Here is a 57,671-nt window from a genome sequence, read left to right on the forward strand (position 1 = left end):
CTGCAGCCAATTCATCTTCTCCAACATAGGCAGCAGTGGCACCAGAATTCAAGACACGTTGTGCTAAATCAAAGCCGTCTTTATAGCTATATTTAGCTTCAAAGACAAGTCCTTCATTGTAGCGCAAATTATTCTTTTCAAGTCCAGCCTTATAACCAGCTAGACGGAGCTTGCCATTAATATCATCAATTAGTGGTCCTGATACAAAGGCAACCTTTTCATTATTCTTGGCAAGCTGCGTTACAGAATCCTCAACGGCAGCTTTATAGTCGATGTTAACACTCGGTAATTGGTGTTCGAGGTCTACTGTTCCTGCTAGAACAATCGGCGTACGGGTACGAGAAAATTCTGCACGAATTTTTTCCGTCAAGTGGTAACCCATGAAGATGATACCGTCTACTTGTTTGGCAAATAGAGAGTTAATCACGGTAACTTCGTGATCGTCATTTTCATCACTAGATGCAAGAACAATATTGTACTTGTACATCGTAGCAATATCATCAATCCCCCTTGCTAAAGTAGCAAAATAACTATTAGCAATATTTGGAATAACAACTCCTACAGTAGTGGTTTTCTTACTCGCCAAGCCACGCGCAACCGCATTTGGACGGTAATCCAAACGATCAATGACCTCAAGCACTTTTTTTCGGGTGTTTTCTTTTACATTTTTATTTCCATTTACCACACGAGACACAGTCGCCATCGAAACACCTGCTTCACGCGCAACGTCGTATATAGTAATTGTTTCATCAGTATTCATAAAAACACTTCCTTTCTCATTTTACGCTCACTTATTCATTCTAATTGTATCAGATTCTGAAAACACTTTCAATTATTTTGACTGATTTTTTACAAAAAAATGAAAGGGATTCCTTCTTTATGGTTACGAGGAAGAAAGCCATTTCAGAAAAAGGCCTCTCATTTCGTGTTTCCAAGACTATCCATCGCTTACAAAACTAGCCTAAAAAAGTCTCAATGAAAGTAAATGATTTAATGAAAAGCCAAAAAACAACTTGCATTTTCCCTATAAAAGTGACAGAATGAGTGTAAGAAATACAAAGGAGTTTTTTCTATGTCTAAACTTGATCGCATTCGTCATTTTTTGAATGAAAATAAAGCAGGGCTAGCTATTGTTTCAGATCCTGTAACTGTCAATTATCTTACTGGTTTTGATTGTGACCCACATGAACGCCAAATGTTCCTCTTCGTCTACGAAAATCGTGAACCTGCCCTCTTTGTTCCTGCTCTTGAGGTTGCACGTGCCTCTGCTGTACTCGACTTCCCAGTCTTTGGTTATGTGGACTCTGAAAATCCATGGCAAAAAATCAAAGCTGGTCTAGCAAGTACAGACAGCCCTATTATTTATGCAGAGTTTGACAATCTCAATGTGACTAAGTTCCAAGGATTGCAAACGGTCTTTGAAGGTCGCTTTGAAAACTTGACACCATTCATTCAAAAAATGCGCGTTATCAAGTCAGCTGATGAAATTCAAAAAATGATTGTTGCCGGTGATTATGCTGATAAAGCTGTTAATATCGGTTTCGACAATATCTCTCTTGACGTTACTGAAACAGACATCATTGCTCAAATCGAATTTGGCATCAAACGCTTGGGCTATGAAATGAGCTTTGAAACTATGGTCTTGACTGGTAACAATGCAGCCAACCCACACGGCATTCCTGGAAGCAACAAAATTGAAAAAGATGCTCTTCTTCTCTTCGACTTGGGCTGTATGGTGAATGGCTATGCTTCAGATATGACGCGAACAGTCGCTGTTGGAAAACCCGATGATTTCAAAAAAGAAATCTACCACTTGACTTTAGAAGCTCAACAGGCTGCCCTAGATATGATTAAACCAGGTGTAACTGCCAGCGAAGTCGATGCTGCAGCACGTAATGTTATTGAAAAAGCTGGTTATGGTGAATACTTCAACCACCGCCTCGGACACGGTATCGGAATGGATGTGCATGAATTCCCTTCAATCATGGAAGGAAATGACTTGGTAATCGAAGAAGGAATGTGCTTCTCTGTTGAACCAGGTATTTACATTCCTGAAAAAGTTGGTGTTCGTATCGAGGACTGTGGTTATGTGACAAAAGATGGCTTTGAAGTCTTCACACACACACCAAAAGAATTGCTCTATTTTGATGTCTAATTAATAAACATGGGTCTTCAATTAAATTGAAGATCTTTTTGTTTGTAGCCAAATCGAAAACACCAAAAAAGCTGACTCATCGAGAGTCAGCTTTTACTATTTTTCCTCATGCTCTTGTCTAAGATAGTCAAGTCCTTCTTCAATCCATCCTGGCATTGCTTCTGCCAAGGGTTTAAAGCCATAGTTCAAACGACTATCAGAGAAACGATGACGATGAGGGATTTTATTTTTTTCTTCCTCAAGGGTTCTCAAAGAAAGACTAGCCTTTTGTGTAAATTCATCAAAATCAACAACTTGAACCAAGACCTCCTGGTCTACCTTGAGGGTATTGTAGATGTTGTCGATATAACCTGTCTTAATCTCCGAGATGTGAATCAAGCCTGTGGTACCATTTTCCAATGAAACAAAGGCACCGTAAGGCTTGATGCCTGTGATAACACCCCTAAGCTTGTCTCCAATTTTCATCTTAGTCTGCTACCTCAACTGTTTCAATCACAACATCCTCAAGTGGCTTATCTTGAGCCCCAACCTCAACATTGGCAATCTCATCAAGCACCTTGTAAGAGTCTTCATCCACCAATTGACCAAAGACTGTGTGGCGACGGTCTAGGTGAGGTGTTCCACCATTTTCAGCATAAGCTTCCGCGATTGGTGCTGGCCAACCACCACGTTCGAGTTCCTTTTTAGCATAAGGAATTTCAGGCGTTTGAACGATGAAGAACTGACTACCATTAGTATCTGGTCCAGCATTGGCCATAGAAAGCGCACCACGGAGGTTATAGAGCTCTTCAGAAAATTCATCCTGGAAGCTACCACCAAAGCTTGACTCACCACCCATTCCAGTACCAGTTGGGTCACCACCTTGAATCATAAAGTCCTTGATAATACGGTGGAAAATCACACCGTCATAGTAGCCACTCTTGGCCAAATTGACAAAGTTAGTAACTGTTAACGGTGCATGGTCAGGGAAAAGCTTGATGACCAAATCACCATGGTTTGTTTTAATTGTTGCGACTGGACCTTCTACTGCATCCAAGTCAAGTTGTGGGAAATGAAGTTCTTTTTCTACCAATCCGAGTTCCTCCAAGGCATTGAAAATGCCATCTTCTTCTACTGTTCCTGTAACGTAATCTGCTTTTTCTTTCAGTTCTGGTGTGGCATTACCCATGGCAACCTTAAGTCCAACATAGTCAAAAATCTCCATATCGTTTGGACCATCCCCAAACATCATAGCATTGACCGGTTTAAGGTTTTCATGCTCCAAGACATGCTCGACACCAGATGCTTTTGAGATACCATTTGCTACGACGTCAGATGAGTGTTCGTGCCAAGGTACCATACGAACATGTGTCGCAAGTTCTTCTGGTAACTCAAGCTCACCATCATTTTCCGCAAAAGTCCACATATGGTAAACATCGTTCGACAAATGGAAGTCTGGCTCCACATCACAAAGACCATAGACTGGTTTCATAGCATCATCAATCAAATCTGAACGCTCTGAGACAACTGGCTTATCCTTACCGGCAAAGCCCCAAGCAATCCCAATCTCCTTGCACCAAGCAACAAAGGCTTCTGTAACTTCACGAGCTAGGGGCTGGTTATAAATTTCTTCCCCTTTTCGATTAATCACATAAGTTCCATTGATGGTTACAAAATAATCGGGCTCTAGGTCTCGAATGTCCTCAACGACACCATAGTAGCCACGTCCTGTGGCAATCCCCGTCAAAATTCCTTTTTCTTTAAGCCCTTTGAAAACAGCCTTAATAGACTCAGGAATGTAGCCTGTCTTTTTGACACGAAGGGTGTCGTCAATGTCGAAGAAAACAATCTTTGTCTTTTTGGCCTTGTATTTTGTTTTAGCATCTACTGGCATCGCTAATCTCCTTTACAGTATCACATCCAGAGTTAGGTATACCTGCTATCCTAACTAAAGACCGTATGGTACTCCCATTATATCATGTCTTAAAGCCAAAAACAAAAAATCATCTAGGACTATAGCAGTCTTAGATGATAGGCGTTTTAACGGTTAACACTCTTGATAATACGTTTGATATCACGTTCTTGTTCACGACGTTTGATAGATTCACGTTTATCATAATCATGTTTCCCTTTGACAATACCAAGCAATACCTTGGCAAAACCGTTTTTTAGGTATACCTTCAAAGGAACCAAGGTCATTCCTGTTCCCTTAAGGTCATTTTGAAGTTTGGTAATTTGCTTTTTCTTGAGCAATAATTTTCTCGTACGGTCTGGATCCTGATTCCAAATATTTCCTTGCTCAAAAGGAGCAATATGAACATTGATTAACCAAGCCTCACCGTTCTTGATTTGGGCATAGCCATCTTTTAGTTGGATGCGTGCCGCACGAACGGATTTAATCTCCGTCCCTGTTAGCACGATACCTGCTTCAATAGTATCAACGATACTATAGTCATGTCTAGCCTTTTTATTCTGAGCAACAACATTGCCTTCACCCTTTGGCATAGCAGTCCCTCCATTCTCATCCTATTTTCGTTTTTTAGCAACGTCCTTGTAGAAAGGTTTGTTCCCTTTCTTCTTACGACGGCCACTCTCACGTCCCTTGTTATCATTATGAGGACGGTTTTGATTCTTACGCTTGTCGGGTTTCTTAGATGACTTACGTTTTTCGTCATAAGAGCCTTTACGACCATTACCATCTTGACGGTTACGGTTATCCCCACGTTTACCACGACGTTCGAAGTCTCCATTTTGACGGTCACGACGTGGACCTCTATTGCGGAAGGCTTTTGCCTTTTCTTCACGTTCCTGACGAGCCTTGTGATCTACTTTTTCAGTGACATCATACTCGCTTGGAAGGTATTGGAAGTCAATGTCTCCGGTTTCCTTATCCGCACGTGTTAATTTGACACGGATAGGCTGACCAACTCGGAAAGTCTTACCAGTTTTCTCACCCTGAAGTGTCATGGTACGTTCATTGTAATTGTAAAATTCTGGAAGGGTCGTGATGTGAACCAAACCTTCGATAGTATTTGGCAATTCCACAAACATACCAAATTTAACCACACTTCCGACAATACCATCGAATTCTTGGCCAACAAACTCTTCCATGTATTCCGCTTTTTTCATAGCTTCAACGACACGTTCGGCATCAATGGCACGACGTTCAAGAGTTGAAGATGATGTCGCTAACTCAGGAATAACCTCTTCAAAATGTTCACGCGTCTCTTGAGACATATTGTTAGTGTACTCACGAATCATTCGGTGAACCAAGAGATCTGGGTAACGACGGATTGGACTAGTAAAGTGGGTATAGTACTGAGCCGCAAGTCCGTAGTGTCCATGATTGTGTTCTGAATAGCGGGCTTGTTGCATTGAACGAAGCAGCATCATGTTCATGACTTCTGCTCCAGGTTTTCCCTGAACTTTGGCCATAAACTCTTGCAAGTCTAGCTGATCCATCTTATTGGCAGTCCCTTTGATTTGAACACCAAAGATAGAGGCATAATCCATGAAGCGTTGCAATTTCTCGGCCTTTGGCTCTTCGTGGATACGGTAAATAAATGGCAACTTAGCCTTGGCAAAGTGCTCTGCCACACATTCATTGGCAGCCAACATGAAGGATTCAATCATTCGCTCGGCTGTTCCACGTTCACGCACCACGATATCCACTGGCATTCCCTTCTCATTAACCAAGATACGAGCTTCAGATGTATCAAAGTTAAGGGCACCACGACGCTCACGCATGTCTTCTAAAATCTTATGCAATTCTGCCATAGCTGATACAGAATCCATGATTGGCTTAAACTGCTCAATCTTTTCTGGATTTCCAGCCAACATCTCATTGACATCACTGTAGGTCATACGGAAGGTTGTATTAATCACAGATTGACAAATCTTATGATTAACCACCTTACCTTTAGGAGTAATCTCCATAATGGCTGACTGCGTCAAACGATCAACATTGGGATTAAGTGAACAAATACCATTTGAAAGACGCTCAGGCAACATTGGTACCACGCGGTCTGTCACATAAACAGAGGTCCCACGTGCTACGGCCTCACGGTTAAGTGCAGAACCTTCAGTGACATAGTAGGACACATCGGCAATATGAACACCAAGCTCAAAGTTACCATTTGGCAAACGTTTGATATGAACCGCATCGTCCAAGTCCTTAGCATCAGCTCCGTCAATGGTAAAAGTTACCTCTTGACGGAGGTCAACACGACCAACGAGGTCTTCCTGACTCGGTGCATCTGGGACAGCTTCTGCTTCCGCCATGACATCCTCTGGGAATTCTGAAACAATATCCATTGATTCCAAGACTTCCAAGACATCAATACCAGCATCTCCCTGATGACCAATAATGTCACGAACACTTCCTACGAAATAATCATAGTGACGGTTAGGGTATTTTTCAATATCAACCTTGATAATTTCAGTACCATCTAGGGCAACTGGTTCTTTCTTGATATAAATTGGCTGCTGAATTTTTTGGTTTTTAGACTTAATGTAACCCGCATAGGGTTCTTTCTCGTCGCTAAGGATAAATTTCCCTACAACAGTCTTAAGTGAACGTTCTACAATTTCAACAACACGTGCTTCTGCTGCTGTCCCACGCAAACGATCTGCTGGTTTCTTGATGACAACGGCAACAGTATCACCGTCAATGGCATGGCCAACATCATTACGACCAATGAACATATCATCTTCACTGTCATCGACATGCAAGAAACCAAAACCGTTCTTATTGGCACGGAAGACACCTTCGACAGTCACTTGATTAGGATTTTCTTTCTTAGGACGCAAGGATACAGAGCCATCTCGGTTAAAACGCAACTGTCCCTTACTTTCCATGGCTGATATGGCCTTGATGAGCTGAGGGAACTTTTCTCCCCCAGCATGATTAAGAGCCTGGGCAATGTCGTTTACACTGGATTTCCCATGCTCCTTCAAATAATTTATAATAGTTTCTTTCATGATTTCCTTTTCTTTTATTTATTGACTATAACGCAAAAAATGAGCCAACCTCAGTCAGCTCATTACTTACTTGAGAGAATGGAAAGGACGATTGCATCTACAATCCATAGAAAAACCATGATTCCTGTAAAGCGTTGCATAAAGGCTTCAAAACCACGCGGTTTACTACGTTCAAATAGTGCTTCTGACCCACCACCATCAAAGACATTGCTACTTGGATTTTTTTGTGGCTGCATAAATACCGCAATCACAATAATAGCTGACATCACCAAGAGCAGCGTTAATAATAAGTCGTACATAGTTATTCCTCCGAAAAAGTCCTTTTTATTCTACCATAGAACCCTTTAAGATTCAACATGTAAGGTTACTTTTCTATCCTTAGGGCAGAATTTGGGTACCTGAATTTTCTCAGGATGATTTTGTTTATTTTTACTTGTGAGATAGTTGATGCTCCCACATTCACTACACTTTAAATTGATTTTAACTCTCACCTATATTCTTGACTCCTAGCGATTTTCTAAAGATGATTAAGGACCAGACAAAATTTCCAAAGACGATCATTGCAGTCACAAAGAAGACCCAGCGATAACCTAGTCCTGTCGCAACTGCTGACCCAACAAAAGGACCTAAAACTTGTCCAATATATGAAAAGCTTTGATTAAAGCTAAATATTCTTGAGATTCCTTCCTTGGGTGTCATCTTGGTCAATAAAGAATTGACACTAGGCATAAGAGCACCTACACCGAAGCCATAGGCAAAACGTAAGATACCCAGTTGCAAGGCTGAACCGGCAAAACCACAGAGGAAATACAAGAGAAAGCTATAAAATAGCCCCATTAAAAGCAAGCGATGATTCCCAATACGGTCTCCCAATTTTCCCAGATAAGGGGTACTTAAGAGACTAGAGAAGCCCATAGCAGAAACAATTAACCCTGAGTAAAAAAGGATATTTTCCCTCTGACCTAAATAACGAATGTAAAGGGCCAACATAGGCGCAATCGATTGGGCAGAAATCTGGATAATCATACTGGTCACAAAAAGGCCAATCAACATAGATTTGCTGGGAATTTTTGCAAAAACCTGAGAAAGAGTCATCATCTCTCCCTTTTCGACAGGCTGGAAATTCTCTCTCAAACCAAAGATAGTTAAGAGGCAACAGATAAATAGAATGAGTCCAACCAATAAAAAGGTACCCCTCATGCCAAACGCCTCAGACAAGGTACCACCTAACAAAGGGCCAATCAGAACACCTGCAGTTAGACCCGTAGACAAGGTCCCCAAGGCATAGCCAGAACGGTTCTGAGGAACCTGACTAGCAATTAAAGCTGTGGCATTTGGGACATAGCCCGCAAACAAACCATTCAGCGTTCTCAAGAAAAGTAGCCAGAAAACATTGGGGACCAAAGCAAGACCTCCCATTGTAAAAGTCATCACCATGCTGGCCCTAATCATCATGGGCTTTCGACCATAACGGTCAGCCAGGCGTCCCCAAACAGGAGAAACCAAGGCAGAGGCTAAGGCAGAGATGGCAACAGACAAGCCAGCATACCATTCGACCATATCTCCTTTAACACCCAGTTCCTCAATGTAGAGGGCCATGAAAGGCATAACAATGGAGAAACTAGCTCCAGTAAAAAAGGTTCCTATCCATGCAATTTTAAGGTTACGTTGCCAATCAGTACTTTTAAGCTCTTTTTGGCGCAAATAATCATCTTCTTTCTAAAATTCACTATCCATTATATCACAATGGCTGGCTATGAGGAGCTCGCTAAATCATTTATTGCGCTCTTCACTTTCTCCTTCAAATCATCGAGACTGCCGTTATTATCAAGAACCAAGCTGGCATAAGGTATTTTCTCAGCTAAAGACATTTGGCTAGCGATACGCATACTAGCTTCCTCAACACTTAAGTGATTACGTTTCATCAAGCGTTGGCACTGGACCTCTGGTGACACTGCCACCAACCAAATCTGATCAAACCAGTCCTGATACCCATTCTCAATAAGTAAGGGAATATCCATGAAAAAAACAGCTTCTTCCTTGACCAAACGATCCCTCTGAGTTGCTAGTTCCTCTCGAATAATTGTCCCTTGAATCTCAGCAGACCGCTGTCTCATCTTCTCATTGGAAAAAATCAGTTGCCCTAGTTTAGGACGATCCAATTCTCCATTAGAAAGGAGAATCCCCTCTCCCAACCAATCAAGCAAGGCACGGTACAAACGCCCCCCTTGGGCCTGCATATCGTGTACAAGCTGATCAGCATCAATGACCTTGTAACCTGCCTCTTTAATCATTTCAACAACAGTAGATTTTCCTGAAGCAATACCACCTGTTAACCCAATAATCATCGTTTCTGACAACGAGGACACAAATGTGTTCCTCTCCCTCCTAACTTGATTTTCTCAATTGTGCTGGCGCAGCGTGGACAGGGCTGTCCCGTCTTTCCGTAAACCTGTAAATAGTTCTGCATGGTCCCATCCTCACCAAGGGCATTACGATAAGTCCTTATAGTTGAGCCACCTTTTTCAATGCCTAGCTGTAAAATAGCAATCGTTTGATCATGGATCCGCTTCATGGCCGCCTTGCTGAGTTTCTTTGCTGGCGTCTCAGGATGAACCTTAGCTGCCCAAAGCACCTCATCAACATAGATATTGCCTAGACCAGCCACTAATTTCTGCTCCAAAAGGAGACTTTTAATGGGCTTTGCAGAAGTCATCAAGGCTCTCTCAAACGGAGCATATTTAAAGGTCTTTTTAGTAGGCTCAGGACCAAGCTTTTTCTTTGTAAAATAAGCCTCCTCTTGATTTTTAGCCAATAAATCAAAGGTCCCAAACTTGCGGACATCCTGATAAACAAGAGTCGAGCCATCATCTAAGGTAAAGAAAAGATGGAAATGCTTATTAGCAGGAACCTGGTCTGTAAACAAGAGGTATTTTCCTTCCATGCGCAAGTGGGAAATCATAATCAACTGTCCAAAGTCAAAAATTAAGTACTTGCCTCTACGTCGCATGGCTTGAATAGTTTGGCCAGGTAAGTCATTCAAAAAACTATCGTAGGAGGTCTTAATCATTTTCGGGACCTTAACTTCAACAGACAAAATGGTCCGACCTACTACCAATCTTTCTAACCCTCGTCTAACAGTTTCTACCTCAGGTAACTCAGGCATCTGCTCCTCCTTCTAGCAAGAAAGCCGAGCAAATGCCCAGCTTTTTAATATTCTTTTTCATTGTAACCAAAATCGGCCAAATCAAGTTTTTTATCACGCCAATTTTTCTTAACCTTAACCCAGGTTTCAAGGAAGACCTTGTCCCCAAGCATGACTTCAATATCTTTACGAGCAAGGGTACCAATTTTCTTGAGCATGGAACCTTGCTTACCAATGACAATACCTTTTTGGCTGTCACGCTCAACCATGATTGTCGCACGAATATGAATCTTATCCGTGTCTTCATCACGCTTCATCTCATCAATGACAACCGCAACAGAGTGTGGAATTTCTTCACGTGTCAACTGAAGGACTTTTTCACGAATCATCTCCGATACCAAGAAACGCTCTGGGTGGTCGGTGATTTGGTCCGCTGGGAAATATTGGAACCCTTCCTCAAGGTTATCACTCAAGACATCCACAAGATGAGAAACGTTGTTTCCTTGGAGGGCAGATATCGGAATAATCTCCTTGAAATCCATTTGTGTACGGAAATCGTCAATCTGCTCTAGGAGCTGATCTGGATGAACCTTGTCAATCTTATTGATTACCAAGATAACTGGAACCTTAGCTTGTTTAAGACGTTCGATAATCATATTATCACCCTTACCACGGGGTTCATCCGCTGGTACCATAAAGAGGACGGTATCTACTTCACGAAGGGTTGAATAAGCAGATTCCACCATGAAATCCCCAAGAGCCGTTTTAGGTTTGTGAATCCCTGGTGTATCAATAAAGACAATCTGTTCCTTATCAGTTGTGTAAATCCCCATAATTTTATTACGGGTTGTTTGAGCCTTATCACTCATAATAGCAATTTTTTGCCCCATAACATGGTTCAAAAACGTTGATTTTCCTACATTAGGACGGCCAAGAATAGCCACAAATCCTGATTTAAATGTCATATAACTTCTTTCCTATTTCCTTTAATTGAAAATTAAGTGCCAAATTTTAGGTATGAAAACAATCATACCCGTAATGAGTGCATAACAAGAAACCACTAAAACAGCTCCAGCAGCCATATCCTTGGCATTTTTGGCTAGCATCGAAAAGTGATAATTACTGGCTAAATCGACAACATTTTCAATGGCAGAATTAACAATCTCTAGGGCAATTACGAGAAAAACTGCCATCAAAAGAAAGAGCCATTCTGTCGCAGACACCCGAAAAATCAAGCCAGCCAATACCACCAAGATAGCTGAAACCAAGTGCTTGCGCATGTTGCGTTCTTCTTTAAAAGCTGTGATAATCCCTGTTAGAGCAAACTCAAAACTAGCTGTAAATTCTCTATTTTTCCACTTTTTTTGTGGGTTATTGTCGCGTAAGTCCATAAGCAGTCAAAATTTCTTCCTGTAATCCAAACATTTCCGCTTCTTCTTCTGGGGTGTAATGGTCGTAGCCATTGATGTGAAGAAAACCGTGAACAGCCAAGAAGCCCATCTCACGCTCGAAACTATGGCCATAATCCTCAGCTTGCTCGTGAGCTTTATCAACAGAAATAAAGAGTTCACCGATATAACTATCAAACTCTCCCATCATTTCAGCTAATTCAGGATTTTCAGCCAACTCTTCCTCATCAAAGCTAATGTCTAATTCAGGCTTATACTCCAAACTAATAACATCAGTTGGACGGTCCGTATCACGATACTCCAGATTTAGCTCATGGCTACGTTCGTTGGTTACAAATGTAACCGCCATTTCCTTGTCTTCCTTGCCAAGTCTTTGTGCTGCAAAATCTAGCAACTCCAAGGTTTGTTCTTTTAATTTCTCAGAGACTTGTCCAGTCTCATCAATCATTTCAATATACATAAGATACTTTAGGAACGGCAATGCTCACTTCAGGCATAGAACCGCTCGCTTCCTTTCACTAACTCATTAGCTTTTTTATACAAATACTCAAATACATAGAATACTAGCCCAGAGTATTTTTAGTCTAATATTAATCACCTCATTATACCATAAGGACACAGAAAAAGCAGACTTAAGGCTAATTGTCTGCTTTTTGTAGGACGTCTCTGGGAAGCGTTACTTATCTAAATTATCCCTAAGACGTTGAATATGAATGGTTAAAAAGACTTGTTCGTCTAAACTCAGCTCAAAGGCATAACTTATCTTGATATAAGCAACAATCTTTTGGGTACAGATAAAGGACTCCGGATAATTTATCTTAACTTGTTCGTAAAGGAAAGCATCATTCTTGCCACCACTAACTCCGCTCACAATACGTTGTGCTAGGTATTGGAGATGGGTCATAAAACGGTTATACGAGAAACTATCCTCCTCCAAATCATAACCAAAATGAAGACGGACAATGTCACTAATCCCAACCACAATTTGAGTCATCTGTCGGTCTTTTTCATGGAGACCCGCATCTTTTTGTGCATTAACAAAATGTAAGGCGACAGAGGCAGCCTCATCATCTGCCAACTGAACTTCTAAATCCTTGGCAATCAAACGAAGAGCTTGTTTCCCAATTTCATACTCCCGAGGATAAAATTTTCGAACCTCCCAGGCCAAGGGATTCTGCAAAGAAACACCCTCTCTACTTCTTTCAATAGTGTAATGTAGGTGGTCTGCAAGAGCGATGAAAAAAGAGGGTTCAAACTTGGTTTGCAAGACAGCCTCAGCAAAAGTAAGGATATTCAAAAAGACCTGCATTTCAGCATCAGGCAAATTGACATAAACACGAGACCATTCCTCTACTGCCTCTGTATTTTCCAAAATAAAAGTCTTTTCAATCTTTTCCTTATCAACAAGGTCTCCGACCTTCTTTTGAAAGCCTAGTCCCTTACCCATGACAATGTATTCCACATTATTATCCAAAGCTTGGACAACATTATTGTTTAAAATCTTTTCTATCTGCATCATGATCCCTCGTTATAAAAGCGCTTACTTTATTTTACCAAATTTTTAATGAGAAACCTATTTACTACAAACAAAAAGCGCTGGACTGACCAACACTTTTTACTTATAGTTCTGTTCGATTTTCAATAGCTCTTAGCAAGGTCACTTCATCAGCATACTCAATGTCAGAACCGACGGCCAAACCACGCGCTAAACGAGTCACCTTGATTCCTGCAGGTTTAAGGACACGAGAAATATACATAGAGGTTGCCTCACCATCTGCTGTTGCATTAGTGGCGATGATAACCTCGTCAACCTCGCTGTCCATAAGACGGGTAATCAAACTTTTCAGGTTAATATCGTCTGGCCCAACACCATTCATAGGGGAAATAAGCCCTTGAAGCACATGGTAGAGACCACGGTATTCCTGAATCTTTTCCATAGCTGAAACATCTTTGGAGTCTTCAACAACCAAAATCTTAGTACGGTCTCTAGTTTCATCGGTACAAATGTTACATGGATCATCATCTGTCAAACGACCACAGACCGAACAATAAGTCAATTCACGTTTTGCTGCCAAGAGGTTTTTTGCGAAATCATTGACATCTTCATCAGACATGCTAATGGTATAAAAAGCTAGGCGTGTCGCTGTTTTAGCCCCAATTCCAGGGAGTTTTGAAAAGCTATCAATCAGCTTCGCAATTGGAGTAGGATAAAGCATGAAGGCCTCCTGTTCTTTATATTTTTTTATTCATCACTTATCTTTTGTCACTTTCATGGATAAGTCTTTACCCAAGAACAAATACTCAAACACTATATCACAGAAAAATCCCTCGTGCAAGGCACAAGAGATTTTAGATATTTAGTGAGTATTTTGATAAAGCTCCATGATAGATTTTACCGCATTTTGTTGGGCCTTGCTCTTAGAATCTAGAGCGTGTGGATACATAATACCTACAGCCAGCTTAGTGCCATCTTTGGCAGTCGCATAGGCAACCGCATTAAGGTTAACCGTTGTTACAGAATTACCGGAACCATCCGTCGCATATGTTTCGGCTGTCCCTGTTTTACCACTAATCGGAATGATAGAACTTGCCATAGCTTTACCAGTCGCAAGGCTAGAGCCAGAATTGACCACATCATTGAAACCTTGTTGGATAAGGCCTAATTGCTCAGAATCGAGAGGTAAGGTATTTAATACACGTGTATCTACCGTTGAAGCTAGAGTTCCTAGACTACCATTAGCTCCTGCATCGTAGATACCTCCAACAATATGGGGTGCTACACGTTTACCACCATTGGCAATTGAAGCAACATACTGAGCCAGCTGAATGGTTGTATAAGAGTCGTACTGACCAAAGGCCTCTGTCAAGACGTTGGCTACATTGTAATTCTTAGAAATGTAACCTTCTGATTCTCCAGGTAAATCAAGTCCTGTAGACACCCCCATACCAAAATCAGCATAGGTGTCACGAAGCGTCGTCATGGCCTTATCCATATTGTCAGTCGACAAGGCCATACCTGGAACATACTGTTGGCCAAGTAGTTTAATTGCAATCTGCACCATATAGGTATTTGATGAGTATTCTAGAGCCTGTGTCGCGGTAATAGCACGGCTACCTTGGTCTGTAAACCAAGATGTGATAGGGGCTGAACCGGCAATGTTGATGGGTTGGTCAGTCAAGACCTGATTTCCATAAATGGCACCTGAACGCCAACCAGCAGTTAAGGTTGCTCCCTTAACAACAGATCCTGGGATGAAGACATCAGTGATTGTTCCTAAGGCATTGGCCTTAAAATCCTGTGCTCCTTGTTCATGTTTTTGTCCCGCCATAGCAAGCACAGCACCAGTGTCAGCATTCATAACCACTGCATACATTCCTTCAGAATAGGTAGCTTTATTCGCTGAAATCTCTGAAGAAAGCTGTTGACCTAGGATATCTTCAACTCCCTTTTGGAAATCAAGGTCGATGGTCAACTGCAGATTGTTTCCCTTGCTACCCTTTTGAGTGATTTTATCACTAGCAACTTCGCCTTCCTTGTCTACTGTAATCTCACGAACAGTATGTTTTCCTTGCAGTTTCTCCTCATATTCTTTTTCTAGATAAGAAGTTCCTACACGGTCATTAAGGGCATACCCTTTCTTGAGGTATTCCTTGGCATCTTCTTGTGGTAAACCTGCTTCTGAACTTGAGACTTTCCCGATGAGAGGTGACAAGGCTGAATCAACCGTATGACGTTCCCAATCCTTAGCAACCGTAATACCATTGAGTTCCTTCTGTTTAGCGGCTACAATCGCAATTTGTTCAGGTGTCAAGTCTCCTGTTTTCAATGTGACTGTTGAGAAATTAGAAACAGCATTCATCTGTGAGTAAATGTAGACAATCTTAAGTTCATCCTCAGAGTAATCCACTGCTTCATCAGGAACTGCATCAACAGCATTGTTGTAAATAGTAGCTTCAGCTAATTTATTACCAAATTTATCTGTTTTCTTGTCGTTTGGAAGATCATTAACAACACGCTTATAAGTGGCAGAATCCGCTAGATAGAAATCCCGTTTTTGACGTGCTGTTACCTTCGTTTCCGTCAGAGTCACCATGGTCGCCAACTTTTCAGCGACCTTCTTCATCGTATCTGATGACACCAAATTGCTACGTGTGAAGGTGATAACATCCTTACTCTGGTTGGTCGTGAGGGCAACCCCTTTAGCATCAAAGATTTGCCCACGTTCACTTGCAATCCTAACTGTATACTTAGAGTTATCCTCTAATTTCTTAGTATAAAACGATTTGTTATAAACCTGCATATAGGTCAAACGTGCAAAAAGCAACAAAAAAAGAACAAAGACTACACCAAAAAGCAAGTAAACACGACGGGAGATGTTTACTGGCTTTCTAGGTTTATTCGCTCGTTTTTCTTTTCGTTTTTGGCGCCGTTTTTCCCATTTTTGACTGAGTTTTTTCGAAAATGATGTCACTTTTTTTCCTCTATGTTCTCATAAAAATTCTCTTTTATTTTATCACAAATAAGCTTTAGCAAACTTAAAAAAATGTCGAAATCTAAAAAAACTTGCCTCAATCTGAGACATGTTTTTTAGATTATAATGACAACTTTTTCATCCAGATAGGAATGGCCTTACTGATATGAGTCGGTAAAACCACATAGGCATTTTTAGCTAGATCATCTGCGATAGCTGAGTGAAGCCAGACAGCAACTGTAACTGCTTTATAAGAGCCAATTGAAGCGAATTGGGCGAGAAAACCTGTAATCATACCAGCCAAGGTATCTCCCATACCTCCTGTGGCTTGATAGGGCCCACCAACTTCTAAATGAGCTACTGTTTCACCTTGATAGACAGCGGTCTTGTGACTCTTGGCAACTAGGATTGTCCCAGCTTGGAACTCTCCCAAGGCTTTCTGAGTGTTTGAAACTGTCTGCTCTGGAATCCTTAAACCAGACAAGCGTTCCCATTCTTTTTGATGCGGGGTGAGAGTAAGCTGACAATCTGGTAAGCCCTTCTTAGTCTTCTTAACCAAAAGATTAAGAGCTGAGCCATCAACAACCAAGTTCTGATCTGCCCTAATATTTGCTAGCACCAAGTCCATAGCTTGACTAGCTGCACCATCCTCACCTAGGCCAGAACCGATTAATACCACATCAGCTGCCCTAAGATTATCAAGAAATCTTTCAGTCTCCCTAAGGTCAAAAGCCATGGCTTCAGGGAGATGGGCATGAAGGGATGTGATATTTTCACGATCTGTAGCCACTGTGACCAGGCCCGCCCCACTATTGACACAAGCTATGGCAGCCATAATGATGGCACCACCATAAGGGTAAAGCCCACCAACTAAAAGCACTCGACCGTAAGAACCCTTATGGGACTCTCTCAAGCGAGGTTTTATCACTTGCCTAGCTAAATCGTCATCAACTTTCATAAACTATCCTTTCGCACTACGAAGAGCAGCTTGATAGGTCTGTTCCATAAGCATGGTAATGGTCATAGGGCCTACACCACCTGGAACAGGCGTGATCATGCCAACCTTATCTTTCACTTGATCAAAATCAACGTCACCACAAAGTTTGTCTTCTTCATCACGGTTGATTCCCACATCAATGACAACGGCACCCTCTTTGACATAGTCTTCTGTTACAAATTTTGCACGTCCAATAGCTACAATCAAGACATCTGCCTGCCTGCAAACCTTAGCCAAATGCGGTGTTCGTGAGTGGGTCAAGGTAACTGTAGCATTTTTTTCCAAAAGAAGCTGAGCCATAGGTTTACCAACAATGTTACTGCGTCCGATAATAACCGCTGTCTTACCTTCTAATTCAACATTGTACTCACGAAGGATTTCCATAATCCCAGCAGGTGTACAAGGTACCATTTGACGACGACCATTCCAAAGATTACCAGTATTCATAGGATGGAAACCATCGACATCTTTTTTAGGATCAATAGCCAAAAGAATACGCATTTCATTAATATGATTTGGCAATGGCAACTGAACCAAAATACCATGGAATAGCGGATCCTGATTATATTGTTCAATAACCTCAATCAATTCTTCCTCGCTGATACTCTCAGAAAGGTTGACCGTCTTGCTATGGAAGCCAGCCTTTTTAGCAGCACGTTCCTTGTTGCGCACATAAACCTGACTAGCTGGGTTGTCACCAACCATAATTACCACTAATCCTGGCACAATCCATTCCTTTTCTTTAAGGCGTTCTACCTTTTCATGCAAATGATCCTGCATTTTAGCAGCTAGGGCCTTACCATCCATTATTATCGCCATGGGTGTTCTCCAATACATACTTTTTTTCAATTATACCATAGTGAGAGCTCTTTGTGACTAAATTTTCTAAATTTTCAAAAAGACATCTTAAATACGAAACTAAAAAAGCTGGAATCACCTTCCAACTTTTTTCTGATTATGCTTAGTGACTAGTCCACAAAACCATTTTGCTGACTCCAGCCCTTAATAACCTTCAAGGTCTTCTGCTGGAATTTGCCACTTTCATACATGTGATCTGCACCCGTTAAGGAGACAAGAACGGAATCACGGTAGTTCTTAGCCGTTCTTCTGGCAATATTAGGATGAGTCATCTTATCCTTAGTCCCAGAAATGACGAGAACAGGACATGAAATCTGACTAAAGTCAACGTAAGCTGCTTTTGTCTTATCAAACCAATGAAGAGCCATCTGAGTATAAACTTTTCCTGATTCAGGAACCAGATCAGCAAAAACTTCCTCTTTCAAAGATTCCTCTTGTTCATTCATGCAATACTTGAAAAACTCCTTTTTATACGGAGGCATGGCTTTTTTCCAAAATCCCCAACGTAAAAAGTGTTTGCCAAAACAAGCTAACATGGTTGGATAAAAGGCAAAAATATCTGCTGTTGGTGCTGGTCCCATGAGAATCATACCAGCTACTTCTGTTTTTTCGGCAACCATCTGAGCCACTAAACACCCTAAAGAGTGTCCCAAGATAAGTGGTGGTTGGTCAAGACTTTCAATCAAGGCCACTAAATCATCTCGATAGTCCTGCAGGGTAACAGTCCCAACCTTAGCTAGACACTCTTGATAAGGTAGGTCATGGTAACGAAAGCTAGGTGTATGAACCTTATATCCCATTTGACGTAGACCTGTCGCAAATTCTCCCCAAACATTGCCATCACACCAGGTCCCATGAATTAGGACAATCTCTTTGTTCAAAACCATTCCTTATACATCTCCCTTTTTTGTTAAAAAATTAGATTATTTACCTACCCTATAGTATCACACTTCCAACCTAGATACCTTTATACATTTCTTACAATCGTAAGAAAATGGTCTCTTAAATGAATAAGAGACCATTTTTCTGGCTCTATAATTTCTGTAGTGAGTAAAACTACTGTAGAGATTATAGAGCTTTTTGAATGCAGACAAAAAGTCCCACAAGAACTATAATGAAAAGCAACCAAACCATCATTAGGAAGAACTTATGAGACTTATTAAGAATACCACAGAATTAATCGGAATTAAAGACCAAAATATCAATATTTCACTTGTTTTTGAAACTGATACTCATATCTAGATTCAAGCAAAACTCGATTCCCCTGCACCATCATGTCCTCATTGCCATGGAAAGATGATCAAGTACGACTTTCAAAAGCCTTCTAAAATCCCTCTTCTTGAGCAAGCGGGAACTCCAACACTACTACGTCTGAAAAAACGTCGTTTCCAGTGTAAAAGTTGTAGACGAGTCACGGTAGCTGAGACATCAATCGTTGAGAAAAACTGTCAAATCTCCAACCTTGTCCGACAAAAGGTTACACAACTCCTAACAGAGAAGATGTCACTAACTGATATTGCCAGAAAACTTCGTGTGTCGACGTCCACTGTCTATCGTAAACTCGACCAGTTTACTTTCAAGGAACACTATGACAAACTCCCAGCTATTATGTCCTGGGATGAGTTTGGATTCAAGAAAGGGAAATTGGCCTTTGTTGCGCAGAACTATGAGACAAACAAGCTCATAACCATCCTTGATAATCGTCGCCAAACCACTATACGAAACTACTTTTTGAAGTATCCATTGAAAGTCCGACAACAGGTACAGTTTATCACGATGGATATGTCTGGGACCTATATGCCACTAGCCAAAAAACTTTTTCCAAACGCCAAAATCGTTCTTGATCGTTTCCACATTATCCAGCACCTTGGTCGAGCCTTTTTAAAGACAAGAATTGCTATTATGAACCAGTTCGATAAGAAATCACTACCCTATCGAGCCTTGAAAAATCACTGGCGACTCTTTCAAAAGGACAGCCGTAAGCTATCGCTCAACTCTTTCTATTCAAAGACCTTCCGACAAACTTTAGTACCACATGAAATCATTGAGAAGACATTGGTCTTTTCAGAAGAGATCGCTAATGCCTACAAACTTTATCAGCTTTTGCTTTTTCACTTTCAGGAGAAGAGGGTAGATGAGTTTTTTGAGTTAATAGAGGAGAACATGAGCAAGGTCAATCACTACTTTCAAACGGTCTTTAGGACTTTTCTTAGACACAAGCAATACATCAAGAATGCGCTAGAAACTGACTATTCAAACGCGAAACTCGAAGCGACTAACAAGTTGATTAAAGACATCAAACGGTTGGGCTTCGGTTTTAGAAACTTCATCAACTTTAAGAAACGTGTCTTCATCACTCTAAACATAAAAAAAGAGAAGACCTATCAGGTCCTCTCTAGATGTTAGCTTTTCGTCACCCACTACAGTTGACAAAGAGCCATTTTTCTATATATTATCAGCGATTAGCCTTGTGCATTTCTTCCTTAACCGGACAAGAACACTCGCAATCGCCACAAGATCCTTTTCCTTTGATATAGTGACGGATGCCAAGACCAGCTAAAGCAAAAATAATGAAAGCAATGATAAAGGTAGACATAACAATTCCTCCTAAACCTAAATATGAGCTTCTTGAAGATTATCCAAGCTAATGATTTGATCCTTAATCTGACGTGGTTTACGAACAACAAAGTAAATCATCGTTACTAAAAGTAAGAAAGCAACAAAAGTCCAAATCGTCATTGACTTGCCGTACAGGATAACTTGACCAAACTGGTAAAGGATTAAACTCACACAATAAGCTAGACCTGTTTGGAAACCGATAGCCCCAACTGTCCATTTCAGATTGGCCATTTCACGCTTAATAGCTCCAATAGCCGCAAAACATGGCGCACAAAGCAAGTTAAAAATCAAGAAGGAATAGGCAGCTAAGGAAGAATAATCTCCTCGTAGAGCCGCAGCCAGACCCGCCTCACTGCTATTATGATAGAGAATACCAAAGGTGGCAACAACGGTCTCCTTGGCAGCTAAACCTGTGAGAGCCGCAACTGTTGCCTTCCAATTTCCAAATCCGAGTGGGTCAAAAATCCAAGACAAGCCCTTCCCTATAGTCGCCAAAATGCTAACTTCCGTATCTACAGTATGTAGGGTAAAGTTGTAGTTAGACATAAACCAGATAAGAACCGTCAAACTGAAAATGATGGTTCCCGCACGTTTGACAAAACTCATAGCCTTACCAAAGGCATAACGCAAGACCGACATGGCTTTAGGCCAGTGGTAGGCAGGCAATTCCATAATAAACGGACTGGTTAAACCACCCAAAAAACTCGTCTTTTTGAGGGCAATACCTGATAGGATAATAGCAGCCATCCCAATAAAATAGGTACTTGGTGCTACTAAAGAATTACTAGGGAAGAAAGCTCCAGCAATCAAGGCAATAATTTCTAACTTGGCCGAACAAGGCATGAAGGTTGTCGTCATAATGGTAATGCGACGGTCCCTTTCATTTTCAATGGTTCGACTAGACATAACCGCTGGTACCCCACAACCTGTAGAAATTAACATAGGAATAAAGGATTTTCCAGAAAGTCCAAAACGACGGAAAATACGGTCCATAACAAAGGCAATACGACTCATATATCCAATGTCCTCAAGCACACCCAAACAGATAAAGAGCACAAAAATTTGAGGAAGGAAGCCTAGCACTGTCCCAATCCCAGCGACAATCCCATCGACAATCAAAGACTTAAGCCAGTCCTGAACTTGAAGATAGTCAAGACCAGACGTTACCAAATCTGGAACATACTTACCAAAAAGCACATCGTTAGCCCAGTTTGTCCACATGGTTCCAACAGTCTGAATAGATAAGAAATAAACCAAATACATAACCACTGCGAAAATTGGCAAGGCCAAAATACGGTTGGTGACAATCCTATCAATCTTATCTGACAAGGTCAGAGCAAAATCTTCTGTATGACTTTGAGCCATCTGACAAACTCGTTCGATAAAGGCATAACGCTCATTAATGACAATTGACTCCGCATCTTCGGTGAAAACTTCCTCAGTGATTCGAATGATGTCTTTGATTTCTTTTCGTTGGAATGGGGACAAGTCTAGCTCAGCCTCAACTAAAGCATCGTGTTCAAAGAGTTTAATGGCATAAAAACGAGCAGACCTTTGCGGCACCGAATTTCCCAAGACTTCCAAAATTTGTGAGATAGCAGCTTCTAATTTATCGTCATAAATTGGAAAAGCAATGTCGGCAACTGTAGAGGTTGTCGTATGAGCTGCCTTCTTCACTACCTGATCCACACCAGTTTGCTTGAGAGCACTAGTAGCTACTACTGGGACGCCTAGATGGTAAGATAATTTATCAACATTAATCTGCTTTCCCTGAGCCTCTAGAACATCACTCATGTTAAGCGCTAAAGTGACTGGAATACCTGTCTCAATCAACTGCGTTGTCAGATAAAGGTTACGCTCCAAATTTGTCGCATCAACTACATTTAAAATGCTGTCAGCCCTTTGGCTCAACAAATAGTCACGCGCTACCTTTTCTTCAGGACTATAGGGTGACATTGAGTAAATCCCTGGTAAATCCTGGATTTCTAAATCCTTATTCTTTTTGACCAGACCACTTTTTCGTTCTACGGTAACACCCGGCCAGTTACCAACACGCTGATTGTTCCCTGTTATCAGGTTGAATAAACTGGTTTTACCACTATTAGGATTACCTATTAATGCAATTTCTGTCATTTTTCCTCTCCCTCATCCAGCATGACCACACTAATCATTTGCGCTTCTGACTTGCGTAGGGTTAATTCATACCCTCTCAAACTAATTTCTAGAGGATCTCCCAAAGGGGCTACCTTACGTAATAAGACCCGAGTACGCTTTGTAATTCCCATATCCATAAGACGTCGTTTGGTTTCATTTGCTGAAAAAATATCAGTAACGATAGCCGAACGTCCAACTGGTAATTCAGAAAGAGGTATCTTTTCCTGATCTTCCTCGGCAGGTGCCAAATCAATCTTATCCAGAATCGACGCATCAAAGGCTAAGCGACTCCCTTTAACGATAATAATAGCACTATTCTTGGTCTTAGTTACCACCTCAATCGTTTCACCGGCAGCCAACCCTAGATTAGATAAGTGCAAAAGACTATCCTTAGGGAGGTTAATGCCAAGAATCCGGTAAGGCGTTTTTAAGGCCGCATTATATATGAGCATATTTCTTGACCTACTTTATTATTTTTGATACAGCATCATTATAGCATATTTATCCATCTTTTCCGCAATATTATCCTAAACAAGAATGATTCTAGAAAAGTAGAACACAAAAAGAAAAGGCTGGAAAAGTTCCAGCCTTCACAAACAATGTATATATACTTAATGAATATCTTACAAAACCTTACTCAAGAAATCCTTGGTACGATCTTCCTTAGTATTGTCGAAGATCTCTTGTGGTGTGCCTTCTTCGACAATGACACCGCCATCCATAAAGATAACACGATCTGCCACTTCATAAGCAAAGCCCATTTCGTGGGTAACGATTGCCATTGTCATCCCTGATTTAGCAAGGTCCTGCATAACGGATAGAACTTCACCAACCATCTCTGGGTCAAGGGCTGATGTTGGTTCGTCAAACAAGAGAACGTCTGGATCCATAGCCAAACCACGTGCAATTGCAATACGTTGTTGCTGACCACCTGATAGACTTGTTGGGTAGGCATCTGCCTTATCTTTCAAGCCAACCTTTTCTAAAAGTTCCATAGCCTTTGCTTCTGCATCAGCTTTAGAAACACCTTTAGTCTTAATTGGTGACAAGGTGATATTTTCTTTAACTGTCATATTAGGGAAGAGGTTGAACTGTTGGAAAACCATTCCCATCTTCTCACGCATTTTGAAAATGTCGTTATTTTTATCTGTAATATCCACACCTTCAAAGGAGATAACACCTTTTGTAGGTTTCTCAAGCAAGTTCATTGAGCGTAGGAAGGTTGACTTTCCTGATCCTGAAGGACCGATGATAACCACTACTTCACCCTTTTTAATATCTAGATCAATCCCTTTGAGAACTTCGTTCTTACCAAAATACTTGTGAAGATTTTTAATCTCAATAATTGTTTCTGCCATTATTTACGTCCCTCCCCAAGTCGTTTTTCCATTTGTTTCAAGAGTGCCGTCATAGCTGTTGTCACAATCAAGTAATAGAAGGCTGCGAACAAGAGCGGCGTCAAGGTCAAGTAGGTTGTTGTTGCAACAGTTTGTGCACCATTCCACAATTCCATAACCCCGATGGTTTGCAAGAGCGAACTATCCTTAATAATAGTAACAAACTCGTTACCCAAGGCAGGCAAGATATTTTTAATAGCTTGAGGCAAGACCACATAACGCATGGTATTCCATGGACGGATACCAAGTGAGTAGGCAGCTTCAACCTGACCTTTAGGAATAGACTCGATACCTGCACGTACACTCTCAGAAATATAAGCACCACTATTCAAAGAAAGGACGATAATACCTGGAACGATACGTGACAAATCAAGGTTCAAAATGCCAAACTGAACAGTTGGAAGATTCATGTGGATAAGGTTAAAAGCAATCATAATCTGCACAACCATAGGAGTCCCACGGAAAACCCAAACATAAAGGCTTACCAACCACTCCAAAGGTTTGATTCCAGAACGTTTGGCCAAGGATACCAAAACCCCAAGGATGGTTCCGAAGAAGACCACGCAGACCGAAATCATAATTGTTACTAAGACACCATAGTTAAAGTAAGACCAAAACTGTGGTAGAAATGAAAAATTCATCTAGATACTCCTTACTAATATTCTTCAATATTATATCAGAAGACTGTATAATAATAAAGTATTTTCTTATAAATGCGATATTTCAGTCTTGAATATACAATATAAGTGCACAATAAAAACTCATAAGATTTTCTAGTAAAATAGAATTGAACGAACTAGTTACGAAAGGAAATCTTATGAGCTACCATCATTTTACCATAGACGAGCGTGAAAGTATTCTCATTTACCGTACGCAAGGCCTAAATTTTTCTCAAATTGCTAAGTTACTTCATCGTCATCCGTCTAGTATTAGTCGTGAGTGGAAGCGGCATCTAAAAGAAGGAAGCTATTCTCCAAGTCATGCACAGGAGTCTTACCATAGGGCTAAATCACACTGTGGGCGGAAGCGTATGCTTGAAATAGATCACAATTTAAGCAATACCGTCAAACATCTATTTCTCGATTACCAATGGTCTCCTGAAGAAATAGAAGGTCGGTTGCGAATAGAGTACGGAAAAACTGTTATTAGTTATCAAACAATCTATAGAGCCATTTATCGAGGACATTTTGAGGATAACTCATTATCTCATGGTGCTCGTGGTGTCATTCGTAAACTTCGTCATCGTGGGAAAACACGTCATACTAAAGGTCATGTTGAAAATAGAGGGAAAATATCCATTTCTCATACAATTCACGAAAGACCAGAAGAGGCTAATAATCGAACTAGAATAGGAGATTGGGAAGCCGATACTGTTGCAGGTAAAACTGGAAAAGCTTGTTTAGTTACTCTAACAGACCGTTATTCTCGTTTTCTAAAAATCAAAAAGGTAGCTGTTAAGAAAAGCAAGTTGGTAATAGAAGCTATGGTAAAACTGTTAGAACCCTTGACGAAGTATACAGTAACTCCTGATAGAGGGAAAGAATTCACGTATCATCAGAAATTGAGTGATCAATTGAACATTGAAGTCTATTTTCCTGACCCTCATGCTCCATGGCAACGAGGAACCAATGAGAACACGAATGGATTACTTAGAGAATATTTTCCAAAGGGTAGTGATCTAACATTGGTTGATGATCAGACTATTCAGCTATGGGAGAACAAACTTAATAATAGGCCACGAAAATGTCTTAACTGGAAAACACCTTATGAAGTATTCTATGGGGAAAGTATGCACTTAATTTGACAATTCAAGGTATAAAAACTAAGTTATAGACCTAGCTAGCAAAACTCTTAAGCAATACACCTCATGTATTTTCGAGATGACACCACGCCAAAAACTTTGCCAATGAGTTGAAACACTGCCTGTTTTGACAAGCCATACAAGCATCACCCCATGTTTTCATCCTGATAAAAATGCCTGAAACTCGATAGTTTCAGGCATTCTGATTTTTGGAATCTTGTAAAGTTCCAAAATAATTTATTAGTAAAGCAAATCGTAGATTTCCATTGCAATCAAGTCGATGCTATCAAATGAATAAGATTCACGTGCTTCAACGTCACGCAATGTGAAAACTGGACCATTTTCAGGATCGTTGCTAAATGATACTTCGGCAACAACCACTCCTTCACGTTCAAAATTACGTTTCAAATTACCACCATCAGCCGCCATCATTTCAAGACGGTTAATGATTCTCACCAAATGTGATTCCATGTTATTTCTCCTATTAATTGTGTATTTCTTACTTATTTTATCACACTTATGGGAAAAATGGGGGAATTTTAAATATTTTTCAAGGAATTGTACATAATGGCCTTGATAGAATGCATACGATTCTCAGCTTCTTGGAAGATGATATCACTGTATTTTTGGAAGACTTGATCGGTGATTTCTAACTCTGCCAAACCGTATTTGTCATAGATTTCTTTCCCAATTTGGGTATTGAGATCATGAAAGGCTGGGAGACAGTGCATAACGATGACATCTGGATTTTCCGTCTTGGCAAGTAGGTCTGCATTAATTTGATAAGGCAAGAGTAAATCAATACGAGATTTAAAGTCTACTTCTTCACCCATAGATACCCAGACATCCGTATAAAGCATATCCACTCCCTTGACCTCTGAAATATCATCTGTAATGGTTAAATCGGCACCATTATTATGTTTCTGAGCTAGGGCTACAATCTCATCTTCGGGTTGCAGCACCTCTGGGGCAATAATCTTGACATTAACGCCTAAAATAGCCGAAGTGACCAAAAGTGAGTTGGCCATATTATTTCTACCATCTCCAATATAGGCGATGGTCAAGCCTTTCAAACTACCAAAACGCTCCTTCAAAGTCATGAAATCCGCAATCATTTGCGTTGGATGCCAGGTATCCGTCAAACCATTCCAGACCGGAACACCTGAGTACTTCGCCAAATCTTCGACATCTTCTTGCTTAAAACCACGGTATTCGATTCCATCAAACATAGAACCAAGCACCTTGGCTGTATCAACTACAGATTCCTTTTTACCTAACTGAATGTCTCCAGCACCAAGGTAGGTCACATTCATACCTAGGTCCTGACCAGCCACTGTAAAAGCTGAGCGGGTTCTTGTAGATGTTTTTTCAAAAATCAGGGCAATATTTAAGCCATCTAAATATTTATGCGGAATTCTTTCCTTCTTTAGCTGTTTAAATTTTATAGATAAATCGATTAACTCCTCAAGTTCCTGCTTGGTAAAGTCGATTTCTTTCAAAAATGATTTAGCTTGTGTCATAGGTATCTCTCTTTCGTTCTGAATAATATAAAAACATTATATAATATTTATGCATTTTAGGCAAGTATTTTTGAATTTAAATTCAATATTAGCACTCTTGTTAAGAGAGTGCCAAATCTAGATGCTTTTTACTTGCAATCTACCTTCCGCATGCTATAATGGAGACATAGATTTGACCTTTTTTGACCAAGATTATTTTCAATAAAGGTCTTTCCCAATTCAGATAGAAAAGAGGTACTGATATGCTCTGTCAAAACTGTAACCTTAATGAAGCTAGTATTCATTTGTATACCAATGTAAATGGTAATCAGCAACAAGTTGACCTCTGTCAAAATTGTTATAAAATCATGAAATCTGATCCAGATAACCCCCTCAATCAATTCAATCAAACAGGAGGTTCCAACTTCTTCGACGATTTCTTCAGCGACCTAAATAACTTCCGTTCTTCTAACGGCGATCTTCCCAATACACCTCCAACACAAGAAGGTGGTAACCGAGGAAACGGTGGCAATACACAAGGACCAGGACGTCCAGGAGGACCACGCCAACAAGCTCCTCAACAGCCACAAGGTCTTCTTGAAGAGTTCGGCATTAACATCACTGACATCGCTCGTCGTGGAGACATTGATCCTGTTATTGGTCGTGACGAGGAAATCATTCGTGTCATCGAAATTCTTAACCGCCGTACCAAGAACAACCCCGTCCTCATCGGTGAACCCGGTGTCGGTAAGACTGCTGTCGTTGAAGGTCTAGCTCAAAAAATCGTTGACGGTAGCGTGCCACAAAAACTCCAAGGCAAACAAGTCATTCGTCTCGATGTGGTCAGCCTGGTTCAAGGGACTGGTATCCGTGGCCAATTTGAAGAACGCATGCAAAAACTCATGGAAGAAATTCGTCAACGTCAGGATGTTATCCTATTTATTGATGAAATCCATGAAATCGTAGGAGCTGGTAATGCCGGGGATGGCAATATGGATGCTGGAAACATCCTAAAACCTGCCCTTGCTCGTGGGGAACTTCAACTGGTCGGAGCAACTACACTCAACGAATACCGCATCATCGAAAAAGATGCTGCCCTAGAGCGTCGTATGCAACCAGTTAAGGTTGACGAACCAACGGTTGAGGAAACCATCACTATTTTGCGTGGTATCCAACCTAAATATCAAGACTACCACCATGTCAAATATACGGACGAAGCGATTACTGCAGCTGCAGAATTGTCCAACCGCTACATTCAAGACCGTTTCTTGCCAGACAAGGCCATTGACCTTCTCGATGAAGCTGGTTCTAAGATGAACTTGACCCTCAATTTTGTTGATCCTAAAGATATCGACAAACGTTTGATTGAGGCTGAAAACCTCAAGGCTCAAGCTACTCGTGACGAAGACTTTGAAAAAGCTGCCTATTTCCGTGATCAAATTGCTAAATACAAGGAAATGCAAAAACAAACCATCAAAGACCAAGATATGCCTGTCATCACAGAAAAACATATCGAAGCCATTGTGGAACAAAAAACCAATATTCCTGTCGGTGATTTGAAAGAAAAAGAACAATCACAACTTCTTAGTCTTGCTGATGATCTTAAATCACATGTTATTGGACAAGATGCAGCAGTTGATAAGATTGCCAAAGCCATCCGTCGTAATCGTGTTGGATTGGGTGCACCAAATCGCCCAATTGGTAGCTTCCTCTTCGTAGGTCCTACAGGAGTCGGTAAAACTGAACTCTCTAAACAATTGGCTATTGAACTCTTTGGTTCAGCTGACAGTATGATTCGTTTCGACATGTCAGAATACATGGAAAAACATGCTGTCGCTAAATTGGTCGGTGCCCCTCCAGGATACGTCGGTTACGACGAAGCTGGTCAGTTAACTGAAAAAGTCCGCCGTAATCCATATTCACTCATTCTTCTGGATGAGGTTGAAAAAGCTCACCCAGACGTTCTTCACATGTTCCTCCAAGTTCTTGACGACGGTCGCTTGACTGATGGTCAAGGGCGAACTGTAAGTTTCAAGGATTCCATCATCATCATGACTTCAAATGCTGGTACAGGTAAAGTTGAAGCTAGCGTTGGCTTTGGAGCTGCCCGTGAAAATCGTACCAATTCTGTGCTTAACCAGCTTGGAGATTTCTTCAGCCCTGAATTCATGAACCGCTTTGACGGTATTATCGAATTCTCTGCCCTTAGCAAAGAAAATCTCCTTACTATCGTTGACCTCATGCTTGATAATGTCAACCAACGCTTGGCTAATAACGGTATCCACCTCAGTGTAACTGAGAAAGTTAAGGAAAAATTGGTTGACCTTGGTTACGATCCTAAGATGGGGGCTCGACCACTACGTCGTACCATCCAAGACCATATTGAAGATGCTATTACAGACTTCTACCTTGAAAATCCAAATGAAAAAGATCTCAAGGCAGTCATGACTTCAAAAGGGCACATCACCATTAAGTCTGCTAAAAAAGCCGAAAAAACTACTCAGAAAGCTGAGACATCAAAAGAAACTGATTAAACAAAGAAACCAAGTCGCAATGACTTGGTTTCTTTATCTTTTCATTTCCTATTTTCAAATTTATCCCTAATTCTGCCTAAATCAATAGGAAAATGAGCAAAATTTTAGTATAATATAGGCAAATAAACGTAAGGAGCAACTCATGAATCCAACATTTGGTGACAAGGTTGAGGGAGCTCATTATCAAACACGTTACGGTGTTTATGCTGTGATTCCTAACCAAGAAAATACAAAGATTATTTTAGTCCAGGCTCCTAACGGGGCTTGGTTTCTCCCAGGTGGAGAGATCGAAGCAGGCGAGGATCACTATAGCGCATTAGAACGTGAGTTAATTGAAGAACTTGGGTTTACAGCCACTTTGGGCCAGTACTATGGCCAGGCCGATGAATACTTCTATTCAAGCCACCGTGACACTTACTATTACAATCCAGCCTATATTTATGAAGTTGTAGATTTTTCAAAAATTGGCAAACCTCTTGAAGATTTCAATAATCTGGCTTGGTTTCCAATTGATGAAGCCATTGCTAAACTTAAACGTGGCAGTCATAAATGGGGAATCGAACAATGGAAAGAAACTAACACAACAACTGACAAATCCTAGGAGGAAACTATGAAACTCATTAATACGACCCGTACACACCAAGAACTCGTTCAAAACCAACTAGACAACACGGATGCCTTTCTCGTAGAGACCTACTCTGCTGGGAATACTGATGTTGTCTTTACACAAGCACCTAAGCATTATGAACTCTTGATTTCAAATAAACACCGTGCTGTTAAAGACAATGAATTAGAAGTTATCCGTGAATTCTTCCTCAAACGAAAAATCGACAAGGATATTGTTTTGATGGACAAACTCAGAACAGTACACACTGACAAATTGATTGAGATTTCATTCCCAACAACTGTATAAGACAAAACAAGCAATGGCCAATACCACTGCTTGTTTTTTAGTTTGTTACAAAGCTTTCGAAGCTTGATCCAGAACTTCCATAACCTGACGACTATGTTCCAACTGCTTGGCAACACTGTCAAAATCCTTAGTAGCCACCATCTTTTCAAAAGCCACAAATTCATCATGCATACGATGTTGTGGACTATTGAGATTGACGACTCTCTCTTTCTGACCATTGAGAGTGACTCCAATCTCAGGAAGAGTATTGGTTGCACCAAAAATTGTAATAGCGCCCTTATCACCTTGTATAGTTGAACGAATCTCCGCACTACAATCTTTAGCTCCAATGGCAACAGCCTTAAAGTGACCATAGTCCAAAACTAGAATTCCTGACGTATCCACTCCTCGCTCCACATTAGGTAGATATTCCACACGATGAGGCTTTCCAAAAAGGCCAACCAGGAGATGGATATTATAGATATTAAGATCTCTAAGTGCTCCCCCACCCATTTCAGGGTTGAAGGCAGGAGCAATCTCTCCTCGCTTAAAGGCGTCATAACGTGACGAATATTGAGAATAATTGATATTCACAATCTTAACATCTCCAATATCAGACAAGGCTTCCTTAATCGCTGTAAAATTAGCCAAATATTGATTGGTAATAGCCTCCATCAAGAGAAGCTCTTTTTCTTGAGCAAGCTTAGCTAGCTCTTCAAACTCTTTCAAATGTAAGGTGAAGGGTTTCTCACAGATAACATGCTTGCCGGCCAAAAGTGCTTTCTTAGCATAATCATAGTGGGTATGGTTGGGCGTTCCCACATAAATCGTATCGACTTCTGGATTGGACAAAATTAACTCATAATCACTAGTCGCCTGAGACAAACCATATTGCTTAGCTAGGGCTTCTGCCTTATCAAGTGAGCGTGGTGTCGACAAGATAGCTTCAAGCTCAATGCCCTCAATAGTCGTTAACACAGGAAGAACCTCTGTCACAATCATTCCTGTACCCAATAATGCAAGTTTCATCAACTTACCTCCTTAATTTCTAATCTCTCTTTGAAACGGACTAACACTAAGGACAAACTCATAGGTGTTAAATTCTTCTTTAGTTACTTGAATGAAGCTCATTTTTTTCCTTCCTAAAATGGATAAAGTAAATGACGAGTGAGATAAAAAGCAAGATGGCAAGTACTGCCACTAATGGCATTCGGATTGGACGGATATTAAGCAACAAATCTCCACTAACTGCATAAACAATCGATACTGGCGTCACTCCAATAAGTGTCGCCAAAATCCTCGTCCTTGTGGGTAAATTCATTTGAACACAAGCATAATTGACCAGAGCTGATGGTATAAATGGAATAGAGAAGGCCAGTGAAATCCCAATAAAGCGATGCTTAAAGTTCTCAATATAGTTTAGAAGTTTCTCCATGCGTTTGGACTTCTCTGGCTTTTCAAGTCTTCTCAGAATTTCAAAACTAGTTAAATTCCCAAAAGTATTACCAATAATATTCATCGGAATCGCAAGCAAAGGGCCATAGAGTAGCCCAACAAAAATACAAAAAATAGAACTTGAAACTCCAGGAATAGCCGATGACAGAATCATGAGACTAAGAAGGATCAGTGCATTTTGGAAATTAGCCTGCTTAAAAACTTCTCTTAAAAAGGCTTGATCATGCTTAGCGTTGATCCATTCCTTGATTAAGGGGATGAAGTTATTTAAAAGAGGCCATAAGAATACCAGTATTAAACCTGCTATCCCTATAAAAAATAGTCTTTTTTTAGTCATTACATCTCCATAATTTTAATCGCTCCTTTTATTATAACAAAAAAATGCCTTCATTGATTTAGAAAGGCATCTTTTACTGTGATTACTTGTTAATCAAATTTGCTTGCGACTTGTTTTCCAAGGCACCATTTTTAAAGTTAAGGGTAAGGCTACCTGTTTCACCCTTCTTAGCGACAAGGTTCGAAGACCAAAGTGCTTGTGTCATTGTTGCATCTGAAGAAACAGCAATCGAATAAACATCCGGTGTACCAAGAGTTTTGACAGCATCGTCATAGCTAGTTCCATTTTTGAGATTTTCGTACATCTTCAGTGTGATTTTAGGATCACGGACGTAAGAAAAGTTTGAAATTGACTTAACAACAGTGCTATTGTTAAAGAGTTTCGCTGTAACAACAACATTGTCATACTGCCAATTATAAACATCAAGCTTAGCATCTCCTGCCTGCTCCTGACTCGTTGATGAGGGTTCACCAAACCAGCCCTTCAAGCTATCAAGATTTGAGCCTCCTGAAAATTCCTGAGAAGCATTTGCCATGGTAATCTTATCAAAGTTCTGGCGAACATTCCCATGCTTAACGGTTAAAATCTTTGAGGCTTCATTATCCAAAGATCCCTTCGTCTCTGTCTTAGACGAAGATTTTCCACAAGCAGCTAGAGTAAAAAGTGAGAGACCTAAAACGGTCAAAGACAAAAGTTTTTTCATAATAAATTCCTATATATACAAATAAAAGGCTGACGCCTCTGGTTTTTATGGAGCCGGTGGGAGTCGAACCCACGTCCAAACACCTGCCAACATATTCGTCTACAACCATAGGTTATGTCTTTCATTTAACAGATAGACGACACATAACTCAAGCCTTCTATCTGCGAGCCTATAAATCTCTTTTCAACCAGCTAGGCAATGGTCAAACGTAGCTTATAAATCAATAAAACCTCTAAACAAACATAAGCAATCTGCTAGAAGTCACGCGAGCAGGTGTTTAGGCTGCTACAGCGTAAGAATTAGTATTTTTTGCAGTTATATTTAACTGAGCGTTTACGTCGCCACACGAGTCGCAGAATATGCCTCATAATGCCTGTCGAATCCGTAACGACCCCAATATGAGATACTGAGTATTATAGCAAATTTTTTAATCAATTGCAAAAGATTAGCCAAACTGCCTCCCCAATAAATCAACTATGGAGAGACTAATACGTTAGTTTTCTTTGATTTTAGGACAAGCTAATAACTTTTTTCTGTATGCTTGTCTTTTTCCTTTCAATGATAAAAGATTTTATGAAATACTTTCACTAAAACTTACCGACTAAAAAACGTTGAGAGAACAAATCTTTCAACGCTTTTCTTTTTGCACCCTAAGGGAATCGAACCCCTATCTCAAGAACCGGAATCTTACGTGATATCCATTACACTAAGGGTGCTAACAGTATACTATTATAGCATACTCTAAAATAGAAAAAAAGACATGTTTCCATGCCTCTTTTTTTATCTTACAATTCGATATCTCCGAAAAGATCCGCCATTGAGAATCCAGATTGAGTTTCTGGAAGTTCGTAATCACGTTTTTCTTGACGTTTTGGACGACGTGGACGTGATTGACGTTTTTCGTTGTTTTCGCCTTCAGCGTTAGCTGGACGTTCTTCAAGAGCTTTGATTGAAAGTGATACACGTTCTGCATCAGCGTTTACTTCAAGAACTTTAACAGTAACGTCTTGACCTACTGAAAGAACATCTTTTGGATTTTCAACACGTTTGTGTGAAATTTGTGAGATGTGAACAAGTCCATCGATACCTGGCAATACTTCAACGAAAGCACCGAAGTCAGTCAAGCGTTTAACTTTACCTTCGATAACATCACCAGCAGCAAGTTTTTGTTCAACGCCATCCCATGGTCCAGGTGTTGTTGCTTTAAGTGAAAGTGATACACGTCCTGCTTCTTCGTCGATAGCAAGAACTTTAACTTCAACTTCATCACCTACAGATACAACTGATTTAGGTGAAACGTTACGTTCGTGAGACAATTCAGTCACGTGAACAAGTCCGTCAACACCACCAAGGTCGATGAAAGCACCGAAGCTTGTCAAACGAGCAACCTTACCAGTTACGATTGAACCAACTTCAAGTTTAGAGAAGACTTCTTTACGAGCTTCTGCAGCTTCTGCTTCAACAACTTCACGACGTGAAAGGATGAAACGGTTTTCAGCTGGATCAACTTCTTTAATTTTAGCGTCAAATTCTTGACCTACAAATTGTTCAGTGTTACGAACAAAACGAGTATCGATCATTGAAGCTGGAATAAATCCACGAAGACCTTCAAATTCAACAGAAAGTCCGCCTTTAACAGCGCGTGTTCCTTTAACAGTAACAACTTCTTCTTCACGACCAACAAGTTTATCCCAAGCTTTGCGAGCTTCCAAGCGTTTTTTAGATACAAGGTAAGTTACAGTATCAGTATCTTTACCAACAACTTGACGAAGAACAAGCACTTCAAGTGTTTCACCAACTTTAACAAGGTCTGCAACGTTTGCGTCACGGTCGTTTGTCAATTCACGACGTGTCAAAACACCTTCGATACCAGTTCCTTCGATAACAACATTTGCTTGATCATTATCTACTGAGATAACTTCAGCTGTTACAACGTCACCTGTGTTAACTTCGCTAACACTGTTTAGCAATTCTTCAAATTCGTTCATTCTAAAAAGATCCTCCAACAAGAGCCAGCCAATTCTGACCCTTGATAACAATATATTTTTAAAGGTACCCGCAAAGACAATGGTTAACATAGACGGTGCCAATGCACCCGATACCTTTTACTGGGGTAGCTGGATTCGAACCAACGCATGAGGGAGTCAAAGTCCCTTGCCTTACCGCTTGGCTATACCCCAATAGCAAAATGCTATAAAAAAACATCTAAGTACTTGATATCGACTATCCCGATTCAGTTTCTTAGACATGGAGAGAGAGGGATTCGAACCCCCGAACCCGAAGGAGCGGATTTACAGTCCGCCGCGTTTAGCCTCTTCGCTATCTCTCCTTAAGAACAAGAAATAGTATATCACAGTTTCTTGACCAAAGCAAGCCTTTACTTTGGATTTTAATGATTAAGATTATATGATTCAATAATGGCAGCTACTGCATCATCCATTTTCTTGTGGAAACCTACAACATTTTCCTTGTCAACAACAGCAAACTTACCATCAATTTCCACAATTTGTCCGATGACTTTCTTACCAACAAGAAGTTCAAAACCTTCAATAGTTGCTTTATTGACGACTACTTTAGCATCATTAATTTGGATTTCAATTTTTTTATCTTTTTTACTCATAGATTTATACCCGATCCTTGGCTCGAGCCATCCTTTCTTAATGTATCTTCTTAATTCTACCGAAAAAGAAAAAAGCTTGCAAGAGCAAGCCTTTAAATAATCATTTATCTATTAAGAATTAGTCAACTTTGACAATCCATCCTTCTGGTGCTTCAACATCACCAAATTGGATACCTGTCAACTCATCATAAAGTTTACGTGTTACAGGACCTACTTCTGTTTCTGAGTAGAAGACATGGAAGTCATCACCATGTTGTACCCCACCAATTGGTGAGATAACCGCAGCTGTACCACAGGCACCTGCTTCGACAAATTTATCCAATTCAGAAATCTTAACATCACCTTGGATAGCTTTCATGCCAAAGCGATTTTCAGCCAAGTAAAGCAATGAGAACTTAGTGATAGATGGCAAGATAGATGGGCTGAGTGGTGTGATGAATTCGTTATCGGCTGTGATACCAAAGAAGTTTGCAGAACCCACTTCTTCAATCTTAGTGTGAGTTGCTGGATCAAGGTAGATCACATCAGAGAAATTACTATCATGTGCAATCTTACCTGGCAACATACTTGCTGCGTAGTTACCACCCACCTTAGCAGCACCTGTACCATGTGGAGCAGCACGGTCATAATCATCTTGGATAAGGAAGTTTGTTGGAGCCAAACCACCTTTGAAGTAGTTACCTACTGGCATAGCAAAAATGGTAAAGATATACTCATCTGCTGGATGCACACCAATGATATCACCAACCCCAATCAAAAGTGGACGGAGATAAAGTGTTGCACCTGTACCATATGGTGGAACATATTCTTCATTTGCACGTACAACTTGTTTACATGCATCTACAAATTTGTCAACAGGAACTTGTGGCATCAAAAGACGATCCGCAGTACGTTGCAAACGTTTAGCATTTTCATCTGGACGGAACAATTGAATAGAGCCATCTTTAGTACGGTAAGCCTTGAGTCCTTCAAAAGCTTCTTGACCATAGTGAAGGGCTGGAGATGCTTCTGAAATATGCAAAGTCGCATCCTCAGTCAATTGCCCCTCATCCCATTTACCGTCTTTGTAATATGAGATATAACGGAATGGAAGTTTACTGTAATTAAATCCTAGATTTTCCCAGTCTAAATCAACTGTCATGTGTATATCCTCTTTTCTGTTACTATGTGCTTTCTAGTATAGTCCTTTTCATTGAAAATTTCAAGGTTATGTTGCAAAATTCTGACAATTCTTTTTAAAACACTTATTTTGCCCATCAAAGAAAAAAAACTCTGCCCTCTAATAAGAGAACAAAGCTTTCTTATCTTTATCTTTCAATAATCTTGGCAGAAAAGACTTCTTTGTCTGCTAATCCTTCAATGAAACTACCGTTGCTAGTACGGTCTGAAAGATTTAGAAGGGACAAGTCAACCTCTGCCGTTTCGCCTGTTGTTGCTGTTACAAGCAAGGTCTGAGGAGTCTCTTCCACTGGTGTTGCTAGAAGATCTATTTCGCCACCAGCATTCTCCGTAAAGACTGGACCCGCAGTAAAGACACGATGTGGTTTAGTCTTAAGCTCACGAAGAACTTGGAGACCTCGACCAGCTCGCTTAGCCTGCGGAATATCGGCTGTAGCCACACGTTTGAGACTAGCCCTTTGTGTCAGAAGGTAGAAACTTTGAGTATTTGCTACAAAAACAGCCTGAACGGTATCATCATCCTTAAGATTGATTGCCTTAACACCTGCTGCCTTGGCACCAACTACTGGCACTTCGTCCGCGTTAAAGCGAAGGGCATAACCCTTTTGAGTGATAATCATGATATCATCCAATTGAATTGGCGTAACCGTAACAATAAAATCACTATCATCCTTGAGTTTAGCGTATTTAACCGACTTAGACTTGTAGGTACGCCATGGCGTAAATTCCTTGCGTTCGAAACGTTTAATCTGACCCAGCTTGGTAGCGGCTAGGTAAGTACCCGTTTCAAAATCATCCAGGATTTCTGCGTAAAGCACTTCTTCATCCTTAGATAAATTGGTGATAGTTTGTGATAAATGCTCTCCCAAATCCTTCCAACGAATGTCTGGTAACTCATGGATTGGACGATAAATCACATTGGCCTGATTAGTGAAAATCAAGAGGTGTTGTGTCGTCTTAGCTTGCTGGACCAAAATCAAATCATCATCATCACGTTTTCCGACTTCGTCAATCGTTGAAGCATTGAAAGAACGTGGACTTGTACGTTTGACGTAGCCACCGCGAGTGATGCTGACATAGGTTTCTTCTTCAACAATCAAACTTGCAGTATCAATTTCAATGGTCTTGGTTTCTGCTTGCAACTCTGAACGACGGTCATTACCAAATTTCTTCTTAATGTCACGGAGTTCACGTTTCATGACATTAAACATGGTACGCTCATCACCAATGATAGCAGCCAAGGTCGCGATTTGTTCGCGTAAATCGGCTTCCTCATTTTGGAGGGTGACGATATCCGTATTGGTCAAACGATAAAGTTGCAAGGTCACGATAGCTTCTGCTTGTTCTTCTGAAAAATCATAGCTGACCTTAAGATTTTCCTTAGCATCAGCCTTATTCTCAGAAGCTCGGATAAGAGCGATAACCTCATCCAAAATAGAGATAACTCGGATCAATCCTTCGACAATATGAAGACGTTTTTCAGCTTTTTCCTTGTCAAATTTTGAACGGGCAACGATAATATCACGACGGTGGGCAATGTAGCTAGATAAAATCTTTTGCAAGCCTACTTGACGTGGGGTGAAATTATCAATAGCCACCATGTTGAAATTGTAGTTGACCTGAAGATCCGTATATTTCAAAAGGTAGTTAAGAATAGTTTGGCTGTCAGCATCCTTCTTAAGTTCAATAGCAATACGTAACCCTGTACGGTCAGACTCATCACGAACTTCTGCAATACCTGGAACCTTGTTATTGACTCGAACATCATCGATTTTTTTAACAAGAACTGCCTTATTGACATCGTAAGGAATTTCAGTAACGATGATTTGTTCCTTGCCACCTTTGAGTTGTTCAATTTCAGTACGTGAGCGCACAACGACGCGGCCCTTACCAGTTTCGTAAGCCTTACGAATCTCATCCTTGCCCTGAATGATAGCCCCTGTTGGGAAATCTGGACCAGGCAAGAATTCCATCAATTTATCCAGTTTAGCAGATGGATGGTCAATCATATAGACAACGGCATCAATGACTTCTGACAGATTATGCGGTGGAATATCTGTAGCATAACCAGCAGAAATCCCTGTAGCCCCATTAACCAAGAGGTTTGGAAAGGCTGCAGGTAAAACGGTTGGTTCCTTCTCTGTATCATCAAAGTTCCAAGCCCAAGGAACGGTGTTTTTATCAATATCTTGAAGAAGGTAGCCAGCAATCTCTGACAAACGCGCCTCTGTATAACGCATAGCCGCTGGTGGATCACCATCCATAGAACCGTTGTTACCGTGCATCTCAACTAGGATTTCACGATTCTTCCAGTCCTGGGACATACGTACCATGGCATCATAAATAGAACTATCACCATGTGGGTGGAAATTCCCCATGATGTTACCAACAGACTTGGCAGATTTACGATAGCCCTTGTCATAGGTATTGCCATCCTTATTCATGGAATAAAGTATACGACGTTGAACGGGTTTCAGACCGTCACGAATGTCAGGAAGCGCACGCTCCTGAATGATATATTTGGAGTAGCGTCCAAAACGCTCTCCCATGATGTCCTCAAGGGACATGTTTTGAATGTTAGACATAATAATTCTCTTTTTATTGTTTTGTTGCAAAGTAAATCTATATTTTATAAATTTAACTGTTTCTTTGTAGGTAGTGAGAAAAGAAGAGTAATCCTACTAATCCTAGAATGAATAAAAGATTAATTTTAATAACAAATAAGCTAAGCAAGGTATTAATTAGACCGTGAAAAATGGTGCAAAAGAGGACCGAGTTAGTTTTTTTGAAAACAGCAGCTAGGAGAATACTGAGATAAATTGCAAATAGACTGAATAATATAAAAGGCATCCTACTTTGGGAACTTCCAATCACAAACCATAAAGGTACATGCCATACTGCCCAAATATAATCTGTTATCAAACTGGAAATCCAAAAGGAGAATCTAGTTTCCAAAGTTGGTTGCAAGGGGCCTCGCCATCCCAAATCTTCTTCTCCACCATAAACACAGACTGCACTCAAAAAATAACAAATAAATTTCCTAGTGGAAAAGCTGGATTAATCTCCTTAGACGAGAAAGCAATAACACCCGCCTGCACGAAAATTAGCAAAAGAAATAAGAAAATATATTTCTTTGAGTCCCCTAAGATAAAAGAAACTATGCTTTTAATTGATTTTTGAGGCAAACAAGAAATGGCTGCAATGGTTGGACCGAAACCTCCTAGCAGATGGAGAAAGACTCCCAGAGGACTTGTTAGACTTAAGAGGCCCATTTGCGTCAGGAAAGCAAGTAATCCCCAACCAAATCCCCAAGAAATGAGAAAACTAATCAGTAAAAATTTTGTTATCTTATTATTTTGTAATGGTTTCATTTGTTTCGAGTCTCTCCTCAGCATACTCAATCATCTTCTCAGCCACTTCTTTATCGTAGTCAAATCCCGTTTTTTGAGCAAGATATTGAGCCTCTTGGTGGAAAAATTGCATCGTAGCAAACAATGACTGAGTAAGTTTTTCTACACTTGAAAAATCAAGCAGATTTGAGAATTCCTTCTCTTTCTCTGTAGGTAAATACTGGAAAAGATACTTGTAGTTCTTGCCAATATCGACCTTTCCCCTATCACTTGCGACCCGCCAAGCCAAGATCTTCAGGACTTCTTGTTGACAAATACCGTAGAGATGGTCGGTCGCATAGATGAGCTGATTCCGACAAATCCCTTTAACCACATAGGCAGAAACCCACCAAAATTCATTGCAGGCTTTTTCAAAATCTGTCTGACCAGCTGGACTTGTCCAGTAACGTTGAGGACTTGTAGTATAGGACTCAAACAAGCCTTTCTCATCTTTCAAAACTGTATAATCCGCTTCGCTATCCACCCACTCTTTGATGTGCTCCTTTGGGCAAAGGGTCAAATCTATCCGATTGCCATCTTCAAAGAGCATCAGATAAAGTCGACGGTTGCCTAGAACATTATGTTGCTCAATGTTACGTGTGCTAAACTGGTCCAACCAAGAAAGGTCACTCGTTAGATTATCTATATCATCTACGACATAGACTACGTCGTAATCTTGAAATTCATCTTTTGAGGCTTTTGTGTCAGTCCGTGAACCAGACATGGCGACAGCGTCAACCTGTAGCACTTTTGCGGTTTGCAAAATCACATCAAACATCTCGGTTTCAGTTCTCATGGGAATACCTGCCTTTTTAGTGAAAACTCTTGATTCTGTAAAGGATATGTCTATAAAGCGGACTGACTGCTGGAACTTTTTCATTATCAAATTCTTTGACAAATTCCATACCTAGCTTTTGCATGACTTTTTGCGAAGGGAGATTGTGCAAGGATGTAAAAGAGTAAACTTCTGACAAGCCAGCTTGCTGGAAAGCGAAGTCTAGACAGGCTTGGGCAGCCTCCGTCGCATAACCACGATTCCAAAACTCTTTTCGCAAACGACAGCCGATTTCTACAGCTTCTTTTCCAGCAAAAATCCGTAAATCCGAATGGTGCAGACCTACCAAGCCGATAAACTCCTGATTGTCTAAGTCACTCAGGGACAAACTTTTTACTTCATATACTTTTTTCATTTCTCTTTTTGAATATTTTTGTGCCAGTCTCTCCCATGAGACAGGCAAACTGACTTTTTTTCTGCCAGTCAATTTTTTAGGAAGATATTTTGGGGGAAGTGAGGTACGCAAGGATATTTGTTAGTCAGTTTCTTCCCTAAGTAAAGAATACTCGCTAATTGATGATAGTTTTTCTAATAATGAAAGTTGTTTTTCTTGTGATAGACCACGGAAATATTCCACGAAATCTTGCTCAATAATTTCAACTTTATCAATAGGGATTAAGTTATAAAACCACTCATCATTCTGTAAAATATTTTTAAAAAATAGAGTAGAAACTAACGACATCTCCAAAGTCCAAGGATAATCATAATCACTAATACGCTCCTCATTATATTTTAGCCATGATTTAATCCCATAAGAAATAACAAATTGAACTTGGTTGTCTCTGTAATGTGTCATACCATACTTCTGTTTATGTGTTACAGCTTTTTTTACTCCCTGATATAATATACAGTAGACTTTTGACGGCGAATATTTAAATAAAAGATTTTTAATTTCTGTTTTTATAAGTTGCTTAGCCTTATTTTCATCTTTCTCGCTATACCCTAAAGAATATTCAAAATGAAATTCCTCCCTAAATTGATAGTCAAATAGTTTAAACAATTCTTTTTCAGCCAACTCTAACCACAGTTGATTTATTTCAGTCTCAGTAAATTTAAGATTTGTTAAAAACTTAAAATTTGAAAACCAGTGTTCATCTTTCTCTGAATAAACATTTTTTAAATTTTGAAAAGAGAAACGTACTCTTGTCTTATAAAACACATTTGGAAATTTTTCATTTGCAAATTTGGGGTCTTGTTTAATTTCTTTATTACTACAGAATGCAGTTATAGAGCTTCTTGGCGATATTTCTAAAATATTCTTTTCTTTCAGAAAGTATATTTCATCAATGGGATAATTACCATCAAAAAACATTTGTGGTAATTTTTGATTTTTAATTTCCGAGAAAGAAGGAATATCAAATTCATCTTCACTAATATTAAATCCCTGTAAAATAGTTGATAAATATAGCTGCTCTCGTAGCCCAAACCCGGATATATATCGAATTTCTTCAAGAAAATAAGTGTCCAGTATTTTTTGACGCTTTTCTTTTGAACAATAATCACAAGAGCAGTCATCATCATTATTTTTATGCCCACAACTGAAGCATCTATTGTCTTGAACGAAATAGTTATCTAACTGGTCATTATTAACTAGCTTGTTATAATCCGTTTTTGTCGGTAGTTGGATGTATTTTTCTTCATCACATATTTCACAAATAAACGATGTAGAAACTTTTGGAAATTCTTTTCTTAAATTAGATGCTATAGTATGAATAGAATATTTTTTAATAATTTCATTAAGTTTTAAATTGTTTTGATAGTAATCAATAAGAATATTTTTTACTACCTCATCAGTAAATCCCGATAACACTTCACCTTTTGTGCTATAGTCAATATTCCTAAAAAATTCAAGCATAAATTTCTCCTCATTTACGGCTATCACTCTTAATCTTACTAAACCATTAAAACACCGTCTGCTCCTCAAGCGTAAATTTAACGTTATCTTCAATCCATTGACGGCGTGGTGCTGCCTTATCTCCCATAAGGACTGAGACACGACGTTCGGCACGCGCTAGATCGTCAATCGTCACTCGGATAAGGGTTCTTGTCTCTGGATCCATGGTTGTTTCCCAAAGCTGGTCAGCATTCATCTCACCAAGCCCCTTGTAACGTTGGAGAATAGCTCCACGACCAAATTTTTGACGAAGTTCCTCAAGTTCCCCATCTGTCCAAGCGTATTCGACAACTTCCTTCTTTCCTTTCCCTTTAGACATCTTGTAAAGAGGAGGCAAAGCGATATAAACGTGTCCTGCTTCAACCAGTGGACGCATATAACGATAGAAGAAAGTGAGCAAGAGGGTCTGGATGTGAGCCCCATCGGTATCGGCATCGGTCATGATGATAATCTTGTCGTAGTTGATATCGTCAAGGTTAAAATCAGCTCCAACACCTGCACCAATAGTGTAAATCATGGTATTGATTTCTTCATTTTTGAGAATGTCAGCCATTTTGGCCTTCTCAGTGTTTAGGACCTTCCCCCGAAGAGGCAGAATGGCCTGGAATTTACGATCACGACCCTGTTTGGCTGATCCACCGGCAGAATCCCCTTCGACCAGATAAAGCTCATTTTTCTTAGCATTTTTAGACTGGGCCGGAGTTAATTTTCCTGACAAGAGCCCCTTGTCTTTTTTATTTTTCTTGCCATTTCGACTAGCATCACGCGCTTTTCGGGCAGCTTCACGGGCATCACGAGCCTTGATAGCCTTACGCACCAAGTTAGAAGCTAAGTCCCCATTTTCCATAAGGAAGTAAGTCAGATGCTCTGAAACAATACTATCAACAATCGGACGAGCTAAAGGAGATCCAAGTTTGTCCTTGGTTTGTCCTTCAAACTGAAGGTGTTCTTCAGGAACCAAAAGCGAGATAACTGCTGATAAGCCCTCACGGTAATCTGACCCTTCAAGGTTCTTATCTTTTTCTTTGAGAAGACCTGTTTTACGTGCATAATCGTTAAGAGCCTTGGTAATGGCAGACTTGAAGCCCGTTTCGTGAGTTCCTCCGTCCTTAGTACGGACATTATTGACAAAGGAAAGGATATTGTCAGAGTAACCGTCATTATACTGAAGGGCTAACTCCAAGTGAAATTCTTGCTGATCTCCATCAATATAGATAACTGGTGTCAGCGTTTCCTTGTCCTCATTCAGGTATGACACAAAGTCTTGAACTCCATTTTCATAATGGAATTCTTCACGAACTTCTTCTTCGCCACGCAAGTCTGTCAATGTCATAGTGACATTCTTAAGAAGAAAGGCTGATTCTTTGAGACGCTCTGAGATGGTGTTAAATTTAAAGTCAGTCGTTGAAAAGATGCTTGCATCAGGCATAAAGGTAACTTTTGTACCTGTCTTAGACTTAGGCGCTTTACCAATCTTTTCAAGCCCTGTTACAGGGTGACCACCATTTTCAAAACGTTGGCGATAAACACTACCGTCACGGGTAATTTCTACCTCAAGCCAACTAGACAGCGCATTAACAACTGAGGAACCCACACCGTGAAGACCTCCAGAAGTCTTATAACCACCCTGTCCAAATTTACCACCCGCGTGGAGAACAGTGAAAATAACTTCAACTGTTGGTTTACCCATAGCATGCATACCTGTCGGCATCCCACGTCCAGAGTCAGAAACAGAAACGGAACCATCCTTATTTAGGGTAACAGCGATAACATCACCAAAACCAGAAAGAGCTTCATCGACCGCATTGTCGACAATCTCCCAAACTAGGTGGTGAAGTCCTGTTCCATCTGTTGAGCCAATGTACATTCCAGGGCGCTTGCGAACCGCATCCAACCCTTCTAGTACCTGAATGGCATCATCATTATAATTATTTACATTAATTTCTTTTTTAGCCAAGAGTGACCTCCAAAATTTTCATCCTTATTATTTTATAAGTTTTCAGAAGAATTTGCAAAAGAAATCAAGAAAGTCCAAAAGATATCTTAAGGCTGACTGACTTTGTCAATTACTAGGCTGTATGCTATAATTATCTCATGAAAATCTTATTGTTAATCCTAATCGCCTACTTGCTAGGTTCCATTCAGACCGGCCTCTGGATTGGGAAACTTTTCTTCCATACCAATCTTCGTGAGCATGGCTCTGGAAATACTGGAACAACCAATACCTTTCGTGTTCTAGGTAAGACTGCTGGTACCATCACCTTCTTGGTTGATATGTTCAAGGGGACCTTGGCTGTTCTTCTACCTATCTGGCTTGGTGTTACAGAGGTTTCACCTCTAATCATTGGTTTCTTTGCTATTATCGGACATGTTTTTCCAATCTTTGCTGGATTTAAAGGTGGGAAGGCCGTTGCGACAAGTGCTGGGGTGCTTCTTGGTTTTGCCCCACTCTACTGTGTATTCCTACTCTTGGTCTTTGCTCTAACACTCTATCTAACCAGCATGATTTCATTTTCAAGTGTCACTGCTGCAATTGTTGGACTGATTACCTTGGCTGTCTTTCCAGCCATCCACTTCTTGCTAGATGGCTATGACCTTATTTTCACTGGGGTCCTCACCATCATGGCTTTGATTATTATCTTTCGCCACACTGAAAATATGGGGCGAATCCGTAGGCATCAAGAAAACTTGGTACCTTTTGGACTTAATTTAACCAAACAAAATCCAAATAAATAATACAGATCTATCAACCACTAGCAAAAAGCTAGTGGTTTTCTTGTTCTCCTAATCAAACAATGCTTACCAAGTCAAAGAATAAAGATCCGAAGTCTACACCTCGGATCTTTTTTAGGCTTAAGCTTTAAAGCTGACACCATTTTCTTTCAATTTTTTAACTGTCGCAGGTCCGACACCCTTGAGGGCAAGAACTTCTTCTTCAGTCACAGTAGCAAAAGCCTCTGCTGAAGTCAAACCTTCATTGTAAAGAGTCTCTACAAGGTTTGAACGAAGGCCTTCAACTTCTGGAAGTTCTGCAAAAGCTTCAAGACTAAGGTCTTTTGCTGCTACTTCTTCCTTAGCAACTGTCTTAGTTTCAGCAACAGGTTGTGGTGCTACTGGTGGCACTGGTGGAACAGGCGCAACTGGTGGAACAGGGGCTTTAACATTATTGAAAAGTCCTTGTTTTTTCAAACGGTGTTTAAAAGCTTTCTTTTTATTTTTTACTTTAGCCATGTTTAGTATTCTCCTATTTTAATCGACGACACCTTTCCATAAAGTACTGTCGCCATTTTCTTTTTCATCCTCTATTAATAGTGACGTTCCCCGAACAAGCCATCTGGCATATCATGGAAACCTTTGCCAGCACGATAGTTGGCAAACTTACCAATTAGGAAATTGTAAGCATCCAATTTGGCTTCATAACGGTAACTTGCATCACGTGCACGCTCATCGCCATCTTCTTCCCAGATTTTCTTGCTAGCGGCCAAGGCCGTTTCGTTTACTTTAACTTGGGTAACAACCCAGGCTTCGAAGTCTTTTAGAAATTCTTGTTCGTAGGTCATATTTTCCTCTTCATTTTAAAAACCAGCTTAACGCTGGCTTCATTTTCTACTAATAGTGTGTAGAGCTCATAGCCTTACAGTCTCCTATTATAACAAATAATTAGAAATTTGACTAGGTTCTAAACTCTGCATATAAGGCTTTAATGTCATTTGGACGTGTGCGGCAGCAACCACCTAAAATCTTAACCCCAAACTGAGCATGCCAATCCTTGCTGTGTTCAACTAAGGTCAGAGCATCCTTATCCTTAGGTTTCCAAGTCTGCGTACTACCATCATAAACCTCACCTGAGTTGGGGTAAGTAATGAGAGCTTTTCCAGCATTTTTAAGAACAGTAAGAGCCTGATTATACAGCAGAGGCGAACTACAGTTAATTCCTAGAGCCAAGATTTGGTCTGACTGGGCAACAAGCTGGGCAATCTCATCTAGAGAAGTCCCATCACTGATAGTTCCTGGTTCTTGGACTGTAAAACTGATATAAGCTTCAGCTTCTGGAAATTCTTCAGCCAGAAGTTCAATCAAAGCTTGTGCTTCCAGACGATTCGGAATGGTTTCCAAAGCCAACAAATCGACACCCTGGTCTAGGAGAATTTGAATTCGAGGACGATGAAACTCCTTGAGAGCCTCTATGGTAATCTGACCATAATCACCAGTGTACTCAGAACCATTGGCCAAATAGGCTGCGTAAGGACCGACATCACCAGAGATCAATGGATAAGGACGATTAGCTTTCTCACTGTCATCCAAAGTTGCCCAGACCTTATCGCGTGCATTCTTTGCCAACTGAACTGTCAAGGCAATAATCTGCTCCGCTTCTTTCTCATTAAGTCCAACGTCTATCAAGCCTGGCAAGGTTGCCTGATAAGACGATGTGGTAATCAAATCAGCCCCAGCAGCTACATAGGTTTCGTGGATTTTTTGAATAACTTCTGGCTTTTCAAGCAGGTACTTGGCTGACCAGAGTTTGCCAGAAATATCATAACCCAAGCTCTCCATCTCTGTTCCCAGAGCCCCATGAAGAATGAGGGGAGATTTATTCTCTAAATAGTCTTTAAATATTGCCATACAAGGCCTCCTTACCATTTTTTAAAGCGAAGGTAGTGATAGAGGTAGCAGAAAATCATGAAAGGAATACCAAAGTAGAGTCCCGCACGCTGCGAACTATCCCAAGCAATCCCGAGAACAGAAATGGCCAAGAGAACGATTGTAATATAAGGTAGGATTGGGTTAAACGGCGTCTTGTAGTCCAACTCATCATCAGAATGTTCTAAATTCCACTGTTTACGGAAGTTGATTTGTGCCATAGGAATAGAGAGCCAGACAACAACAACTGCAAATCCAGCGATTGATACCAAAGCTAGGTAAACTGTATCTGCTGCATAGATACTTGAAAAGAGCGATAAAACTGCTCCTGCCATAGAAATCAAAAGAGCTGTCATTGGAACACCATGCTTATTAATTTTCACTAGCTTTTTATTGAGCATCCCCTCATTGGCCAAAGACCACAGCATACGGCTTGACGCATAAAGTCCTGAATTTCCAGCAGAAAGGATAGCTGTCAAGATAACAAAGTTCATGATGTCCGCCACAAATGGAATTCCCATCTTGTCAAAGACATCAACGAAAGGTGCTGAAGAAACTCCTGCTTCTTTCATTGGAAGTAGCGAAGCCAAGACCACAATAGTCAAAACAAAGAAGATCACCAAACGACCAATTGTTGTTTTAATCGCCCGAGGAACTGCCTCTTTAGGGTTGTCCGTTTCACCAGCCGCTATACCGATTAACTCTGTTCCTGAAAAGGCATAGTTAACAGCCAACATAACTGACACAATGGCAATACCGCCATTTGGAAAGAGACCATTAGCCGTCAAGTGCTTGAACATAATGGCCTCATGGTGACCATCAAAACTCACCAATTCAAACATAGCCCCAAGACCTAGTATGATGAAAACTAAAATAGCAATGACTTTTATTGACGAGAAGAAGGACTCTGCTTCCGCAAAAGACCTCACACTCAGAGCATTAATCCCAAAAATCACCAAGGCAAAGAATGCCGCAAAAATCCAAGCCGGAACTGATGGAAACCAACGTTGCATCAACATGGCAGCACCGAGAAATTCTGTTCCCAGGGCTACCGTCCAACAAATCCAATAAAGCCAAGCTACCGTAAAGCCGGTTCCCGGACTGATAAATTTAGTAGCATAGGTGTGAAAGGATCCTGTTACTGGCATGGCAACAGCTAGCTCACCTAATGAAAGCATGACCAAGTAAACAACAATAGCTCCCACAAGATAAGATAGGATAGCTCCAAGGGGTCCAGCTTGTGCAATCGTATAGCCTGAACTCAAGAAAAGACCAGTACCAATGACACCACCCAGCGATAGCATAAAGAGGTGTCGAGAAGTCATCTTCCGTTGGAACTGACCCTCATTTTCATAATTATGGTTTTCCATAGATTCCTCCAATATATGTGATAAAACAAGCTTATCACAATATCATTTCCTTGGATAATAAGTGAAAACTATCAAAGAGATAGTTAAAGACTATCACAAGAAAAAAACTCGGATTGCTCCGAGCTTTTCTTACAATTCTGCCAAAATCGTATCCCATGCCTCATCATAACCGTCACGTGTGACTGATGAAAAGACGATAAAATGGTCATTTTTATCAAAATTGAGTTTTTTCTTAATGATAGATTCGTGCTTATTCCATTTTCCGCGAGGAATCTTGTCAGCCTTAGTCGCCACAACAATAACTGGAATTTCATAATACTTAAGAAATTCATACATTTGGATATCGTCTTGAGTTGGTTCATGTCGGAGGTCAACCAAGCTAACAACCACACGAAGATTGTCTCGAGTCACGAGGTACTCCTCAATCATTTTCCCCCATTTGGCACGTTCTTTTTTAGAAACACGGGCATAACCGTAACCTGGCACATCCACAAAGCGTAGCTTGTCGTCAATATTGTAGAAATTGAGCAACTGGGTTTTTCCTGGTTTCCCAGAAGTACGTGCTAGGTTTTTACGACCAAGAAGTGTATTGATAAAGCTTGATTTACCAACATTCGAGCGTCCTGCTAGGGCAACCTCAGGGAGGTCATCCTGGGGATAGTGACTCTTATTTGCTGCACTGAGCAAAATCTCAGCATTGTGCGTATTTAGGACTTGTTCTTCAGCCATAGGTCCTCCTTACGCTGTTTCCAAAACTGGAGCAGCTGTACCGTCAACGGCTTCTTTAGTAATACGAACCTTAGTCACATCTTCCTGGCTAGGAATTTCAAACATGACATCCATCATGACTTCTTCAATGATAGAGCGAAGCCCACGCGCACCAGTCTTACGTTCAATCGCCTTACTTGCAATAGCTTCAAGAGCATCCTGGTCAAACTCAAGTTCAACCCCATCATAAGACAAGAGGGTTTGATACTGTTTAACCAAGGCATTTCTAGGCTCTGTCAAGATACGAACCAAGTCATCCACCGTTAACTGTTCAAGGGCCGCAAGGACTGGCAAACGTCCGATAAACTCGGGGATAAGACCGAATTTTTGGATATCTTCAGCCACAATTTCTTGCATGTATGATGAGTCATCATCAATAGCCTTATTATTTTGACCAAAACCAATGATTTTCTCACCAAGACGTTGCTTAACGATATCTTCGATACCATCAAAAGCACCACCTACGATAAAAAGAATATTCTTTGTATCAATTTGAATCATCTCTTGGTTAGGGTGTTTACGGCCACCTTGAGGTGGAACGCTAGCTACTGTTCCTTCGATAATCTTCAAGAGGGCTTGTTGAACCCCTTCACCAGAAACGTCACGAGTGATTGATACGTTTTCACCTTTTTTAGCAATCTTATCAATCTCGTCGACATAGATGATGCCACGTTCCGCACGTTCAATATTGAAGTCTGCCGCTTGGATCAGTTTGAGGAGGATATTTTCCACGTCCTCACCCACATAACCTGCCTCAGTCAATGATGTCGCATCCGCAATCGCGAAAGGAACATTCAAGCTACGAGCCAAGGTCTGAGCCAAGAAAGTCTTCCCTGAACCAGTTGGTCCAATCATGAGAATATTTGATTTTTGCAAATCAACATCATTGTCTTCACGACTTTCTGTGAAGTTGATACGTTTATAGTGGTTGTAAACAGCTACCGCCAAGGCACGTTTAGCACGGTCTTGCCCCACGACATAATTGTTCAAAATATCCAAAAGTTCTTTTGGCTTTGGTGTTTCAGCCAAGTCAGCCAAAACTTCTTCTGCCATTTCCTCACGAATGATTTCTTGTGACAAGGCCACACATTCGTTACAGATAAAGACGCCATTGCCGGCAATAATTTTCTTTACTTCTTCTTGGTTTTTGCCACAAAATGAACAATAAACCATTTCTTCATTACGATTTCCAGCCATTTATTCCTCACTCTTTTCTAAAATAGGGTGCCATAGAAGGCGTGAATAGTATTGACAAGGTTGGTAAAAGCATTTAAAAAGAGAAAAACTGCTAACCCATAACGTTTCTTGCGAAAGGCAGGAATGGCAGAGAGCACACAAAGTACCCCCAATAATGCAGTAAATAACCCAAAAACACTACGTTGCATGAACCTAGTCTCCTTCTTTTTCATAGCGACTTATGATAAAGTCGTAGGCATTTTTATCATCCTTGGCCACACGTTCGTGTGATACCTCTTTAAATGCCGTCATATCTAGTTGTGGAAAATACGTGTCTCCCTCTAAATCAGCCTCAATAGTTGTCTTGATGAGTGCATCATAATGTCCATCAAAAGCCTTGTAGACACCAGCACCACCAGCAATATAGAGATCCTTATCTTGCTGTTCAAACCAGGCTAGGGCTTCCTCAACACTCGTAACGGTCGTTACACCCTCACAGTCGAAGTCCTCGTCTCGTGTCAAAATCAAGGTTTCACGTCCTGGCAGGCAACGACGGTTCATGCCATCAAAGGTCACACGCCCCATGAGAATTGCTGAGCCCATGGTCGTTTTCTTGAAATGTGCCAGTTCAGCAGGCAAATGCCAAGGCATGGTGTGATTCTTCCCAATAACATGGTTACGAGCTTCCGCCCAAATAGCAATGAGTTGTTTAGACAAAGTATTTCCTTTTCTTTTTAAGTTTACAATCCATTCTAACAAAAAAAGAGAAAAAGAGCTTGGAAAAAACTTTGCCAGCTCTTTATGGACTTAAATTATCAACGTTTATTAAATTGCTAAGTCAAATTTGAGTTGAGGCTTAACAGGATCATAGTCAACCAATTCAAAATCTTCCGGTTTGATATCAAAGAAATTAGTTCCATCAGGAATATTGAGGACTAAACGTGGTTGGCAATCAGATGGCTGACGTTTGAGAAGTTCTTCAGCTTGCTCAAATTGATTGTCATAGATATGGAGGTTGTTGATGAAATAAAAGAATTTACCAACTTTCCAACCAAAGTGCTTGGCAATCATCATCTGAAGAGCCACATACTGCATGGCATTAATATGATGAGCCACCAACATATCGTTAGAGCGTTGCGTCAAAGTGGCGTCCAAATAAATGTCCTCACCCACACGACGAACATCAAACATGGTTTGGAAAGCACAAGGCTGAAGTCCTGCTGTCTCCTCGAAGGCCTCGTAATCCCAAAGGGAGATGACATTGCGACGATTCCATGGATTAGCCTCCAACTGAGCCAGCAAACGGTTAATGATATCGTGCTTCTTAACGACCGCCCCATAACGCTGACCAATTGAACGCTTGTCCCCATTATTGGCAGGCACGCCTTCAACTTCCCAATCATTCCAATAATGCACATTATACTTGTCTTCAAGGACATCTAGGCTGTTTGTCTGGTCTTGATAAATCCAAAACACTTCTTTGATAGCAGATTTGATAGCGATAGGACGAAGAGTGGTAATTGGAAACTCTCCCTTGCTCAAGTCATATTCTGCAAAAGCTCCAGTGATGTATTTGGAATTGGCTGTCGTACCATCCTTATATTTAGGACGTGCTTGCTCTGACCAAACGCCTTCTTCCATGATTTTAGTGATATTTTCTTTAAAAATAGTGTCTGCTTTTGTCATGATTTTCCTCTTTATTCAATGTCACATTTAACGCTCGCAACATATATAGAAACAACTTTACTTCTCTAACATAGCTAGAAAACTACTAGAGTGCCACTTCAATTTTACCTTATTCTGGTGTAAATGAGAAATATAAGCTATGGAATAGCAAAAGTAAGTCGTGTAAAATCCCCCAGTTCCTATCAAAAAATAAGATATAACTAACTATCAAAGTTTTTTCAAGGCGAAAGCGCTCTTTTATGGTAAAATCACTATAGATTAGTATCATCTGGATACTCTACAATGAAGAAAAAAGGAAACATCATATGTCTATTGGAATTGATAAGATTGGTTTTGCGACCAGTCAATATGTTCTAAAAATGGCTGATCTCGCTCTTGCCCGTGGGGCGGAGCCTGAAAAATTCAGCAAGGGGCTGATGCTTGATGCAACCAGTATTACGCCGATTACAGAAGATATCGTGACGCTTGCCTCTGATGCGGCGGCTGATATTTTAAATGACGACGACAAAAAAGCTATCGATATGGTCATCGTGGCTACTGAGTCTTCCATTGACCAGTCCAAGGCTGCTGCTGTCTATGTTCACAGTCTTTTAGGTATTCAGCCTTTTGCCCGTTCTTTTGAAATGAAGGAAGCTTGTTACGCTGCAACAGCTGGACTTAACTACGCTAAATTGCACGTGGCAGCCCACCCAGATAGCAAAGTTCTGATTATCGCTAGTGATATTGCCCGCTATGGTGTCGGATCTTCTGGGGAGTCAACTCAAGGAGCTGGTGCTGTAGCTATGCTAGTCAGTCAGAATCCACGTATTTTGGAACTTGCTGATGATAATGTGGCACAAACTCGTGATGTCATGGACTTCTGGCGTCCAAACTATAGTTCAACGCCTTATGTTCAAGGCATCTATTCAACCAAACAGTACCTTGACAGTTTGAAGACAACTTGGGCAGCTTATCAAGAACGCCATCAGGCTGACTTTGCTGATTTTGCCGCTTTTTGTCTCCACCTTCCTTATCCTAAGCTAGCTCTTAAGGGACTTAACAAGATTATTCCAAAAGATTTGAATCCAGAGAATAAAGAGCGTCTGACAAATAACTTTGATGCTTCAATTACCTATAGTCGTCAAATTGGAAACATCTATACAGGGTCACTCTATCTTGGACTTCTTTCTTTGCTTGAACAGTCGCAAGACCTTAAAGCCGGAGATAAGATTGGCTTCTTCTCTTACGGTTCTGGAGCTGTCTCTGAAATTTTCTCAGGACGTCTGGTTGAAGGTTACAAAGACCTGCTTCGTTCGGATCGTCTAGATATCTTTGCCAAACGTCAACACTTGAGCGTTTCTGATTATGAAAAACTTTTCTATGAAGAGGCTCAGTTGGATGACACTGGTTCTACTCAATTCGCTGATTACCAAACCGGAGCTTTCCGTTTAGCCGAAATCTCTGAACACCAACATATCTACAAAGGAAATTAATATGACTAAACTCTCTTGGACTGGTTTTTCCAAGAAGACACCGCAAGAACGTAAGGAGCATTTGAAAAAGAATGCTCTTTTGTCTCAGGAAAATCAAGATCTTCTGGATAAGGACCAACAACTTGCCCTTGAAACAGCCAATCAAATGGCTGAAAATGTTATTGGTCGATTCACACTACCCTTTGCCATTTGCCCAGATGTATTGGTAGATGGTGTGACCTATCAGGTTCCCATGGTTACCGAGGAACCCTCAGTTGTGGCTGCTGCTTCCTATGCTAGCAAGCTCATTAAGCGCTCTGGCGGTTTCACAACTACGATTCATGACCGTCAGATGATTGGCCAAGTCGCCCTCTTTGATGTCCCTGATAAGGTTTCTGCTTCAAGCAAAATTCAAGCAGCCAGTCAGGAACTTATTGAGATTGCCAAAGAGGCTCACCCTTCTATTGTTAAGCGTGGGGGTGGCCCTCGCAAGCTCTGGACTGAGACTAAAGGAAACTTCCTCATTGTCTATCTAGCCGTTGATACCCAAGAAGCCATGGGAGCCAATATGGTCAACACCATGATGGAAGCCCTGGTGCCAGAATTAGAAAACCTGTCAGAAGGTCAAAGCCTTATGGCTATTCTCTCAAATCTAGCCACTGAGAGTCTTGTGACAGCGACTTGTCGTCTTAGCACACGCTTCCTCAGTCGAAATAAGGAAGAGGCACATGACCTAGCCAAGAAAATGGAGATGGCCAGCCAACTGGCTCAGGTAGACCCCTACCGAGCAGCTACCCATAACAAGGGAATTTTCAATGGTATCGATGCCCTAGTTATCGCAACCGGAAATGATTGGCGAGCAGTTGAGGCCGGTAGTCATGCCTTTGCTAGCAAGGATGGTAGCTACCGTGGTCTGTCCACATGGACTTATGATCAGGAAGCTAAGGAACTTGTTGGAGAATTAACCCTCCCCATGCCAATCGCAACCCGTGGCGGTTCTATCGGACTTAACCCCAGTGCTTCTATCGCCCATGACTTGCTTAATCATCCAGATGCCAAAACTCTAGCCAGTATCATCGTCTCTCTTGGTTTGGCACAAAATCTGGCTGCTCTCAAAGCTCTGACTTCAACAGGAATTCAAGCAGGACATATGAGACTCCAAGCCAAATCTCTGGCCTTGTTAGCCGGAGCTAGTCCTGAAGAAATGCCTCAAGTTTTGGCTGAACTTCTCAAGGCCAAACATATGAACCAAGAAACTGCACAAGCAATTTTGGAGAAACTCAGAACCCCATAAGAAGTGATTCAAAAGCATAAAAAATCACTCTGCCTTATCACATAAAAAATAAAGATGTTGGAAATTTTATCTCAACATCTTTTTCATATCTTCCAAGTTCTGACTTGACTTGAATTTCTATAATGTTATAATCTAGTTATGAAAACTAGATAAAGAGGTTTTTATAATTTGACAACACAACAATACCCTCTCTGGGAAGAATTACCAGAGATCGAACTCTATTTGGATCAGGTTTTGCTCTATGTCAATCAGGTCACCCAAAGCACTTTGGGACCAAACGACAAGGGGCTAACCGCCTCTATGGTCAATAATTATGTCAAACATGGCCATGTCGCAAAACCCATCAAGAAAAAATATAATGCCGCTCAGGTAGCTAGACTTATTGTCATCACTAGTCTAAAGACCGTCTTTGAGATTTCTGAGATTGCTAAAACCTTGGAAATCCTACGAACAGATGCTGAAAGTCAAAAGAGCTACTACAATGACTTTGTAGCCTGTATGAATGGTCAGTTTCCCCAAGAAGCTCCACAAGTCATACTCTCAGCCTGTCAGACGCTACAATGCTACCGAGCTACTCATCAACTTTTGAACGACCTTGAAGGAGGAAATAATGTCTAATACTGCTACTTTTAATACTTCTCCCAACCTCAAACTCAGTAAAAAACTTAGCTTTGGTGAGGAAGTGGCAAACAGTGTGACTCACGCCGTCGGAGCTGTGGCCATGTTGGTCTTACTGCCAATTACTGCTGTTCATGCCAACAACGGCTACGGCATGACTGCTGCTGTCGGAATGTCTGTTTTCGTTATCAGCCTATTCCTCATGTTTTTGAGCTCAGCCATCTACCATGCTATGGATTACAACTCACCCCACAAGATGGTTCTAAGAATTATTGACCACAGCATGATTTATATCGCCATTGCTGGAAGCTACACCCCTGTTGCCCTCTCATTGGTTGGCGGTTGGCTAGGCTATAGCATCATCATCCTTCAATGGGGAACAACAATTTTTGGTATTCTCTATAAAATCTTTGCTAAAAAAATCAATGAAAAATTCTCCCTCTTCCTCTATCTAATGATGGGATGGTTGGTTATCTTTATCATTCCAGCTATCGTCACTAAGACAGGCCCAGCCTTTTGGGGACTCATGCTTGCTGGAGGATTGTCATACACGGTTGGAGCAGCTTTCTATGCTAAGAAAAAACCATACTTCCACATGATTTGGCACCTCTTCATCATGCTGGCTTCAGCGCTTCAATATCTGGGTATCGTCTACTTCATGCTTCCTTAAGCTAATACCAGACCGCAAGTTGTTATGGTATAATAAGGCATACGGAGGTAAATCATATGAAAAAAGAACTCAGACGAGATCCAAACAACAAAATCATTGCTGGTGTTTGTTCTGGTATTGCTAAATATCTTGATATCGACCCTGTCATTATTCGCCTCATTTGGGCTGCAGCGATTTTCTTATTCGGAACAGGCTTTCTTTTCTACATCATTTGCTGGATTATTATCCCAGAAGAAAGCAAGTGGTAAGTTATCATTGAATATACAAAAAAGTGATACAGACCTAAATTTCTTACCATTTAGGTCTGTATCACTTTCTTTTTTTATTTTCTCAAGCGGAAAATCAAATAGCTGACATTAACAAGGAGTAAAACACTCCAAAGAATGAGAAAGGGAATATTTCCTCGGACAGCATTGTGCCAAATACCTAGGGCGTATAAAGCCATAAAGACTAGTGAGCCTAGAACCGCTGTTCCTTTATTGTTTTGTGGTTGTTTAGACATATGAACCTCCTTTGTTTGCTTTTTCTGAACCGGTTTAAAGCCATAAACCAGAGCGAGAAAAAGTCTGGCTTGGTGTTTAACATCATTTGCCAAAGACCTATGGGACTGGGCATAGATGCCTTTTGGATTGTAGAAAGATTTATCAAACTGTTCAGACGCTTGCTGTCCCCAACGTTTTTTCAATTTGTTGGG

General features: G+C 40.7%; 57 protein-coding genes, 3 tRNA genes, 1 other RNA gene and 3 pseudogenes (2 of these 64 cut by a window edge). 12 read left to right on the forward strand and 52 right to left on the reverse strand.

Translation table 11 applies throughout. The features are described 5' to 3' along the window. Positions 1-760, reverse strand: the 5' portion of a protein-coding gene (gene ccpA, locus NST80_RS07220) for a catabolite control protein A (RefSeq protein ID WP_014634136.1). It extends 242 nt beyond the left edge of the window; the window shows 760 of its 1,002 coding nt (coding positions 1-760); it begins with the start codon at positions 758-760; its stop codon lies off the left edge, out of view. A gap of 312 nt (positions 761-1,072) precedes the next feature. Here ccpA and NST80_RS07225 point away from each other — a divergent pair, with 312 nt between their 5' ends. Continuing rightward, positions 1,073-2,155 carry a Xaa-Pro peptidase family protein gene (locus NST80_RS07225; RefSeq protein ID WP_118172258.1) on the forward strand — a complete coding sequence of 361 codons (1,083 nt, stop codon included), beginning with the start codon at positions 1,073-1,075 and terminating at the stop codon, positions 2,153-2,155. A 96-nt stretch (positions 2,156-2,251) separates the two neighbouring features. Here NST80_RS07225 and NST80_RS07230 read toward each other — a convergent pair whose 3' ends face one another. The 18 genes from NST80_RS07230 to NST80_RS07315 form a co-directional block, all read right to left on the reverse strand. Continuing rightward, complete coding sequence (locus NST80_RS07230; protein ID WP_002886108.1) at positions 2,252-2,620, reverse strand: S1 RNA-binding domain-containing protein; 369 nt, start codon at positions 2,618-2,620, stop codon at positions 2,252-2,254. A 1-nt stretch (position 2,621) separates the two neighbouring features. Continuing rightward, positions 2,622-4,028: a Cof-type HAD-IIB family hydrolase gene (locus NST80_RS07235; protein WP_014634134.1), complete on the reverse strand. Its 1,407-nt coding sequence runs from the start codon at positions 4,026-4,028 to the stop codon at positions 2,622-2,624. Between the two features lie 146 nt (positions 4,029-4,174). Then, a complete protein-coding gene (smpB, locus tag NST80_RS07240) occupies positions 4,175-4,639 on the reverse strand; it encodes an SsrA-binding protein SmpB (RefSeq protein ID WP_014634133.1) in 465 nt (154 codons plus the stop codon). Between the two features lie 21 nt (positions 4,640-4,660). Beyond that, a complete protein-coding gene (gene rnr, locus NST80_RS07245; protein ID WP_118172257.1) occupies positions 4,661-7,114 on the reverse strand; it encodes a ribonuclease R in 2,454 nt (817 codons plus the stop codon). A gap of 62 nt (positions 7,115-7,176) precedes the next feature. Next, positions 7,177-7,413 (reverse strand): preprotein translocase subunit SecG, encoded by a 237-nt coding sequence (gene secG, locus NST80_RS07250; RefSeq protein ID WP_002886135.1) that lies wholly within the window; start codon positions 7,411-7,413, stop codon positions 7,177-7,179. A 45-nt stretch (positions 7,414-7,458) separates the two neighbouring features. Continuing rightward, complete coding sequence (gene rpmG, locus NST80_RS07255) at positions 7,459-7,605, reverse strand: 50S ribosomal protein L33 (protein ID WP_002890443.1); 147 nt, start codon at positions 7,603-7,605, stop codon at positions 7,459-7,461. Then, positions 7,595-8,818, reverse strand: a complete 1,224-nt coding sequence (locus NST80_RS07260) for a multidrug efflux MFS transporter (protein ID WP_070439213.1) — start codon at positions 8,816-8,818, stop codon at positions 7,595-7,597. The genes rpmG and NST80_RS07260 overlap by 11 nt, the downstream gene beginning before the upstream one ends. 50 nt (positions 8,819-8,868) lie before the next feature. Further along, positions 8,869-9,462 carry a dephospho-CoA kinase gene (gene coaE / locus NST80_RS07265; protein WP_045771873.1) on the reverse strand — a complete coding sequence of 198 codons (594 nt, stop codon included), beginning with the start codon at positions 9,460-9,462 and terminating at the stop codon, positions 8,869-8,871. After that, complete coding sequence (gene mutM, locus NST80_RS07270; RefSeq protein ID WP_118172256.1) at positions 9,459-10,280, reverse strand: DNA-formamidopyrimidine glycosylase; 822 nt, start codon at positions 10,278-10,280, stop codon at positions 9,459-9,461. The genes coaE and mutM overlap by 4 nt, the downstream gene beginning before the upstream one ends. A 44-nt stretch (positions 10,281-10,324) precedes the next feature. Further along, entirely contained in the window at positions 10,325-11,224 is a 900-nt protein-coding gene (era, locus tag NST80_RS07275; protein ID WP_013990908.1) for a GTPase Era, read from the reverse strand. A gap of 21 nt (positions 11,225-11,245) precedes the next feature. Then, positions 11,246-11,650, reverse strand: coding sequence for a diacylglycerol kinase family protein (locus tag NST80_RS07280; protein ID WP_004182934.1), 405 nt, complete (start codon positions 11,648-11,650; stop codon positions 11,246-11,248). Beyond that, positions 11,631-12,128 carry an rRNA maturation RNase YbeY gene (gene ybeY, locus NST80_RS07285; protein ID WP_002886021.1) on the reverse strand — a complete coding sequence of 166 codons (498 nt, stop codon included), beginning with the start codon at positions 12,126-12,128 and terminating at the stop codon, positions 11,631-11,633. Before ybeY ends, NST80_RS07280 begins: the two co-directional genes overlap by 20 nt. A gap of 216 nt (positions 12,129-12,344) precedes the next feature. After that, entirely contained in the window at positions 12,345-13,184 is an 840-nt protein-coding gene (locus NST80_RS07290) for a PRD domain-containing protein (RefSeq protein WP_181971221.1), read from the reverse strand. A gap of 103 nt (positions 13,185-13,287) precedes the next feature. Beyond that, complete coding sequence (recR, locus tag NST80_RS07295) at positions 13,288-13,884, reverse strand: recombination mediator RecR (protein ID WP_002889030.1); 597 nt, start codon at positions 13,882-13,884, stop codon at positions 13,288-13,290. Between the two features lie 141 nt (positions 13,885-14,025). Continuing rightward, entirely contained in the window at positions 14,026-16,140 is a 2,115-nt protein-coding gene (gene pbp2b / locus NST80_RS07300) for a penicillin-binding protein PBP2B (RefSeq protein WP_183138243.1), read from the reverse strand. Positions 16,141-16,261: 121 nt separating this feature from the next. Next, positions 16,262-17,098, reverse strand: a complete 837-nt coding sequence (locus NST80_RS07305) for an NAD(P)H-hydrate dehydratase (RefSeq protein ID WP_118172253.1) — start codon at positions 17,096-17,098, stop codon at positions 16,262-16,264. A 3-nt stretch (positions 17,099-17,101) separates the two neighbouring features. Further along, positions 17,102-17,956, reverse strand: coding sequence for a bifunctional methylenetetrahydrofolate dehydrogenase/methenyltetrahydrofolate cyclohydrolase (locus NST80_RS07310; RefSeq protein ID WP_073687526.1), 855 nt, complete (start codon positions 17,954-17,956; stop codon positions 17,102-17,104). A gap of 149 nt (positions 17,957-18,105) precedes the next feature. Beyond that, positions 18,106-18,882: an alpha/beta hydrolase gene (locus NST80_RS07315; protein ID WP_049528953.1), complete on the reverse strand. Its 777-nt coding sequence runs from the start codon at positions 18,880-18,882 to the stop codon at positions 18,106-18,108. A 262-nt stretch (positions 18,883-19,144) separates the two neighbouring features. On the opposite strand from NST80_RS07315, the pseudogene NST80_RS07320 reads away from it, so the two are divergent. Then, positions 19,145-20,394 (forward strand): annotated as a pseudogene (locus NST80_RS07320) (ISL3 family transposase). Between the two features lie 56 nt (positions 20,395-20,450). Here the strand turns inward: NST80_RS07320 and NST80_RS07325 are convergent. From NST80_RS07325 to NST80_RS07345, 5 genes are all read right to left on the reverse strand, one after another. Next, the gene (locus NST80_RS07325) at positions 20,451-20,591 is read right to left on the reverse strand and encodes a FeoB-associated Cys-rich membrane protein (RefSeq protein WP_002890392.1); all 141 of its coding nucleotides are present in this window, start codon (positions 20,589-20,591) and stop codon (positions 20,451-20,453) included. 17 nt (positions 20,592-20,608) lie between these two features. Next, the gene (feoB, locus tag NST80_RS07330) at positions 20,609-22,747 is read right to left on the reverse strand and encodes a ferrous iron transport protein B (RefSeq protein WP_118172252.1); all 2,139 of its coding nucleotides are present in this window, start codon (positions 22,745-22,747) and stop codon (positions 20,609-20,611) included. Next, complete coding sequence (locus NST80_RS07335) at positions 22,744-23,220, reverse strand: ferrous iron transport protein A (protein ID WP_004182941.1); 477 nt, start codon at positions 23,218-23,220, stop codon at positions 22,744-22,746. Before NST80_RS07335 ends, feoB begins: the two co-directional genes overlap by 4 nt. Before the next feature lie 171 nt (positions 23,221-23,391). Beyond that, entirely contained in the window at positions 23,392-24,126 is a 735-nt protein-coding gene (locus tag NST80_RS07340; RefSeq protein WP_013990918.1) for an amino acid ABC transporter ATP-binding protein, read from the reverse strand. Next, on the reverse strand, positions 24,126-24,806 hold the full coding sequence (locus tag NST80_RS07345) for an amino acid ABC transporter permease (protein ID WP_002886081.1): 681 nt from the start codon (positions 24,804-24,806) through the stop codon (positions 24,126-24,128). The genes NST80_RS07340 and NST80_RS07345 overlap by 1 nt, the downstream gene beginning before the upstream one ends. 176 nt (positions 24,807-24,982) lie before the next feature. Here NST80_RS07345 and NST80_RS07350 point away from each other — a divergent pair, with 176 nt between their 5' ends. Beyond that, positions 24,983-25,969, forward strand: coding sequence for an IS30 family transposase (locus tag NST80_RS07350; protein ID WP_061851804.1), 987 nt, complete (start codon positions 24,983-24,985; stop codon positions 25,967-25,969). Between the two features lie 237 nt (positions 25,970-26,206). Here the strand turns inward: NST80_RS07350 and NST80_RS07355 are convergent, their stop codons facing one another. Continuing rightward, on the reverse strand, positions 26,207-26,437 hold the full coding sequence (locus NST80_RS07355; protein WP_002885970.1) for a DUF1797 family protein: 231 nt from the start codon (positions 26,435-26,437) through the stop codon (positions 26,207-26,209). Between the two features lie 68 nt (positions 26,438-26,505). Beyond that, on the reverse strand, positions 26,506-27,486 hold the full coding sequence (argF, locus tag NST80_RS07360) for an ornithine carbamoyltransferase (RefSeq protein ID WP_045768967.1): 981 nt from the start codon (positions 27,484-27,486) through the stop codon (positions 26,506-26,508). A gap of 242 nt (positions 27,487-27,728) precedes the next feature. Here argF and NST80_RS07365 point away from each other — a divergent pair, with 242 nt between their 5' ends. The 3 genes from NST80_RS07365 (at position 27,729) to NST80_RS07375 (ending at position 30,912) form a co-directional block, all read left to right on the forward strand. Continuing rightward, positions 27,729-29,999, forward strand: coding sequence for an ATP-dependent Clp protease ATP-binding subunit (locus NST80_RS07365; protein WP_045768968.1), 2,271 nt, complete (start codon positions 27,729-27,731; stop codon positions 29,997-29,999). A gap of 142 nt (positions 30,000-30,141) precedes the next feature. Continuing rightward, a complete protein-coding gene (locus NST80_RS07370) occupies positions 30,142-30,600 on the forward strand; it encodes an NUDIX hydrolase (protein ID WP_013990921.1) in 459 nt (152 codons plus the stop codon). 9 nt (positions 30,601-30,609) lie between these two features. Then, positions 30,610-30,912, forward strand: coding sequence for a DUF1827 family protein (locus NST80_RS07375; protein WP_002885967.1), 303 nt, complete (start codon positions 30,610-30,612; stop codon positions 30,910-30,912). Between the two features lie 45 nt (positions 30,913-30,957). On the opposite strand, the gene NST80_RS07380 is transcribed toward NST80_RS07375, so the two are convergent. The 16 genes and pseudogenes from NST80_RS07380 to parE all read right to left on the reverse strand — a co-directional run bounded on the left by NST80_RS07380 (position 30,958) and on the right by parE (position 45,260). Further along, complete coding sequence (locus NST80_RS07380) at positions 30,958-31,920, reverse strand: Gfo/Idh/MocA family oxidoreductase (RefSeq protein ID WP_014633414.1); 963 nt, start codon at positions 31,918-31,920, stop codon at positions 30,958-30,960. A 79-nt stretch (positions 31,921-31,999) separates the two neighbouring features. Then, a complete protein-coding gene (locus NST80_RS07385; RefSeq protein WP_045768969.1) occupies positions 32,000-32,683 on the reverse strand; it encodes a VTT domain-containing protein in 684 nt (227 codons plus the stop codon). 82 nt (positions 32,684-32,765) lie between these two features. After that, entirely contained in the window at positions 32,766-33,386 is a 621-nt protein-coding gene (locus NST80_RS07390) for a DUF3862 domain-containing protein (RefSeq protein ID WP_002885892.1), read from the reverse strand. 45 nt (positions 33,387-33,431) lie between these two features. Beyond that, positions 33,432-33,781, reverse strand: a transfer-messenger RNA (tmRNA) gene (ssrA, locus tag NST80_RS07395). A gap of 249 nt (positions 33,782-34,030) precedes the next feature. After that, positions 34,031-34,102, reverse strand: a tRNA-Arg gene (locus NST80_RS07400). A gap of 69 nt (positions 34,103-34,171) precedes the next feature. Then, a complete protein-coding gene (rpsA, locus tag NST80_RS07405; protein WP_003094841.1) occupies positions 34,172-35,374 on the reverse strand; it encodes a 30S ribosomal protein S1 in 1,203 nt (400 codons plus the stop codon). Between the two features lie 120 nt (positions 35,375-35,494). Continuing rightward, a tRNA-Gln gene (locus NST80_RS07410) sits at positions 35,495-35,566 on the reverse strand. A 68-nt stretch (positions 35,567-35,634) separates the two neighbouring features. Then, positions 35,635-35,715 (reverse strand) — tRNA-Tyr (locus tag NST80_RS07415). 60 nt (positions 35,716-35,775) lie between these two features. Beyond that, positions 35,776-36,006, reverse strand: coding sequence for a DUF2969 domain-containing protein (locus NST80_RS07420; RefSeq protein ID WP_002886057.1), 231 nt, complete (start codon positions 36,004-36,006; stop codon positions 35,776-35,778). A 118-nt stretch (positions 36,007-36,124) separates the two neighbouring features. Next, positions 36,125-37,156, reverse strand: a pseudogene (locus tag NST80_RS07425) (branched-chain amino acid aminotransferase); the annotation flags it as partial. A 157-nt stretch (positions 37,157-37,313) separates the two neighbouring features. After that, a complete protein-coding gene (parC, locus tag NST80_RS07430) occupies positions 37,314-39,770 on the reverse strand; it encodes a DNA topoisomerase IV subunit A (protein ID WP_175060800.1) in 2,457 nt (818 codons plus the stop codon). A 52-nt stretch (positions 39,771-39,822) separates the two neighbouring features. Further along, a pseudogene (locus NST80_RS07435) lies at positions 39,823-40,556 on the reverse strand (type II CAAX endopeptidase family protein). Beyond that, positions 40,537-41,370, reverse strand: coding sequence for an aminoglycoside 6-adenylyltransferase (locus NST80_RS07440; protein WP_183138244.1), 834 nt, complete (start codon positions 41,368-41,370; stop codon positions 40,537-40,539). The pseudogene NST80_RS07435 and the gene NST80_RS07440 overlap by 20 nt, the downstream one beginning before the upstream one ends. Positions 41,371-41,386: 16 nt before the next feature. Continuing rightward, positions 41,387-41,875 (reverse strand): GNAT family N-acetyltransferase, encoded by a 489-nt coding sequence (locus NST80_RS07445; RefSeq protein ID WP_229104949.1) that lies wholly within the window; start codon positions 41,873-41,875, stop codon positions 41,387-41,389. Positions 41,876-41,884: 9 nt separating this feature from the next. Further along, positions 41,885-43,264 (reverse strand): hypothetical protein, encoded by a 1,380-nt coding sequence (locus NST80_RS07450; RefSeq protein WP_183138245.1) that lies wholly within the window; start codon positions 43,262-43,264, stop codon positions 41,885-41,887. Between the two features lie 46 nt (positions 43,265-43,310). Beyond that, complete coding sequence (parE, locus tag NST80_RS07455; protein ID WP_183138246.1) at positions 43,311-45,260, reverse strand: DNA topoisomerase IV subunit B; 1,950 nt, start codon at positions 45,258-45,260, stop codon at positions 43,311-43,313. A 137-nt stretch (positions 45,261-45,397) separates the two neighbouring features. Between parE and plsY the strand changes: the two genes are divergently transcribed. Further along, the gene (gene plsY / locus NST80_RS07460) at positions 45,398-46,039 is read left to right on the forward strand and encodes a glycerol-3-phosphate 1-O-acyltransferase PlsY (RefSeq protein WP_014633423.1); all 642 of its coding nucleotides are present in this window, start codon (positions 45,398-45,400) and stop codon (positions 46,037-46,039) included. Between the two features lie 117 nt (positions 46,040-46,156). Here the strand turns inward: plsY and NST80_RS07465 are convergent, their stop codons facing one another. The 9 genes from NST80_RS07465 to NST80_RS07505 form a co-directional block, all read right to left on the reverse strand. Next, positions 46,157-46,534 (reverse strand): helix-hairpin-helix domain-containing protein, encoded by a 378-nt coding sequence (locus tag NST80_RS07465; protein ID WP_002885939.1) that lies wholly within the window; start codon positions 46,532-46,534, stop codon positions 46,157-46,159. A gap of 74 nt (positions 46,535-46,608) precedes the next feature. Next, positions 46,609-46,863, reverse strand: coding sequence for a DUF1912 family protein (locus tag NST80_RS07470; RefSeq protein WP_002886199.1), 255 nt, complete (start codon positions 46,861-46,863; stop codon positions 46,609-46,611). A gap of 112 nt (positions 46,864-46,975) precedes the next feature. Beyond that, complete coding sequence (mmuM, locus tag NST80_RS07475) at positions 46,976-47,926, reverse strand: homocysteine S-methyltransferase (protein WP_049553995.1); 951 nt, start codon at positions 47,924-47,926, stop codon at positions 46,976-46,978. An 11-nt stretch (positions 47,927-47,937) separates the two neighbouring features. After that, entirely contained in the window at positions 47,938-49,314 is a 1,377-nt protein-coding gene (locus NST80_RS07480; protein ID WP_265107439.1) for an amino acid permease, read from the reverse strand. Positions 49,315-49,443: 129 nt separating this feature from the next. After that, positions 49,444-50,043: a ribosome biogenesis GTP-binding protein YihA/YsxC gene (yihA, locus tag NST80_RS07485; protein ID WP_002885996.1), complete on the reverse strand. Its 600-nt coding sequence runs from the start codon at positions 50,041-50,043 to the stop codon at positions 49,444-49,446. 9 nt (positions 50,044-50,052) lie between these two features. Then, positions 50,053-51,279 carry an ATP-dependent Clp protease ATP-binding subunit ClpX gene (gene clpX / locus NST80_RS07490; RefSeq protein WP_002890340.1) on the reverse strand — a complete coding sequence of 409 codons (1,227 nt, stop codon included), beginning with the start codon at positions 51,277-51,279 and terminating at the stop codon, positions 50,053-50,055. Between the two features lie 17 nt (positions 51,280-51,296). Then, entirely contained in the window at positions 51,297-51,467 is a 171-nt protein-coding gene (locus tag NST80_RS07495) for a hypothetical protein (protein WP_002886174.1), read from the reverse strand. A 4-nt stretch (positions 51,468-51,471) separates the two neighbouring features. Beyond that, positions 51,472-51,975, reverse strand: coding sequence for a dihydrofolate reductase (locus tag NST80_RS07500; RefSeq protein WP_045001870.1), 504 nt, complete (start codon positions 51,973-51,975; stop codon positions 51,472-51,474). 108 nt (positions 51,976-52,083) lie between these two features. Continuing rightward, positions 52,084-52,944 (reverse strand): thymidylate synthase, encoded by an 861-nt coding sequence (locus NST80_RS07505; protein WP_014633426.1) that lies wholly within the window; start codon positions 52,942-52,944, stop codon positions 52,084-52,086. A gap of 305 nt (positions 52,945-53,249) precedes the next feature. Between NST80_RS07505 and NST80_RS07510 the strand changes: the two genes are divergently transcribed. From NST80_RS07510 to NST80_RS07530, 5 genes are all read left to right on the forward strand, one after another. Continuing rightward, a complete protein-coding gene (locus NST80_RS07510; protein WP_183138247.1) occupies positions 53,250-54,416 on the forward strand; it encodes a hydroxymethylglutaryl-CoA synthase in 1,167 nt (388 codons plus the stop codon). Between the two features lies 1 nt (position 54,417). After that, a complete protein-coding gene (locus NST80_RS07515) occupies positions 54,418-55,689 on the forward strand; it encodes a hydroxymethylglutaryl-CoA reductase, degradative (protein ID WP_004182960.1) in 1,272 nt (423 codons plus the stop codon). 168 nt (positions 55,690-55,857) lie between these two features. Then, the gene (locus NST80_RS07520) at positions 55,858-56,307 is read left to right on the forward strand and encodes a DUF1836 domain-containing protein (RefSeq protein WP_002885964.1); all 450 of its coding nucleotides are present in this window, start codon (positions 55,858-55,860) and stop codon (positions 56,305-56,307) included. Next, positions 56,300-56,977, forward strand: coding sequence for a hemolysin III family protein (locus tag NST80_RS07525; RefSeq protein ID WP_002886236.1), 678 nt, complete (start codon positions 56,300-56,302; stop codon positions 56,975-56,977). The genes NST80_RS07520 and NST80_RS07525 overlap by 8 nt, the downstream gene beginning before the upstream one ends. Before the next feature lie 56 nt (positions 56,978-57,033). Continuing rightward, positions 57,034-57,225 (forward strand): PspC domain-containing protein, encoded by a 192-nt coding sequence (locus NST80_RS07530; RefSeq protein ID WP_002886147.1) that lies wholly within the window; start codon positions 57,034-57,036, stop codon positions 57,223-57,225. Between the two features lie 74 nt (positions 57,226-57,299). Here NST80_RS07530 and NST80_RS07535 read toward each other — a convergent pair whose 3' ends face one another. Then, on the reverse strand, positions 57,300-57,671 hold the final stretch of the coding sequence (locus tag NST80_RS07535) for a DUF3114 domain-containing protein (RefSeq protein WP_045768978.1). Its footprint extends 687 nt past the window's final position; only the last 372 of its 1,059 coding nucleotides appear in the window; the start codon falls outside the window, past its right edge; it ends in the stop codon at positions 57,300-57,302.

Origin of the sequence: Streptococcus sp. FSL K6-1323 (assembly GCF_038630745.1) — a bacterium.
Classification (GTDB): domain Bacteria; phylum Bacillota; class Bacilli; order Lactobacillales; family Streptococcaceae; genus Streptococcus; species Streptococcus salivarius_D.

Coding starts and splice junctions, on each gene's coding strand:
- NST80_RS07225 (WP_118172258.1), top strand. CDS start 1,073: ATGTCTAAACTTGATCGCATTCGTCATTTTTTGAATGAAAATAAAGCA.
- NST80_RS07230 (WP_002886108.1), bottom strand. CDS start 2,620: ATGAAAATTGGAGACAAGCTTAGGGGTGTTATCACAGGCATCAAGCCT.
- NST80_RS07235 (WP_014634134.1), bottom strand. CDS start 4,028: ATGCCAGTAGATGCTAAAACAAAATACAAGGCCAAAAAGACAAAGATT.
- smpB (WP_014634133.1), bottom strand. CDS start 4,639: ATGCCAAAGGGTGAAGGCAATGTTGTTGCTCAGAATAAAAAGGCTAGA.
- rnr (WP_118172257.1), bottom strand. CDS start 7,114: ATGAAAGAAACTATTATAAATTATTTGAAGGAGCATGGGAAATCCAGT.
- secG (WP_002886135.1), bottom strand. CDS start 7,413: ATGTACGACTTATTATTAACGCTGCTCTTGGTGATGTCAGCTATTATT.
- coaE (WP_045771873.1), bottom strand. CDS start 9,462: ATGATTATTGGGTTAACAGGTGGTATTGCTTCAGGAAAATCTACTGTT.
- mutM (WP_118172256.1), bottom strand. CDS start 10,280: ATGCCTGAGTTACCTGAGGTAGAAACTGTTAGACGAGGGTTAGAAAGA.
- era (WP_013990908.1), bottom strand. CDS start 11,224: ATGACATTTAAATCAGGATTTGTGGCTATTCTTGGCCGTCCTAATGTA.
- NST80_RS07280 (WP_004182934.1), bottom strand. CDS start 11,650: ATGGACTTACGCGACAATAACCCACAAAAAAAGTGGAAAAATAGAGAA.
- ybeY (WP_002886021.1), bottom strand. CDS start 12,128: ATGTATATTGAAATGATTGATGAGACTGGACAAGTCTCTGAGAAATTA.
- NST80_RS07290 (WP_181971221.1), bottom strand. CDS start 13,184: ATGCAGATAGAAAAGATTTTAAACAATAATGTTGTCCAAGCTTTGGAT.
- recR (WP_002889030.1), bottom strand. CDS start 13,884: ATGCTTTATCCTACTCCAATTGCGAAGCTGATTGATAGCTTTTCAAAA.
- NST80_RS07305 (WP_118172253.1), bottom strand. CDS start 17,098: ATGAAAGTTGATGACGATTTAGCTAGGCAAGTGATAAAACCTCGCTTG.
- NST80_RS07310 (WP_073687526.1), bottom strand. CDS start 17,956: ATGGCGATAATAATGGATGGTAAGGCCCTAGCTGCTAAAATGCAGGAT.
- NST80_RS07315 (WP_049528953.1), bottom strand. CDS start 18,882: ATGGTTTTGAACAAAGAGATTGTCCTAATTCATGGGACCTGGTGTGAT.
- NST80_RS07325 (WP_002890392.1), bottom strand. CDS start 20,591: ATGTCTACCTTTATCATTGCTTTCATTATTTTTGCTTTAGCTGGTCTT.
- feoB (WP_118172252.1), bottom strand. CDS start 22,747: ATGACAGAAATTGCATTAATAGGTAATCCTAATAGTGGTAAAACCAGT.
- NST80_RS07335 (WP_004182941.1), bottom strand. CDS start 23,220: ATGCTCATATATAATGCGGCCTTAAAAACGCCTTACCGGATTCTTGGC.
- NST80_RS07340 (WP_013990918.1), bottom strand. CDS start 24,126: ATGGCAGAAACAATTATTGAGATTAAAAATCTTCACAAGTATTTTGGT.
- NST80_RS07345 (WP_002886081.1), bottom strand. CDS start 24,806: ATGAATTTTTCATTTCTACCACAGTTTTGGTCTTACTTTAACTATGGT.
- NST80_RS07350 (WP_061851804.1), top strand. CDS start 24,983: ATGAGCTACCATCATTTTACCATAGACGAGCGTGAAAGTATTCTCATT.
- NST80_RS07355 (WP_002885970.1), bottom strand. CDS start 26,437: ATGGAATCACATTTGGTGAGAATCATTAACCGTCTTGAAATGATGGCG.
- argF (WP_045768967.1), bottom strand. CDS start 27,486: ATGACACAAGCTAAATCATTTTTGAAAGAAATCGACTTTACCAAGCAG.
- NST80_RS07365 (WP_045768968.1), top strand. CDS start 27,729: ATGCTCTGTCAAAACTGTAACCTTAATGAAGCTAGTATTCATTTGTAT.
- NST80_RS07370 (WP_013990921.1), top strand. CDS start 30,142: ATGAATCCAACATTTGGTGACAAGGTTGAGGGAGCTCATTATCAAACA.
- NST80_RS07375 (WP_002885967.1), top strand. CDS start 30,610: ATGAAACTCATTAATACGACCCGTACACACCAAGAACTCGTTCAAAAC.
- NST80_RS07380 (WP_014633414.1), bottom strand. CDS start 31,920: ATGAAACTTGCATTATTGGGTACAGGAATGATTGTGACAGAGGTTCTT.
- NST80_RS07385 (WP_045768969.1), bottom strand. CDS start 32,683: ATGACTAAAAAAAGACTATTTTTTATAGGGATAGCAGGTTTAATACTG.
- NST80_RS07390 (WP_002885892.1), bottom strand. CDS start 33,386: ATGAAAAAACTTTTGTCTTTGACCGTTTTAGGTCTCTCACTTTTTACT.
- rpsA (WP_003094841.1), bottom strand. CDS start 35,374: ATGAACGAATTTGAAGAATTGCTAAACAGTGTTAGCGAAGTTAACACA.
- NST80_RS07420 (WP_002886057.1), bottom strand. CDS start 36,006: ATGAGTAAAAAAGATAAAAAAATTGAAATCCAAATTAATGATGCTAAA.
- parC (WP_175060800.1), bottom strand. CDS start 39,770: ATGTCTAACATTCAAAACATGTCCCTTGAGGACATCATGGGAGAGCGT.
- NST80_RS07440 (WP_183138244.1), bottom strand. CDS start 41,370: ATGAGAACTGAAACCGAGATGTTTGATGTGATTTTGCAAACCGCAAAA.
- NST80_RS07450 (WP_183138245.1), bottom strand. CDS start 43,264: ATGCTTGAATTTTTTAGGAATATTGACTATAGCACAAAAGGTGAAGTG.
- plsY (WP_014633423.1), top strand. CDS start 45,398: ATGAAAATCTTATTGTTAATCCTAATCGCCTACTTGCTAGGTTCCATT.
- NST80_RS07465 (WP_002885939.1), bottom strand. CDS start 46,534: ATGGCTAAAGTAAAAAATAAAAAGAAAGCTTTTAAACACCGTTTGAAA.
- NST80_RS07470 (WP_002886199.1), bottom strand. CDS start 46,863: ATGACCTACGAACAAGAATTTCTAAAAGACTTCGAAGCCTGGGTTGTT.
- mmuM (WP_049553995.1), bottom strand. CDS start 47,926: ATGGCAATATTTAAAGACTATTTAGAGAATAAATCTCCCCTCATTCTT.
- NST80_RS07480 (WP_265107439.1), bottom strand. CDS start 49,314: ATGGAAAACCATAATTATGAAAATGAGGGTCAGTTCCAACGGAAGATG.
- yihA (WP_002885996.1), bottom strand. CDS start 50,043: ATGGCTGAAGAACAAGTCCTAAATACGCACAATGCTGAGATTTTGCTC.
- clpX (WP_002890340.1), bottom strand. CDS start 51,279: ATGGCTGGAAATCGTAATGAAGAAATGGTTTATTGTTCATTTTGTGGC.
- NST80_RS07495 (WP_002886174.1), bottom strand. CDS start 51,467: ATGCAACGTAGTGTTTTTGGGTTATTTACTGCATTATTGGGGGTACTT.
- NST80_RS07505 (WP_014633426.1), bottom strand. CDS start 52,944: ATGACAAAAGCAGACACTATTTTTAAAGAAAATATCACTAAAATCATG.
- NST80_RS07510 (WP_183138247.1), top strand. CDS start 53,250: ATGTCTATTGGAATTGATAAGATTGGTTTTGCGACCAGTCAATATGTT.
- NST80_RS07515 (WP_004182960.1), top strand. CDS start 54,418: ATGACTAAACTCTCTTGGACTGGTTTTTCCAAGAAGACACCGCAAGAA.
- NST80_RS07525 (WP_002886236.1), top strand. CDS start 56,300: ATGTCTAATACTGCTACTTTTAATACTTCTCCCAACCTCAAACTCAGT.
- NST80_RS07530 (WP_002886147.1), top strand. CDS start 57,034: ATGAAAAAAGAACTCAGACGAGATCCAAACAACAAAATCATTGCTGGT.